Raw genomic sequence first — 55,823 nt, forward strand, 5'->3', positions numbered from 1 at the left:
GCATGGACGGCCTCCCGAATCGACCAATCCAGCCAATTGTGATGTGTCAGCTATGTCCCCGAACACCTGTCCGTGATCTGTCCGGTCTAAACACTTCGCGGGTGATGACACCGCGTTGTGCGGCATCTTGAATCGAGACCATCCTCATCGTCGTCCTGGCGAAAGCCAGGACCCATTACCCCAAATCTCAATTGTTGGACGACGCCGGGGCCACGATCCCGTTCGCCACCACATGCGGTGGTTATGGGTCCGGCTTTCGCCAGGACGACGATCATGAACCCATATTGACTCCTGCGATGATAGTTATAAAATATAACTATTCTAACTAGGAAACAATAACGCCATGGGAAACGCTGCCGACGCGGGTGACGCCTCGCTGCTCAGGCTCGAGACGCGAGGGGCCGTGCTGACGGTCGGGCTGAACCGGCCCGCCAAGCGCAATGCGCTGAACGACGGCATCATCCTGGCGCTGCGGGATTGCTTTTCTGCCATCCCGGAAGAAATCGGCGCGGTCGTCATCCACGGCATCGGCGATCATTTCTCGTCCGGCCTCGATCTCTCCGAGTTGACCGAGCGCGACGCCACCGAGGGGCTGGTGCATTCCCAAATGTGGCACCGCGTGTTCGACCGCATCCAGTATTGCCGCGTGCCCGTGATCGCCGCGCTGAAGGGCGCTGTCATCGGCGGCGGGCTGGAGTTGGCCTGCGCGGCACATATCCGGGTTGCCGAGCCGTCGGCCTATTTCGCGCTGCCCGAGGGCCAGCGCGGCATTTTCGTCGGCGGCGGTGGATCGGTGCGGCTGCCGCGCCTGATCGGTGTGCCGCGGATGGCCGACATGATGCTGACCGGCCGGGTCTACTCGGCGACCGAAGGCGCCGCTTACGGCTTCTCGCAATATCTCACCGAGGCCGACGGCGCCTTGCCCAAGGCGCTGGAGCTCGCCGAGCGCGTCGCTGCCAACGCGCCGCTGACCAATTTCGCGGTGTTGCAGGCGCTGCCGATGATCGCCGAGGCCAATCCGCAGACCGGCCTCCTGATGGAATCGCTGATGGCGACGGTGGCGCAGAGCGACAAGGAAGCCAAGAAGCGGATCCGCGCCTTCCTGGATCGCAAGACCGCCAAGGTGAAGCCGACATGAGCGCCACGCCGTCTCCGTCCACTGCGAGCACACCTCCGCTGCGCCCGATCTCGTTCGGCAACCCCGACGTCACCGTCGAGCGCCGCGATGACGGCACCATCTACCTTCGTCCCAAGCTCAAGCTCGCCGACTATCCCGTTCGCCTCACCGACCGGCTGCATCACTGGGCGCAAGCCGAGCCGAACCGCGTGTTCATGGCCGAGCGTGCCGCCGGCGGCGGCTGGCGCCAGATCACCTACGCGCAACTGCGCGAGACCACGCGGCGCATCGCCTCGGCGCTGATCGCGCGCGGATTGTCGGCCGAGCGGCCGATCGTGATTCTGTCGGGCAATTCGATCGATCACGCGCTGATCGCACTCGGCGCGCTCTATGCCGGCATTCCGTTCTGCCCCGTGTCGCCGGCCTATTCGCTGGTGTCGCGCGACTACGGCAAGCTCAGCTTCGTCATCAAGCTGCTGACGCCGGGCCTCGTCTTCGTCGACGACGCCGACAAATTCGCCGATGCGTTGCGCGCCAATGTCGGACCCGATGTCGAGATCGCGGCAAGCCGTGGCGCCGTGCCCGGTCGCGAGGTGACGCGGCTCGCCGATCTCATGGCGACACAGGAAGACGGGGGCCTCGACGCGATCCATGCGGCCGTTGGTCCCGACACCATCGCGAAATTCCTGCTGACATCGGGCTCGACCGGCAATCCCAAGGCCGTCATCAACACCCAGCGCATGATCTGCGCCAACCAAGTGATGCTGCGCGAGACGCTGGCGTTCCTGAAGGACGAGCCGCCCGTCATCGTCGACTGGCTGCCGTGGAATCACACGTTCGGCGGCAACCACAATGTCGGGCTGACGCTGTTCAACGGCGGCTCGATGTATCTCGACGAGGGCAAGCCGATGCCCGGCGGCATCGAGGAGACCGTGCGAAACCTGCGCGAGGTCTCGCCGACGGTCTATTTCAACGTGCCCAAGGGCTATGAAGCGCTGCTGCCCTATCTGCGCGACGACGCGGCCTTGCGGGCAAAATTCTTCCACCGGCTGCATGCGATGTTCTTTTCCGGCGCCGCGCTGTCGCCGTTCATCTGGAACAGCCTCGATGCGCTTGCCGTGCAGGAAAAGGGTTATCGCGTGCCGATGCTGACCGGGCTCGGCGCCACCGAGACCTCGCCGTTCTTCATGTCGGTGCGCCCCGATACCAGCCGCTCCGGCCATGTCGGGCTTCCGGTGTCGGGCAATGATGCGAAGCTCGTCCCGAACAACGGTAAGCTCGAGGTACGCGCCAAGGGCCCGAACGTGACGCCCGGCTACTGGCGGCAGCCGGAGCTGACCGCGAAAGCGTTCGACGAGGAAGGCTTCTACAAGTTCGGCGACGCGCTGAAGCCCGCCAACGCGAGCGATCTCGATGCCGGCTTCGATTTCGATGGCCGCATCGCCGAGGATTTCAAGCTGGCGAGCGGCACCTGGGTCAGCGTCGGACCGTTGCGGGCGCGTTTTGTCGGCACCTGTGCGCCGCTGGTGCGCGACGTCGTGATCGCGGGCCTCAACCGCGACGAGCTCGCGGCGATCGTGATCCTCGATCTCGACGGCTGCCGCCTGATCAATCCGCAGCTTGCCGCTGGCGACATCGCCGCCGCGGCCAATGATCCCGTGGTGCGCGCTGCCTTCCGCGAACGTTTCGCGCGCGTCCTTGCCAGTGCCACCGGCTCGTCGAACCGGATCGCGCGGGCGATCCTGCTCGACACTCCGCTGTCGATCGATCGAGGCGAGGTCACCGACAAGGGCTCGATCAACCAGCGTGCGGTGCTGGAGCATCGCACCGACATCATCGAAGCGCTCTATGCGCCGGTGCCCCCGGCATCGGTCATCACGTCAGTCTGAGTATTGAAGAGGAGAATGTCATGCAGTTGAAGGACCAGGCCGCCATCGTCACCGGCGGCGCATCGGGATTGGGCGCTGCGACCGCGCGCCGGCTTGCCGCGCAGGGCGCCAGGGTCGCGGTCTGCGACCTCAACGCCAAGCTCGCCGAGAGCGTTGCGGCCGAGATCGGCGGCATTGCCGTGGTCTGCGACGTCGCTGATGCAGCGGCCGCCGAAGCCGCGGTCGCTGCCGCCGCCAAGGCGCATGGCCCGGCGCGCGTGCTGGTGAACTGCGCCGGCATCGGGGTGGCAAAACGCGTGATCGGCCGCGACGGGCCGATGGCGCTCGCCGACTTCGACAAGGTGATCAGGGTCAATCTGCTCGGCTCGTTCAACATGCTGCGGCTTGCGACATCTGACATGTCGAAGCTCGAGCCGCTCGCGACCGGCGAACGCGGCGTCGTGATCTCGACCGCCTCGGTCGCGGCCTATGACGGCCAGATCGGGCAAGCGGCCTATTCGGCCTCGAAGGGCGGCATCGTCGCGATGACCCTGCCGATCGCGCGTGAGCTCGCGCAATTCGGCATCCGCGTGCTGACCATCGCGCCCGGCCTGTTCATGACGCCCTTGCTGGCCGGCCTGCCGCAGGAAGCGCAGGATTCGCTCGCCGCCGCGATCCCGTTCCCGCGCCGGCTCGGTCAGGCCGACGAGTTCGCCTCGCTGGCGCTGCACATGATCGACAATCCCTATCTGAACGGCGAAGTGGTGCGGCTCGATGCCGCGCTCCGGATGGCGCCGCGCTGACGCATGATCCGGAGGCGCATGACGCGCGCCTCCGGATCGCCCATGCTCAATCGAGGATAAACCATGTTCGTCAACCGGCGTGACGTGCAGATCCAATGGGGCGATTGCGACCCCGCCAACATCGTCTATTACCCGCGCTACTTCGCGATGTTCGACGACTCGACCTCGATCATGTTCGAGGCGGCCGGCTGTTCGAAGCAGGACCTCGTCCACAAATACGGCCTGGTCGGCATTCCCATGGTCGACACGCGGGCGAAATTCCACATTCCGTCGACCCATGGCGACTGGATTACCATCGAGAGCCGGATCGAGAGTATCAAGCGCTCGAGCTTCGAGGTGGTGCACCGCGTGTTCAAGGGCGAGGCACTGGCGATCGAGGCGTTCGAGACGCGGGTGCTGGTCGGCCGTCACCCGGACGATCCCGCCAAGCTGAAATCGGCGCCGTTTCCGCAGGAGATCATCGACCGCTTCATGAACGGCTGAGGTGTGCGTGAAGGGCTGTCTCGCGTCTCCTCATGATTCGACTTTTGGAGCATGAACCCCGCGCAAACGCGTTCCGTGCTTGTCGCGAGGGAAAACCGGTTTCCACTTTTCCGGATCATGCTCTAAAGAAGGGGCTGAATTGGCCCGCAAAACTGGTTTAAACCCAAAAAACATATCCGCAGGGAGGAATGAATGAGGAAGGCCACTCTCGCCGCAGCGGCGCTCGCAGCTGTTTTCGCGCTGCCGGGCGCGCCTGCTCTGGCGCAGACCAATGAAATCACCATCGGCATCTCGATCTCGACCACCGGCCCCGCCGCGGCGCTCGGCATCCCTGAGCGCAACGCGCTCGATTTCGTGCCGAAGGAGATCGGCGGCGTGCCGCTGAAGCTGATCGTGCTCGACGACGCCGGCGATCCGACGGCCGCGACCACCAATACACGGCGCTTCGTCACCGAGTCCAAGGCCGACATCATCATGGGCTCCTGCATTACGCCGACGACGATCGCGGTGTCGACGGTCGCCAACGAGGCCGGCATCCCGCATCTCGGCCTCGCGCCGTTCCCGATCAACGAGGCCCGCGCGAAATGGTCGGTCGACCTGCCGCAGTCGATTCCGATTATGGGCAAGGTGCTCTACGAGCACATGAAGGCGCACAACATCAAGACCGTCGGCTATATCGGCTATTCGGATTCCTACGGCGACCTCTGGGTCAACGACTTCAAGGCGCAGGCCGTACCGATGGGCCTCACCATGACCGACGAGGAGCGCTTCGCGCGTCCGGATACCTCGGTCGCGGGCCAGGTGCTGAAGCTCGTCGCCGCCAATCCCGACGCGATCCTGGTCGGCGCCTCCGGCACCGCCGCGGCGCTGCCCCAGACCGCGCTGCGCGAGCGCGGCTACAAGGGCCTGATTTACCAGACCCACGGCGCCGCCACGATGGACTTCATCCGCATCGCCGGCGCATCGGCGGAAGGCGTCATCATGTCGGCGGGCCCGATCATGTCGCCGGAAACCCAAGCCGACAGCGCGCTGACCAAGAAGCCCGGTCTCACGCTGAACGCGGCCTATGAAGCCAAGTACGGCGCCAACAGCCGCAGCCAGTTCGCCGGCCATTCCTTCGACGCCTTCGAGGTGCTGAAGCGCATCATCCCGACCGCGCTGAAGACCGCCAAGCCCGGCACGCCGGAATTCCGCGAGGCGATCCGCCAGGCGTTCATCTCCGAGAAGGAGATCGTCGCATCCCAGGGCGTCTACAACTGGACCGAAAAGGACCGCTACGGCCTCGACGACCGCTCGCGCATCCTGCTGACCGTCAAGGACGGCAAGTACGTCCCGGCGATGTGAGCCGATTGCAGCCTGCGAAGACAAAGAAGCCGGCCCCGCTGGGCCGGCTTTTTTCATCGCGAGATTGCGTAGGGTGGGTAGAGCGAAGCGAAACCCACCATCTCGATCTGGAGACGAAGCCGATGGGTTTCGCTGCGCTCTACCCATCCCACGGTGTCGCTCCTCAAATCGCGCTTTCGCCTTCGTGCTGGAAGCCGAGATAGCTCGCGGCGACGCCCTTGTTGGCGGCGATGTCTTTGGCGGAGCCTGACAGCACGAACTCGCCGAGCTCCATCACATAGGCGCGATCGGCGATCTGCAGTGCGGCCTGGGCGTTCTGCTCGACCAAGAGCACCGAGACGCCGGCGGAGCGGAGCTCGCCAACGATGCGGAAGATGTCGGCGACGATGATCGGGGCGAGGCCGAGGCTCGGTTCGTCCAGCATCAAGAGTTTTGGTGCGCCCATCAGCGCGCGGCCCATCGCCAGCATCTGCTGCTCGCCGCCGGACAGCGTGCCGGCGAGCTGCTTGCGCCGCTCCTTGAGCCGCGGAAACAACGCGTAGACCCGCTCCAGCGAGGTCGCCGCGATCGCCTTCGGGATCCGGAAGGCGCCGAGCTCGAGATTATCCTCGACATTCATGGTGCCGAACAATTCGCGATGCTCGGGCACCAGGCTGAGGCCGGTGGCGACGCGATCTTCTATGTCCAGCGGTGCCATGTCGACGCCGGCAAAGACGGTGCGGCCCCGCAGCGGCAGCACGCCCATGATGGCGTTGAGCAAGGTGGTCTTGCCGGCACCATTGGCGCCGATGATGGTGACGATCTCGTTGCCTCCGACGTCGAGCGAGACGCCGCGCACGGCCTCGACCTTGCCGTAGGCGATGTGGACGTCGGTCACCGTCAATAGCGCGCTCATGCGGCGGCTCCGAGATAGGCCTTGATCACGTCGGGGTTGCGCTTGATCGCGGCCGGCGTGCCCTCGGCGATCTTGGTGCCGAAATCCAGCACCACGATGCGGTCGGCGAGATCCATCACGAATCCCATGTCGTGCTCGACCAGCAGCACCGACATGCCGCCGTCGCGCAATTGCCGAAGCAGCGCGGCAAGCCGCTGCTTCTCCATGTGGCGCAGGCCGGCGGCCGGCTCGTCGAGCAACAGCAGCATCGGATCGACGCACAGCGCGCGGGCGATCTCGACGATGCGCTGCTGGCCGAGCGACAGCGAGCCTGCGAGCTGGTCGATCTGGTCGGACAGCCCGACGCGTTCGATCTGCCGCGCGGCTTCCGCCAGCAGCTTGGCCTCGTCCGCGCGGTCGAGCCGCAGCATGCTCGAGATCGCGCCGGAATTGCCGCGCAGATGCGCGCCGATCGCGACGTTCTCCAGCACGGTCATGTCGGGCACCAGCTTGACGTGCTGGAACGTCCTGCTGACGCCGAGCTTGACCACCTCTTGCGGCGGTGCGTTCTCGACCTCCTTGCCCTGAACGAAGATCTTGCCGCCGGTTGCCGACAGCACGCCGGTGATCAGGTTGAAGGTCGTGCTCTTGCCGGCGCCGTTGGGGCCGATCAGCGCGACGATCTCGCGCGCGTTGACGTCGAACGAGACGTCATTCACGGCGAGCACGCCGCCGAACTGTTTTCGTGCTTTCTCGATATGCAGCAGCACCGGTGACGTTCCCGGTGCGCGTTCACGGTGTTCCAGCTTCACCGATGTGTCCGGCGTCTTGCGGGTGGGCTTGAACGGCAGCTTTGACATCAGCCAGGGCCAGACGCCCTGCGGCGCCAGCTGCAACAGCAACACCAGCATGATGCCGAACACGATGGTCTCGAGCTGACTCTGGCCGCCGAAGATGTAGGGCAGGTAGCTCTGCAGCACCTCTTTCAGGATCACGACGATGGCGGCGCCGAGCACGCCGCCCCAGACGTAACCGGCGCCGCCGACCACGGCGATGAACAGATACTCGATGCCGGCCTGCGCGCCGAACGGTGTCGGGTTGGCGGCGCGCTGGAAATGCGCGTAGAGCCAGCCGGACAGGCCGGCCAGCACCGCGGCATAGATGAACACCAGCAGCTTCGCGCGCGGTGTCTGCACACCGAAAGCTTCGGCCGCGACATGGCCGCGCCGCAAGGCGCGGATGGCGCGCCCGGTGCGGGAATCCAGCAGGTTCATGGTCAGCAGCGCGGAGAGCAGCACCGCGACCCAGATCGCGTAGTAGATCGTATCCGGGCTCAGCATCTTGAACGCGCCGATCGACAGCGGCGGAATGCCTGAAATGCCGTCGTTGCGGCCGAGGAATTCCAGCTTGCTGAACAGGTAGAACAGCCCGATGCCCCAGGCGATGGTGCCGAGCGGCAGATAGTGGCCCGACAGCCGCACCGTGACGAGGCCGAGCAGCACCGCCGCGATGCCGCTGACCAGCAACGAAGCCGGCAGCGTCAGCCACGGCGAGACGCCGTAGGCGGTGGTCAGCACCGCGGTGGTGTAAGCGCCGAAGCCGCAGAACGCGGCCTGTCCGAACGAGGTGAGGCCGCCGACGCCGGTGAGCAGCACGAGGCCCATCGCGACCAGCGCGGCGAGGCCGATGTTGTCGAGCAGCACGATCCAGAACGGCGGGACGCCCGGCAGCAGCGGGATCACCGCCATCACGAGCGCGAAGATGATGAGAGGAAGCCGCTGCGTCATCGCGCTCAATCCTTCTCTTCTTCGACCTGGGGCGCTGCGAGCGAGCGCAGCACCAGGACCGGAAGGATCAGCGTGAATACGATGACTTCCTTGAAATTGCTGGCGTAGAACGACGAGAAGGCCTCGACGATGCCGACCACGATGGCCGCGACCGCGGTCAAGGGATAGCTGACCAGCCCGCCGATGATCGCGGCGATGAAACCCTTCAGGCCGATCAGGAAGCCGGTGTCGTAATAGAGCGTGGTGATCGGCACGATCAGGATGCCGGAGATCGCGCCGATTACGGAGGCGAGGAGGAATGCGATCTGGCCCGACAGCGTGGTGCGGATGCCGACCAGGCGGGCGCCGAGCCGATTGACCGCGGTGGCGCGCAGCGCCTTGCCGGTCTTGGTGTAGCCGAAGAACAGCCACAGCGCGACGATGAAGCCGACCGTCAGGCCGTAGACCGCAAGGCTCTGGCCGGTGAAGCGCAGCGGACCCGCGGTCACCGCCGCACTCGACAGCGCCGGGCCGCGCAGGCCCTCGGCGCCGAAGAACACGAGGCCGAGGCCCTGCAGCGCCAGATGGCAGCCGACCGAGGCGATCAGCAGCACCAGCACCGAGGTGTGCGCGATCGGCTGGAACGCGATGCGGTAGAGGAACAGCCCGATCGCCGCCACGATCAGGAGCGCCAGCGCGATGTTGACGGCGATCGGCGTGTGGGGACCGACCAGCGCATAGACGAGGCCGAGCAGCGCGGTGGGAAAGGCGATGTTGAGCGCGACCGAGCGGATCACCAGCCGCGCGTGCAGCGCCTTGCGGGCGAAGAACAGGTCGAGCGCGAAGGCGACGAGGCCCATCGCGACCGCAAGCCGCGCCGTGCCGGGCACCTGGCCGGTCGCCAGCATGGCGTAGCTCAGCGCGCCGTAGGTCACGAATTCGCCCTGCGGGATCAGGATCACCCGCGTCACCGCGAACACCAGCACCAGGGCCAGCCCCAGCAGTGCGTAGATCGCGCCATTGGTGATGCCGTCCTGCAGCAGGAACAGCATGATCGTCGTGTTCAAGGCCGGGCGCTCCCCCTTAAGCGTCGGACCGCCGCAGCCGGCTGTGCCGGCCGGGTCGGCCGATATCGGTTGTTGAAAGCAGCCGATATTTGATATACCCGATAACAATTATTAAATATAATCTCAAGGTCCCCGAGCGTCCCGCGGGGTTTTTGTACCGGGATTGCGAGCCTGGAGCGATGACTGTTTCAAAAACCGCCTCCGATGCCGCCAGATCGTCGCGCGCCCTGCGCAGGGAACCGGTCGATCCTGCCGGGGACGACAGCATGCTGCAACTGGGCGAACTGTCCGGATTGCTCGGCTATTCGCTGAAACGCGCGCAGCTCAAGGTATTCGAGGACTTTCTGCGCTGCGTCGCGCCGCTGCAACTGACGCCGGCGCAGTTCTCGGTGCTGTTGCTGCTCGACAAGAATCCGGGCCGCAACCAGACCGAGATCGCCAATACGCTCGGCATCCTCAGGCCGAATTTCGTCGCCATGCTGGACGCGCTGGAGAGCCGCGACCTTTGCGCGCGGATGCGCTCGACCAACGACCGCCGCTCCCACATCCTGGTCCTGACCGACCGCGGCCGCGCCGTGCTGGCGCGCGCCAAGAAGCTGGTCGCCAACAAGCACGAGGCGCGGCTGATCGAGGTGCTCGGCCCGGCCAACCATGCCGCGCTGCTGGAGATGCTTGCGAAACTCGCGCAGGAGTTTTGAGCGGCGGAGCGGGACCCATCCGCGTCATTGCGAGCGCAGCGAAGCAATCCATCGTGCAGCATGCGCGGACAGATCCTTCGTCGCTGCGCGCCTCGCAATGACGAGGCGAGGGCGGAGCGTCAATCCACCAAAATCACCCGGACGTCGTTGACATTGGTCAGCGTCGGCCCGGTCAGCAGCAAATCCCCGGTCTGTGCGAAGAAGCCCGTCGCATCGTTGTTCTCGAGATAGGCCCTGGGATCGAGGCCGATCGATTTCATCTTCGCGAACGTCGCCTGGTCGATCACCGCGCCTGCGGGGTCGGTGGCGCTGCCGGCGCCGCCATCGGCGCCGTCGGTGTCGGCGGCGAGCGCAGAGATGTCGGGCGTGTCCTTGAGCAGGTCGGCCAGCGCCAGCGCGTATTCCTGGTTGGGGCCGCCGCGGCCATTGCCGCGCACGGTCACGGTGAGTTCGCCGCCCGAAATGATCGCAACGCGCTTGCCCTCGCTGCGCGCCTTGAGCGCAAGCCGGGCGTGTTCGGCCGCGACCTCGCGGGCCTCGCCTTCGAGATCGGCGCCGAGCGCGATGGTCTCGTAGCCTGAGTCCTGCGCGACCTTCACCGCGGCGTCGATCGAGGCCTTGGGTTTTGCCAGCAGTTCGAACGTCGCCCGCGCAAAGGCGGGATCGCCGGGCTTGCAGCTCTCATTGCTGGGATCGTCGAGTGCGCGGCGGACCGCATCATCGACGGAGAGATTGTACTTGGCGACCAGCGCGCGGGCATCCGCCAGCGTGGTCGGATCCGGCACCGTCGGCCCCGAGGCGATCGCGGAGGGATCGTCGTGCGGCACGTCCGAGATCGCCAGCGTGACGATCTCGGCGGCGTGCTGGCCGGCGCGCGCCAGCCGCCCGCCCTTGATCCGCGACAGATGCTTGCGGACGGTGTTCATCTCGCCGATCGGCGCGCCGGAGCGCAACAGGGCGCGGTTGACCTGCTGCTTCTGGGCAAAGCTCACGCCCTCGACGGGTGCGATCCAGTTCGCCGAGCCGCCGCCGGTCAGCAGCACCAGCAACAGATCGTCGGGGGTGGCTTCGGCCGCCAGCCGTAGCGTATCGTCGGCGGCGCGCAGGCCGGCCTCATCGGGCACGGGGTGGCCAGCCTCGACCACCTTGATGCGGCGGGTCGGCACGCCATGGCCGTGGCGGGTGGTGGCGATACCGACCAGCCGCGACGGCTCGAGCCCGAGCGTGTCGAGATAATGCCGCTCCGCCGCCGCGGCCATGGCGCCGGCGCCCTTGCCGGCGGCGAGGCAGATCACGCGTCCCTTCGGCGCCGGCCGCAGCCGCGATGCCAGCACCACATCGGGATGCGCAGCCGCCACCGCGGCATCGAAGATCGAACGCAGGAAAGGACGACGGTCGGTCATGGCTGTGCTTTCGTTCCGCGGTCAGTTGCCGCCAATTTCGCCGCTGATGACGTCGCCGAACAATTGCCAGCGCTCGTCCTTGAACTGCATCAGCTGCAGCTGCTCGATCGGCTGGAAGTCGTTCGGACCGGTCGAGAGCGTCACGCCGGGCAGCAGGCCGCCCTGCGCAAACTGCTTCAGGCTCGCCGCCTGCTTCATCACATTGGCGCGGGTGAGGTCGTCGCCGCAGCGGCGCAGCACCTCGACCATGGTGGTCGCCATGTTGTAGCCGGTCATCGCCGAGGCATCGACGCGGTTGGTGTCGGGCATGTACTTGGCGAGCAGCTCGGCAAACGCCTTCATGCCGGCGTCGTCCTTCCACTGCGGATCGCTGGCGTCCTTGGCGTAGGCCGCCGAGATCACGCCCTGCGCATTGTCGAGCCCGGCCGGGCGCATCACGGTTGCGGTGGAGGCCGAGACGTTGGAGACGATGGTCACCGGCTTCCAGTTCATCTCGCCGAGCTTCTTGATCGCCTGGGCGCCGAATTTCGGCGTGGTGAAGAAGATGATGACGTCGGGATTGGAGGATTTCAGCCGCACCACATGGGAATCGATGGTGGGTTCGGCAACCTCGTAGCTCTCCTTGGCGGCGATCCGCGCGGGATCGCCGGCGAAGCCGTCTTCCAGGCCTTTCAGGTAATCCTTGCCCATGTCGTCGTTCTGGTAGAGCACCGCGACCTTGGCGGTGGGCTTCTCCTTGAGCAGGTATTTCGCGTAGATACGCGACTCGCTCTGGTAGCTCGGCAGCCAGCCCATGGTCCACGGAAACGCCTTCGGATCGTTCCACTTGGTCGCGCCGGTCGCGACGAACAGCTGCGGCACCTTCTTGGCGTTGAGATATTTCTGAATCGCGGTGTTGGAGGCGGTGCCGAGCGTGCCGAACAGGAACAGCACCTCGTCGCTCTCGACCAGCTTGCGCGCCTGCTCGACCGCCTTCGGCGGCGAATAGGCATCGTCATAGGAGATGAAATTGATCTTGCGGCCGTTGATGCCGCCGTCGTCGTTGACCTTCTTGAACACCGCGGTCATCGCCTTGCCGACCACGCCATAGGCCGACGCCGGGCCGCTATAGGGCACGATATTGCCGATCTTGATCTCGGTGTCGCTCGCACCGGTGTCGTATTTCTTCTGCGCCCAGGCGGCATGTCCGGTCGCGGCGGCGACGGCAAGGCCAAGCAGGGCGGTTGCGACACGGTGGCGGATCGGCTTCGGCATCTCCCGAAAACTCCTTGTTGTTGCCGCCGCACGGGCGACGGTTTCTTGCCGGGTTTCCTAGCGCATTGCCAGGCAAAGCGTAAGCAGGCATCGCGCGGGGCCGGCCGGCGAGCCGCCGCCATGGTCAATGAAAAGGCCAATGAAAAAGCCCCCCGCGACGGTATCGCAGGGGGCCGTTGTCAGTCGACCGTCGGCGCGACAATCAGCCGCCGACGTCTGCGCTGATGACCTCGCCGAACAGTTCCCATTTCTCGCCCTTGAATTTCATCAGCTGCAACTGGCTGATCGGGGCGAAATCGTTCGCGGCGGTATTGATCTTGATGCCGGGCAGCAGCACTTCGGTGCGGAAATCCTGCAGGCTCGCCGCCTGCTTCATGATGTTCTCGCGGGTCAGGTTGTCGCCGCACTGCTTGAGCACCTGGACCAGCGTCTGCGCCACGCCGAAACCGACCACGGTGCCGCCGTCGAGCTTGTCGCCCTCGGGGAAGTCCTTGGCCATGAAGGCGTAGAATTCCTTCATGCCGGGATCGTTGTCCCATTGCTTGTCGGAGGCATCCTTCAGATAGGCGGCGGAGATGATGTCCTGCGCGTTCTCGAAGCCGGCCGGTTTGATCACGCTGCCGACCGAGGCCGACACGTTGTTGAGGAAGTGGGTCGGCTTCCAGCCGATCTCGGCGACCTTCTTGATCGCCTGCGCCGCGAATTTCGGCGTCGCGATGTCGATGAAGACGTCGGCGTTGCTCGCCTTCAGCTTGACGATGTTGCTGTCGATGGTCGGCTGGGAGGTCTCGAAGCTCTCCTCGGCGACGATCATGCTGGCGGCCTTCTGGCCGAGGCCGTCCTTCAGGCCCTTCAGATAGTCCTTGCCGTAATCGTCGTTCTGGTAAAGCACCGCGATCTTGGCGTTCGGCATGTTCTTCAGGATGTACTTGGCGTAGATCTGGGTCTCGCTCTGGTAGTTGGGCTGCCAGCCCATGGTCCAGGGAAAGTCCTTCGGATCGTTCCACTTGGTGGCGCCGGTCGCGACGAACAGCTGCGGCACCTTCTTGGAGTTCATGTACTTCTGGATCGCCGAGTTCGACGGCGTGCCGAGCGAGTTGAAGATCAGCAGCACCTCGTCGCTTTCGACCAGCTTGCGGGCCTGCTCGACGGCCTTGGGCGGCGAGTAGGCGTCATCGTAGGAGATGAAGTTGATCTTGCGGCCGTTGATGCCGCCGGCGTCGTTGATCTTCTTGAAATAGGCGGCCTCGGTGCGGCCGATGATGCCGTAGGCGGAGGCGGGGCCGCTGTAGGGCATGATGTTGCCGATCTTGATCTCGGTGTCGGTGGCGCCGGTGTCGTATTTCTTCTGGGCCAGCGCAGCGCTGCCGGATGTCGCGACGAGCGCTAGCGCGGCCCCGAGGACCGCAAGTCTTGTGGTAGCGGACATTGATGTCTCTCTCCCTGTTGTCAGACGAATGTGTCGCGGCCCCTTGTTTCGAGGGCTCTGTTATTTGACTGCAATGATTACCATTTCAGGCGGCCCGTCTCAATGAAAAGCCCCTGCGACAACGCCGCAGGGGCCGCGTCTTTAGTCGGCAATTTGAGGGTTAACCGCCGACGTCGCCGCTCAGGATGTCGCCAAAGCGGTCCCAGGTCTCGCCCTTGAAGCGCATCAGTTGCAGTTGCGAAAGCGGCGCGAAATCGGTCGCCGAGGTATTGACCTTGATGCCCGGCAGCAACCCGTCGAGCTCGAGGTCGCGGATGCTGGCGGCCTGCTTCATGATGTTCTCGCGCGTCAGATTGTCGCCGCACGCCCGCAGCACATGCTCGAGGCCCTGCGCGACGGTGTAGGCGTACATCACGGACGCGTCGGCGCGGTTTGCGTCGGGGTAGTACTTATCCAGGAATTCGTTCCAGGCGATCATTCCCTTGTCGGTCTTCCACTGCGGATCGGTCGGATCCTTCAAATATTGCGACGAGATGATGCCTTGGGCGGCCTCGAAGCCCGCCGGCTTGATCACGCTGCCGATCGAGGACGAGACGTTGTTGAGGAAGTGCAGCGGATGCCAGCCGAGCTCATTGTTCTTCTTGATCGCCTGCGCCGCGAATTTCGGCGTGGTGATGTTGAAGAACACGTCGGCGCCGGTGGCCTTGAGCCTGACGATGTGGGAATCGATGGTCGGCTCCGTCACCTCGTAGCTGTCCTCGGCGACGATCATCGACGCCGCCTTGCTGCCGAGCCCGTCCTTGAATCCCTTCAGGTAGTCCTTGCCGTAGTCGTCGTTCTGGTAGAGCACCGCGATCTTCGCGTCCGGCTTGTTCTTCAGGATGTACTTCGCATAGATGATCGACTCGCTCTGGTAGTTGGGCTGCCAGCCCATGGTCCAGGGAAACTCCTTCGGATCATTCCACTTGGTGGCGCCGGTGGCGACGAACAGTTGCGGCACCTTCTTCTGGTTCATGTATTTCTGGATCGCCGAGTTTGGCGGCGTGCCCAGCGAATTGAAGATCAGCAGCACCTCGTCGCTCTCGACCAGCTTGCGCGCCTGCTCGACGGTCTTCGGCGGCGTGTAGGCGTCGTCGTAGCTGATGAAGGTGATCTTGCGGCCGTTGATGCCGCCTTCGGCGTTGATCTTGCGGAAATAGGCGTCCTCGGTCTTGCCGATCACGCCATAGGCGGAAGCCGCTCCGCTATAGGGCATGATGTTGCCGATCTTGATTTCGGTGTCGCTGGCGCCGGTGTCGTACTTCTTCTGGGCAAGCGCCGCGCTGCAGGATGCGGAGACGAGCGCGAGCGCCACGGCAATTGCCGCCAGATGTCGTGTTGCAGACATGCGGTTTCTCTCCCTGATGGCAGATGATGTGTCGCGGCCCCCTGTTTCGAGGGCTCATTGTTGTCAGCAAAAGCTATCATCTTACCTGGGGCGTCTCAACGAAAAGCCCCCGCGGCATGGCCGAAGGGGCTGCGTCTTTAGTCGCGCTCGCCGATCTGCCCGAGTCAACCGCGGAGATTGCGGTGAGTGCTGGCGACGCTGTTGAGTTGAGCGCGCGGATGCCGACGGCAGTCCGCGAAGATCAGTTGCTCAGATTGCTCGAAATGATGTCGCCGAACAGCTCCCACTTCTCGCCCTTGAAGCGCATCAAGCGCAATTGCTTGATCGGTGCGAAGTCGGTCGCCGAGGTGTTGATGCTGATGCCGGGCAGCAGCGTGTCGGGGACATAGTCCTTCAGGTTCGCGGCCTGCTTCATGATGTTGGCGCGGGTGAGGTCGTCGCCGCACATCTCCAGCACGTGCACCATGGTTTGTGCGGCGGCGTAACCGTAGGAGGTGGCGCCGTCGAGCTTGTTGGCGTCGGGATAATCCTTCTTGAGGAAGGCGAGGAATTTCTGCATGCCGGGATCCTGAGTCCATTGCGGATCGGCGCCGTCCTTGAGATAGGACGCCGACAGGATGCCTTGCGAATTTTCGAAGCCGGCCGGCTGCATCACGCCGCCGACCGAGGCCGAGACGTTGGCGACGATCTGCAGCGGCGTCCAGGCGATTTCGGCGGCCTTCTTGATCGCCTGTGCGGCAAATTTCGGTGACGTGACGCTGATGAACGTATCGGCGCCGGCGGCTTTCAGCTTGACGATGTGATTGTCGATCGCGGGTTCGGAGGTTTCATAGGCCTCCTCGGCGACGATCATCGACGCCTTGTCGCCGAAGGCGTCCTTCAGGCCCTTGAGGTAGTCCTTGCCGTAGTCGTCATTCTGGTAGAGCACGGCAACCTTGGCGTCGGGCTTGTGCTTCATGATGTATTTTGCGTAGACCCGCGCCTCGTCCTGGTAGGACGGCTGCCAGCCCATGGTCCATGGATAGTTGTTGGGGTCGTTCCACTTGGAGCCGCCGGAACCGATGAACAGCTGCGGCACCTGCTTCTCGTTCATGTACTTTCGGATCGCAGCGTTGGTTGAGGTGCCGATCGAGCCGAACACCAGCAGGACCTCGTCGTCCTCGACCAGCTTGCGGGTTTGCTCCACGGTCTTGGCCGGCGAGTAGCCGTCGTCATAGCTGATGAACGTGATCTTGCGGCCGTGGATGCCGCCGGACTCGTTGATCATCTTGAAGTAGGCCGCCTCGGTCCTGCCGATCACGCCATAGGCGGAGGCGGGGCCGCTGTAAGGCGCGGTGTTGCCGATCTTGATCTCGGTGTCGCTGGCCCCGGTGTCGTACTTCTTCTGCGCCAGCGCGACATTGCAGCTCGTCAGGATCAGAGCGAATGCGGACAACAGCGCCGTCAGGGACGGACGTGCGGAAGTCATGGTTTCCCCACCTCGGGTTCTTCGTTTCGGGTATTCAATACCATCGGCGCGGGGCGTCAACAAAAAGCCCCCGCGACTGGTATCGCGGAGGCTGTTGTTTTATTCCCGCAGTGCAACGTCACTGCGAGGGGACATCGCCGGAAATGATGTCACCGAACAGCTCCCACTTCTGGCCCTTGAAGCGCTGCATTTGCAGCTGGGCGATCGGGGCGAAGTCGGTGGCCGAGGTGTTGATCTTGACGCCTGGCAGCAGGGTGTCGGGCGTGAAGTCCTTCAGGCTCGCCGCCTGCTTCATGACGTTGGCGCGGGTGAGATCGTCGCCGCACATTTCCAGCACCTTGGCGAGCGTCTGCGCGGCGCCATAGCCGTAGACGTAGCCGCCGTCGGTCTTGTCGGCGCCCGGCATGTACTTGTCGAGAAACTCGGCCCACTTCTTCATGTTCGGATCGTTGGCCCACTGCGGATCGGCACCGTCCTTGGCATAGGCTGCCGATAGCACGCCCTGGGAGTTGTCGAAGCCGGCCGGCTGCATCACGCTGCCGACCGAGGCCGACACGTTGGTGATGATCTGCAGCGGCTTCCAGCCGAGCTCGGCGGTCTTCTTGATGGTCTGGGCGCCGAATTTCGGCGTCGTGTAGATCAACAGCACGTCCGGATTGGCGGCCTTGATCTTGACGATGTGGCTGTCGATCGACGGCTCGGAGATCTCGTAGCTCTCCTCCATGATGATGCTCGTGGCGGCCTTGGCGCCGAAACCGTCCTTGGTGCCCTTGAGGTAGTCTTTGCCGAAGTCGTCGTTCTGATAGAGGATCGCGACCTTCGCGTCGGGCTTCTCCTTCATCAGCCATTTGGCGTAGATCTGGGCTTCGCTCTGGTAGCTCGGCTGCCAGCCCATCGTCCACGGGAAGTTCTTCGGATCGTTCCACTTGGTGGCGCCGGTGGCGACGAACAGCTGCGGGATCTTCTTGGAGTTCAGGTATTTCTGGATCGCGGTGTTGGACGGCGTGCCGAGCGGGTTGAAGACCAGCAGCACTTCGTCGCTCTCGACCAGCTTGCGCACCTGCTCGACTGCCTTGGGCGGCGAATAGGCGTCGTCATAGCTGACGAAATTGACCTTGCGGCCGTTGATGCCGCCGCGGTCGTTGATCATCTTGAAATAGGCTTCTTCGGTCTTGCCGATCACGCCGTAGGCGGAGGCTGGTCCCGAATAGGGGATGATGTTGCCGACCTTGATCTCGGTATCGCTTGCGCCGGTGTCGTATTTCTTCTGGGCGAATGCGGCGGTGGACGTCACGGCAACAGCTGTGATCGCCGCGGAAATCGCGGCGATCCGAACGGTAGAAAGCATAATGTCTCCTGGTTTGGTTCTATAGGCTCTTAACTGGTTTGAGCATGATCTCTTTCGGAAAACCGCTTCGCACTTTTCCGGATCATGCCCTTAGTTCTTCTTGAGCTTTGCGGCCAGTTGCTGGGCAACGATCGCAACCTGCCTGGCGCCGTGCGGCACGAGGAAGATGACGAGGAACAGCAGCACGCCGAACACCGCGCCGGAAAGGCCCTTGGAGATGCCTTCCGCGATGTTCGGCACGAAGATGATGAAGGCGGAGCCGACGATCGAGCCGGGCAGCCAGCCGACGCCGCCGACCACCATGCCGAGGAACAGCGAGATCGCGAGCTGGATCGTGTAGCCGTCGGGCGCCACGAACTGCACCGCGATGGCGCCGAGACCGCCGGCAACGCCGGTGATGCCGGCCGAGACGCCGAACGCCAGCGTCTTGTACAGCGCGACGTCGACACCCATCGCGGACGCCGCGATCTCGTTGTCGCGGATCGCCATGAAGGCACGGCCGGAGCGCGAGCGCAGCAGGTTCACCGAGGCGACATAGATCGCGATCGTGACCACCAGGGTGAAGTAGTACAGCCACATGTCCTGCGACAGCGGCAGGCCGAACGGCGCGTCCGGCTTGGTGACGACGAGGCCCTGCACGCCGCCGGTCCAGTGCTCGAAATAGCCGAGCTTGAGCAGCTGCGGCATCGCGGTCGCGAGCGCGAAGGTCGCGAGCGCCAGATAGACGCCGGAGAGCCGCAGCGCCGGCTGGCCGAACAGGAAGCCGAAGCCGAAGCAGACGATGCCGGCGATCGGCAGCGTGAGGGCATAGTTCATGCCCGCATGCTCCATCAGGATCGCCGAGGTGTAGGCGCCGACGGCGTAGAACGCGCTCTGGCCGAGCGAGAACTGGCCGCTTCCGCCGGTCAGGATGTTGAGCGCCAGCACCGCAAGGCCGTAGATCAGAAGCATCGTCATCTGGAAGATGATGAAGTTCTTCACGAACAGCGGGATCAGGACCAGCGCGGCGAGCACGACGAGCGAGGTGCCATAACCCAGCGTCATGGCGCGCTTGGGCACGGCCTCGACGGCCTGGCCCTCGGTGACGACTTCGACTTCTTCAGCGGCGCTCATGATCAAACTCGCTTGACGATGGCGCGGCCGAACAGGCCTGCCGGTTTCACGACCAGGACGACAATGATCAGCGCAAGCGCGATCGGAAGTTTCAGCTCATTGCCGACGCCGGGGATGTAGGTGCCGACCAGGTTCTCGAAGATGCCGACCAGGAAGCCGCCCATCACAGCGCCGAACGGCGAGCTCAGGCCGCCGAGCACGGCTGCGGCAAATCCGTAGATCAACACGCCGAGCATCATGTTCGGCTCGAGGAACACCACGGGCGCGATCATCATGCCGGCGATCGAGCCGATCGCCGACGCCATGCCCCAGCCGAGCGCGATCATCCACGAGGTGTTGATGCCGACGAGGCGGGCCGATTCAGGCAGCGAGGCGGCCGCGCGCATTGCAAGACCGACCCGGGTGAAGCGGAAGAAGAAGAACAGCAGCAGCAGCATCAAGAGCGTGATGCCGATCATGCCGGCCTGGTGGGTCGAGATCAGCTGGCTGCCGAGGAACGGCGAGGAGCCGAACGGCGTCGGATATTGCTTGATCGTGAAGTCCCAGATCAGGCCGGCGACCGAGTTGATGATCGCATACAGCGCGATGAAGCCGGCGACGTTGGTCAGGATCGGTGCCTTGGCCAGCGGCTTGAACAGCAGTCGCTCGATGACGATGCCGGCGGCGAACGAGAAGGCGACGGTGAGCACGAAGGCGCCCCAATACGGCACGCCCCATTGCATCAGCTGCCAGGACACGAAGGTCGAGAACATCGCCATTTCGCCCTGGGCGAAATTCAGATGGTCGATGGCCTGGTAGATCATCACGACCGCGAGCGCCATGCAGGCGTAGATCGCGCCCGTGGCGATGCCGGCCAGGACCTGGTTGGCAAAAAGCTCCATTGTGCCAGCTCCCTCAGTAGCCGAGATAGGATTTGCGGACGTCTTCGTTGTTCGCGATGTCCTTGGCATTGCCCGACATCACGATCCGTCCGGTTTCGATCACATAGGCCTGGTCGGCGAGCTCTAGCGCGAGCTGCGCATTCTGCTCGACCACCAGGATGGTCACCTTTTCCTCGCGATTGATCTTGCCGAGGATGCGGAACAGGTCGCGCACGATCAGCGGTGCGAGGCCGAATGACGGCTCGTCGAGCAGCATCAGGCGCGGCCGCAGCATCAGCGCGCGCGCCACCGCGAGCATCTGCTGCTCGCCGCCGGACAGCGTGCCGGCCTGCTGGGTGTAGCGCTGCTTCAGCACCGGGAAATGCTCGTACATCCGCTCGATGTCGGAGCCGATGGCGCCCTTGTCGGAGCGGCTGATGGCGCCGAGCTGCAGGTTTTCCTCCACCGTCATGTTGGTGAAGGTGCCGCGGCCCTGCGGCACATGGGCGATGCCGAGCCGGACCACGTTCTCGGTCGAGCGCGTGCCGATCGGCTTGCCCTCGAACTCGATCGCGCCGGTCGAGCGCACCATGTTGCAGATCGCCCGCAGCGTGGTGGTCTTGCCGGCGCCGTTGGCGCCGAGCAGCGTGGTCAGCGAGCCCTCGTTGAGGGAAAAGCTGAGGCCGTGCAGGGCCTGGACCTGGCCGTAATAGGCGCGCAGGTCCTTGACGTTGAGCATCGCTGTCATTGGTCCTTGCTCCCCAGATAGGCCTTGATGACGTCGGGGTCGGCCTGGACCTGGGCCGGCGTGCCTTCGGCCAGCTTGCGGCCGAAATTGAGCGCGACGACGTGGTCGGCGATCGACATCACGAGTCCCATGTGATGCTCGACCAGCAGCACCGTAATTTTACGGTCATCGCGGATTTTGCGGATCAAATCGCCGAGCACGTAGACTTCCTCGTGATTGAGGCCGCCGGCCGGCTCGTCGAGCAGCAGGATCTTCGGATCTGCGGCCAAAGCGCGCGCCAGTTCGACGCGCTTCTGGGTGCCGAACGGAAGTCCCGAGACCACGGTGTGGGCGACGTCCTCGAGATCGAGATAGCCGAGGATGTCGTGCACCTTCTTGTTCATGTCACTCTCGCCGCGGCGGACCCAGGCGAGGCGCAGCGAGTCGCTGACGATGTCGCTCGAGGTGCGCGCATGGGCGCCGACGCGGACATTGTCGATCACGGACAGATTGGGAAACAGCGCGACGTTCTGGAAGGTGCGGCCGATGCCGATCTCGGCGATCCGGTGCGGCGGCCGCGACAGGATGCTCTTGCCTTCCATCAGGATGTCGCCGGACGACGGCTGGTAGAGCCGTGACAGGCAATTGAACAGCGTCGTCTTGCCGGCGCCATTCGGCCCGATCAGTCCGAGGATCTGTCCATGGCGCATGTCGAACGACACGCCATTCAGTGCGATGATGCCGCCGAACACGACGCTGACGTCGCGAACCGCGAGCAGAGGATCATTCCCCTGCGCGAGCTGTGCCTGCGTCATCTCGTCTCGCCCGCCGTCTTCGAGCGGTGCGAGCGGCCCTGCGATGCGTTTCGCTGGACGTGATGGAGGCTATCTGATCCCCTCGGCCAAACGTGCAACTTTCCCTCCTACTCTGGTCTTTTTGCGTTCTTCTTTTTTGGATTGCGGCGCCATTCCACCGAGCGCCTGCTCGATGTTCCTTACCATCGCGACAAGACGAGGTCCAATGTCGTTGAGCAATCTATCTTCCGTGAAGCGGAATGCCGGCGCGCCGCAATTGAAGGCGTAAGGACCGGTTCCGTCGTTCAATCTCAATGCAACGCCGACCGCGGCGACGTCGTTCTGCCAGTCGCCGGTCGACATGGTGAAGCCGTGCTTCGCCACCGTCTCGCCGGAACGTTCGATGCCGTCGCGCATCTTGGCCCAGCGGCTGCCATAGTGATCCCGCAGCTCGCGTAATAAAGCTGCGCGCTCCTCGGGTGGCAATGCCCAAATATAGGCACGTCCCATCGCGGTGGTCGCGATCGGCACGCGCGAGCCGACGTCGAGCTGCACGCCGAGCGCCAGGCCGTTCCGGCTCTGGCCGAAATAGATCATGCTGTGACGGTCACGGCCACCGACGGCGACGGCGCCGCCGGTCGCGCGCATCACTTCTTCTCGATAGGGTTCGGACAAATGCCGAACGCCGAGATTGGCGAGCGCGGCATAGCCCAGCGCCATCGCCGACGGCGCGAGCTGATACTTCTCGAATTTCGGTACAGGTGTAAGGTATCCCAGCTTGGTCAGCGTGTAGGTCAGCCGGGAAATGGTTGGCTTCGGCAACTTGGTGCGGGCGGCAATCTCCTGATTGCCGAGCAGCCCGTCATTGGGTTGAAATGCGCGCAGGACGTCCAGTCCGCGGGAAAGCGCGACGACGAAATTGCGATCGGTCGCTACCTTCTTGCTGGCGCGCTTCATGCCGATCCTTGTCCTGCCCTTGTCATGCTCGTTGACAAGGCTCGTGCTTCAAAATAACCCTCCGTGTCAAGATGTGGAATTAAATTTCGCAGTGCGAAATTGGTCTAATCGTAGCGGCTCAACGCAAGTCGTGCAGCTACTCAACACAAGTTCAAGAACAAGCATCCAGGGAGAGTCCCGGTGAGTGAAGTCGTCAAGCTCGAACGTCATGACAATATTGCCGTTGTCACGGTTAACAGTCCGCCCGTGAATGCGCTCAGCGCTGCGGTGCGCGGCGGCATCTTCGAGTGCATCAAGGCCGCGATCGATGACGCGCAGGTCCAGGGCATCGTGCTGACCTGCGCCGGCCGCACCTTCATCGCCGGCGCCGACATCACCGAATTCGGCAAGCCGCCGAAGCCGCCCGGCCTCGCCGAAGTGCTGAGCCTGATGGAAAGCTCGCCGAAGCCGATCGTTGCCGCGATCCACGGCACCGCGCTCGGCGGCGGCCTCGAGGTCGCGCTGGCCTGCCACTACCGTGTCGCCACCAAGGACGCCAAGCTCGGTCTGCCCGAGGTCAAGCTCGGCCTGCTGCCGGGCGCCGGCGGTACCCAGCGCCTGCCGCGTGCGGTCGGTCCCGAACTCGCGGTCAAGATGATCGTCGGCGGTGACCCGATCAGCGCGGACGCGGCACTCAAGGCCGGCCTGATCGAGGAGATCGTGGAAGGTCCGGCGTCGGGCGGTGAGGCGTTTGCGCGCAAGGTGGTCGCCGAGAAGCGCCCGCTCCGCAAGCTGCGCGATGACGACTCTAAGCTCGCGGCGGCCAAGGCCGATCGTTCGATCTTCACCAATGCGGTCGCTGCGCTGACCAAAAAGTCGCGCGGCCTCGAGGCGCCGTTCGCCGCTGCCGACGCCGTCGGCGCCGCGATCGACCTGCCGTTCGAGGAAGGCCTGAAGAAGGAGCGCGAGGGTTTCCTCAAGCTGATGAACGGCGACCAGTCCAAGGCGCAGCGCTACGCCTTCTTCGCCGAGCGCGAGGCGGCCAAGATCTCCGGCGTCCCCGAGGGCACCAAGGGCCGCAACGTGGCGCGCGTCGCCATCCTCGGCGCCGGCACCATGGGCGGCGGCATCGCGATGTCGTTCGCCAATGCCGGCATCCCGGTCACCCTGATCGAGACCGGCGAGGAGCAGCTCAAGCGCGGCATGGGCATCATGCAGAAGAACTACGAGGCGACCGCCGCGCGCGGTGGCATCCCGGCGGACGCGCCCGCCAAGCGCATGGCGCTGATCAACGGCGTCGTCGGGATCGAGAACGTCGGCGACGCCGACCTAGTGATCGAGGCGGTGTTCGAGACCATGGCGGTCAAGAAGGAAGTGTTCGGCAAGCTCGACCAATACGCCAAGCCGGGCGCGGTGCTGGCCTCCAACACCTCCTATCTCAACATCGACGAGATCGCGCAGTCGACCAAGCGTCCGCAGGACGTGCTCGGCATGCACTTCTTCTCGCCGGCCAACGTCATGAAGCTGTGCGAGATCGTGCGCGCCGACAAGACCGCGCCCGACGCGCTGGTGACCGCGGTGTCGATCGCGCGCAAGATCGCCAAGGTGCCGGCCGTGGTCGGCGTCTGCGACGGCTTCGTCGGCAACCGCATGCTGGCGCAGCGCGGCAAGCAGTCCGAGAAGCTGTTGTTCGAGGGCGCGCTGCCGCAGCAGGTCGACGCCGTCGTCACCAAGTTCGGCATGCCAATGGGCCCGTTCGCGATGGGCGATCTCGCCGGCCTCGATATCGGCTGGCGCTCGCGCAAGGATCGCGGCATCAAGTCGGAAATCGCGGACGCGCTGTGCGAAGCCGGCCGTTTCGGCCAGAAGACCGGCAAGGGCTACTACAAGTATGAGCAGGGCTCGCGCGCGGCGCTGCCCGATCCGGAGGTCGAGAAGCTGATCGACGAGACGCTGGCGCGCCTCGGCCGCAAGAAGCGCGTCGTCACCGACGACGAGATTCTCGAGCGGATGATGTACCCGATGATCAACGAAGGCGCGAAGATCCTCGCCGAAGGCATCGCGGCACGTCCGTCCGACATCGACGTGGTCTGGCTCTATGGCTATGGCTGGCCGATCTATCGCGGCGGCCCGATGTTCTGGGCCGACAGCGTCGGCCTCAAGCACATCGCCGATCGCCTGGCGTTCTACGCCAAGGAGACCAACGATCCCTCGCTCGAGCCGGCGCCGCTGCTGAAGAAGCTCGCCGACGAAGGCAAGACCTTCGCCTCGCTCGCCGCGGCGTCGAAGGCGGCGTGATTGGCTTCCTGGCCACGGACTCGCTGGTAGGGTTCCCTCCCCCCTTGCGGGGGAGGGTTAGGGAGAGGGGTGGCCGCATCGGCACTGCCCGAGTGGTACCCCTTCCCCCAGCCCCTCCCCGCAAGGGGAGGGGAGCCCGCGCAGCGGGGTCACCTCACGGATGCAAGACCTTTCATGACCTACCCCGGCGAACGATATTATCCCAAGGGCGTGCAGTGGAGCGACGAGATCACGCGCGGCACGCTGCCGGACTTGCTATCGACCGCTGCGGCCGAGTTCGGCGCGCGTCCGGTGCTCGAATTCCGCGACCGGCAGATCAGCTACAGCGAACTTGAGTCCCTGGTCGAAACCGCGGCTGCCGCCTTCATGCGGGCCGGCTACGGCAAGGGCACCTCGGTCGCGCTGTTCCTCGGTAATTCGCCGGATCATCCGATCAATTTCTTCGGTGCGCTGAAGGCCGGCGCCCGTGTCGTGCACCTGTCGCCGCTCGACGGCGAGATCGCGCTGTCGCACAAGCTGTCGGACTCCGGCGCGCGCGTGCTGGTCACCAGCAACCTCTCGGCGCTGTTGCCGACTGCGCTGAAATTCCTCGCCAAGGGTCTGCTCGACCGCCTGATCGTCTGCGAGGACGACAATTGGGGCAAGGTCGGCACGCCGCAAACCGCGTTGCCTGACAATCCCGCGATCATCACGCACCGTCAGTTCATCGATGGCGCGACCAAGCCGCCGCAATGGCCCGCGGTCGACGTCGAGGACGTCGCGCTGCTGCAATATACCGGCGGCACCACCGGCCTGCCCAAGGGCGCCATGCTCAGCCACGGCAATCTCACCGCGGCGGTGTCGATCTACGATGTCTGGGGCAAGCCCGGACGGCTCGAGCGCAATGCGATCGAGCGCGTGATCTGCGTGCTGCCGCTGTTTCACATCTACGCCTTGACTGTCGTGCTGCTGTCGGTGATCCGGCGCGGCCATCTGATTTCGCTGCACCAGCGCTTCGATGTCGAGGCCGTGATGCGCGACATCGAGGTCAAGCGCGCGACGGTGTTTCCCGGCGTGCCGACGATGTGGATCGCGATCGCCTCGCTGCCCGATCTCGACAAGCGCGATCTCTCCTCGCTGGTGGTCGCCGGCTCCGGCGGCGCGCCGTTGCCGGTGGAAGTTGCCAAGATCTTCGAGCGCCGCGTCGGCATGAAGCTGAAGAGCGGCTGGGGCATGACCGAGACCTGCTCGCCCGGCACCGGCCACCCCAAGGAAGGCCCGGAGAAGCCCGGCTCGATCGGATTGATGCTGCCCGGCATCGAGATGGACGTGGTGTCGCTGGAGGATTCCACCAGGGTGATGCCGGTCGGCGAGGTCGGCGAAATCCGCATCCGCGGCCCGAACGTCACCAAGGGCTACTGGAACAGGCCGGCGGAGACGGCAGAGGCCTTCGTCGGCGACCGCTTCCTGACCGGCGACATCGGCTACATGGACGCCGACGGCTATTTCTATCTGGTCGACCGCAAGAAGGACATGATCATCTCCGGCGGCTTCAACGTCTATCCGCAGATGATCGAGCAGGCGATCTACACCCATCCTGCCGTGCAGGAGGTGATCGTGATCGGGATTCCCGACGATTACCGCGGCGAGGCGGCAAAAGCCTTCATCAAGCTGCGCGACGGCGAGAAGACGTTCCCGATCGACGAGCTGCGCGCGTTCCTCACCGGCAAGGTTGGCAAGCACGAATTGCCGGCCGCGGTCGAGTTCGTCGACGAACTGCCGCGTACCCCGGTCGGCAAGCTGTCGCGTCACGAACTGCGCCAGCAACAGCCGAAGACTTCTCAGACCAAATCACAACAGACTGCAGGATCCCGTTCATGACCGACGCCGTCATCGTCTCCACCGCCCGCACGCCGATCGGCAAGGCCTATCGCGGCGCGCTCAATGCCACCGAAGGCGCGACCCTGCTCGGTCACGCGATCGGCGAGGCGGTGGCGCGGGCCAAGGTCGATCCGAAGGAGATCGAGGACGTCGTGATGGGCGCGGCGATGCAGCAGGGCGCGACCGGCGGCAACATCGCGCGCAAGGCGCTGCTCCGCGCCGGCCTGCCGGTGACGGTTGCGGGTACCACCATCGACCGGCAGTGCGCCTCCGGCCTGCAGGCGATCGCGCTTGCCGCGCGCTCGGTGATCTTCGACGGCGTCGAGATCGCGGTCGGCGGCGGCGGTGAATCGATCTCGCTGGTGCAGAACGACAAGATGAACGCGTTCCACGCCCAGGATCCGGCGCTGCTCAAGATCAAGGGCGAGGTCTACATGCCCATGATCGATACCGCCGAGATCGTCGCCAAGCGCTACAACATCTCGCGCGAGAAGCAGGACGAGTACGGCCTGGAAAGCCAGCGCCGCACCGCGGCCGCGCAGCAGGGCGGCAAGTTCAAGGACGAGCTGGCGCCGATCACCACCATGATGGCGGTGACCGACAAGGCGACTGGCACTGTTTCGATGAAGGAAGTGACGCTGTCGCAGGACGAAGGTCCGCGGCCCGAGACCACGGCCGAGGGGCTCGCGAGTCTCAAGCCGGTGCGCGGCGAGGGCTTCACCATCACCGCCGGCAATGCCAGCCAGCTCTCGGACGGCGCCAGCGCCTCGGTGATCATGAGCGACAAGGAGGCGGCCCGGCGCGGGCTGCAGCCGCTCGGCATCTTCCGCGGCTTCGTCTCCGCCGGCTGCGAGCCGGACGAGATGGGCATCGGCCCGGTGTTCGCGGTGCCGCGGCTCTTGAAGCGCCATGGCCTCAAGGTCGACGACATCGACCTCTGGGAGCTCAACGAAGCGTTCGCGGTGCAGGTGCTGTACTGCCGCGACAAGCTCGGCATCGATCCGGAGAAGATCAACGTCAATGGCGGCGCGATTTCGGTCGGCCATCCCTACGGCATGTCGGGTGCGCGGCTCACCGGCCACGCGCTGATCGAAGGCCGCCGCCGCAAGGCCAAGTACGCCGTCGTCACCATGTGCGTCGGTGGCGGCATGGGCGCGGCCGGCCTGTTCGAGGTGTTGCAGTAACGATGTCGTCCCGGCCAAGCGAAGCGCGAGCCGGGACCCATACGCCGCGGCCATCGTAAGGGGCAGGGCGGCAGCCGGTTTTGCCAGTTACAGCGGCCGGTGGTTATGGGTCCCTGCTTTCGCAGGGACGACGGAGAGGGTTAAAAGAGCAATTGAACTTCAAAAGGAGGATCCGATGGATCTCGCTTTCACCAAGGAAGAGATAGCGTTTCGTGAGGAGGTACGTGAGTTCTTCAAGAACAACGTGCCGCCGGAGACCCGGCGCAAGCTGCAGGAAGGCCGCCATCTGTCGAAGGACGAGATGGTCACCTGGTGGCGCATCCTCAACAAGAAGGGCTGGGGCGTCACCCACTGGCCGAAGGAATTTGGCGGCACCGGCTGGACCACCGTGCAGCACTACATCTTCAACGAAGAGCTGCAATCCTATCCGGCGCCGCAGCCGCTCGCCTTCGGCGTCAGCATGGTCGGCCCGGTCATCTACACCTTCGGCAACGAGAGGCAGAAGAAGGAATATCTGCCGCGCATCGCCAATGTCGACGATTGGTGGTGCCAGGGCTTCTCGGAGCCGGGCTCCGGTTCGGACCTCGCGTCGCTGAAGACCACGGCCGAGCGCCGCGGCGACAAATGGATCATCAACGGCCAGAAGACCTGGACCACGCTCGCCCAGCACGCCGACATGATCTTCTGTCTCTGCCGCACCGACAAGAACGCGAAGAAGCAGATGGGCATCTCCTTCATCGTGTTCAGCATGAAGTCGAAGGGCGTCACCGTGCGTCCGATCCAGACCATCGACGGCGGCCACGAGGTCAACGAAGTGTTCTTCGACGACGTCGAGGTGCCTTACGAGAACCTGATCGGCGAGGAGAACAAGGGCTGGGATTATGCAAAATTCCTGCTCGGCAATGAGCGCACCGGCATCGCCCGGGTCGGCGTCTCGAAGGAGCGGCTGCGCCGCATCCGCGCGCTGGCTTCCAAGGTCGAGTCCGGCGGCCGTCCGGTCATCGAGGATCCGGCCTTCCGCGAGAAGCTCACCGCCTGCGAGATCGAGCTGAAGGCGCTCGAGCTCACCCAGCTCCGCGTCGTCGCCGACGAGGGCAAGCACGGCAAGGGCAAGCCCAACCCGGCGTCCTCGGTGCTCAAGATCAAGGGCTCGGAAATCCAGCAGACCACCACCGAGCTGCTGATGGAGATCATCGGCCCGTTCGCCGCGCCCTATGACGAGCACGGCGACGCCGGCTCGAACGAGAGCATGGATTGGACCGCGCAGATCGCGCCGAGCTACTTCAACAACCGCAAGGTTTCGATCTACGGCGGCTCCAACGAGATCCAGCGCAACATCATCAGCAAGGCCGTGCTGGGGCTTTGATGCTCTCCCTCTCCTCGTTCTTCGCGGGGAGAGGTGAAAAGCTCCCGGTTTCGGTAACGACTTTCAGTTTAAGGGAACGAACATGGATTTTGATCTGTCCGAGGAGCAGCGGCTTCTCAAGGAAAGCATCGACGGGCTTCTCACCGATGCCTACGACTTCGATGCGCGCAAGAAGTACATGAAGGAGAAGGGCGGCTGGAGCAAAGCGCTCTGGGGCAAGCTCGCCGAGCAGGGCCTGCTCGGTCTGCCCTTCGCCGAGACCGATGGCGGCTTCGGCGCCGGCGCGGTCGAGACCATGATCGTGATGGAAGCGCTCGGCAAGGCGCTGGTGGTCGAGCCGTATCTCGCCACCGTCGTGGTCGCCGGTGGTTTCCTGCGCCATGGCGGCTCGGCCGAGCAGAAGGCCAAGTACATCCCGGGCATCATCGACGGCAGCAAGACCTTCGGCTTCGCCCAGCTCGAGAAGAACTCGCGCTATGACCTGTTCGACGTCGTGACCACGGCGAAGAAGAAGGGCAGTGGCTGGGTGATCGATGGCGAGAAGTTCGTCGTGCTCAACGGCGAGAACGCCGACACGCTGATCGTCACCGCGCGCACCAAGGGCGGCCAGCGCGACAAGACCGGCATCGGCGTGTTCCTGGTTCCGGCGGATGCCAAGGGCGTCACCCGCAAGGGCTATCCGACCCAGGACGGCCTGCACGCGGCCGACATTACCTTCACCAATGTCGAAGTCGGTGCGGATGCTGCGATCGGTGATCCCGAGAACGGCCTGCCCCTGATCGAGCGCGTCGCGGACGAAGCCCGCACCGCGCTGTGCGCGGAAGCGGTCGGTGCGATGGACCAGTCGCTGAAGGACACCGTCGAGTACATCAAGACCCGCAAGCAGTTCGGCGTTGCGATCGGCTCGTTCCAGAGCCTGCAGCACCGCGCCGCCGACATGTTCGTGGCGCTGGAGCAGGCCCGCAGCATGTCGATGTTCGCGACCATGGCGTCGGACTTCAGCGATGCCAAGGAGCGTTCGTCCGCGGTTGCCGCCGCCAAGGTGCAGGTCGGCAAGTCGCTGAAGTTCGTCGGCCAGCAGTCGATCCAGCTGCACGGCGGCATCGGCATGACCATGGAAGCCAAGATCGGCCACTACTTCAAGCGGCTGACCATGATCGAGAACACGCTCGGCGACACCGACTATCACCTCCGTCGCGTCAGCGAGGGCGGCGGGCTGTTGGCGTAGGCACCACCGTCATTCCGGGGCTCGCGAAGCGAGAACCCGGAATCTCGCGCCACAACCTCTGGATTCCCCGATGCGCGATTGCGCATCTGGGGTTCGCGACTGCGTCGCGCCCCGGAATGACTGCAAATAACAGGGAGGCAACAACAATGAAGAACACCCCGTTCGATCTCACCGGCCAGGTCGCGGTCGTTACCGGCTCGAGCCGCGGCATCGGCCGCTCCTCGGCGGAGCTTTTGGCAAAGCTCGGCGCCAAGGTCGTGATCTCCTCGCGCAAGGCGGATGCCTGCCAGGAGGTCGCCGACGGCATCAAGCAGGCCGGCGGTGACGCGCTCGTCATCCCCTGCAACATCGCGCGCCGCGCGGAGGTCGAGGGGCTGATCTCCGGCACGATCAAGCACTACGGCAAGATCGACATCCTGGTCTGCAACGCCGCGGTGAATCCCTATTACGGCCCGCTGCTCGACATCACGGACGAGGCCTTCGACAAGATCATGGGCTCCAACGTCAAGAGCAACATCTGGCTCTCCGCACTGGCGATCCCGCAGATGGCCGAACGCGGCAAGGGCTCGGTCGTCATCATCTCCTCGATCGGCGGACTTCGGGGTTCTACGGTGATCGGCGCCTACGGCATCTCCAAGGCGGCCGACTTCGCGCTGTGCCGCAGCCTCGCCGGCGAGTGGGGCCCGAAGGGCGTGCGGGTCAATTGCGTGGCGCCGGGCCTGGTGAAAACCGATTTCGCCCGCGCGCTGTGGGAAGACCCGGACAATCTGAAGCGCCGCACCGCGTCGACACCGCTTCGCCGCATCGGCGAGCCCGACGAGATCGCCGGCGCCGTAGCCTATCTCGCCTCCGACGCTTCGACCTTCATGACCGGCCAGACCATTGTGGTCGACGGCGGCGTGACGACGGCGGCGACTTAAAGCATGATGATCTTTGCTTGAATCGTTTTGGCCGCGCGCTCGCTTTACCTCTCCCCATTGGGGAGAGGTCGATTTGCGAAGCAAATCGGGTGAGGGGCCGCAGCTCTAACGAGAGACCGTAACCCCTCACCCGGCGCTACGCGCCGACCTCTCCAAGGGAGAGGTGAACCTCCGCTGCCGATCCAGGTTTAGACCCGCTCCAGCGCGCGCTCGAAATCCTCGATCAGGTCGTCGGGATGCTCGAGCCCGGCGGAGAAGCGGATAAAGCCTTCGCTGATGCCGAGCTCGGCGCGGGCCTCCGGCGCCAGGCGCTGATGCGTCGTGGTGGCGGGATGCGTGACCAGGCTCTTGGCATCGCCGAGATTGTTGGAGATGCGCGAGATCTTCAGCCCGTTGAGGCAGCGGAACGCGCCGGCCTTGCCGTCCTTGACCTCGAAGCCGACCAGCGTCGAGCCGGCGCCCATCTGCTTCTTCACCGTCGCAGCCTGCGGATGATCGGAGCGGCCGGGATAGACCAGCCGCGTGATCTTCGGATGCTTGGCCAGTGCCTCGGCGATCTTAGCCGCGTTCTCGGTCTGCGCGCGGACGCGGACGCCGAGCGTCTCCAGTCCCTTCAGCAGCACCCAGGCGTTGAACGGCGACAGCGACGGGCCGGTCTGGCGCATGAAATTATGGATGTGCTCGGCGATGAAGGCTTCCGACGACAGGATGATGCCGCCGAGGCAGCGGCCCTGGCCATCGATGTGCTTGGTCGCGGAATAGACCACGACGTCGGCGCCGAGCGACAGCGGGCTCTGCCAGATCGGGGTTGCGAACACGTTGTCGACGATCAGCCGGGCGCCGCCGCTATGCGCGATCTTGGCGATTTCAGCGATGTCGAGCACGTCGAGCGTCGGGTTGGTCGGGCTCTCCAGGAAGAAGGTCTTGGTGTTCGGCCGCAAGGCGCGCTGCCACTGGTCGAGGTCGAGGCCGTCGACCAGCGTCGTCTCGATGCCGTAGCGCGGCAGCAGGTCCTGCACGACGTAGAGGCAGGAGCCGAACAGGGCCTTCGACGCCACCACGTGATCGCCGGCCTTCAGCGGCGCGAGGATCGCGGTCGTCACCGCGGCCATGCCGGTCGCGGTCGAGCGCGCGGCTTCGGCGCCCTCGAGCTCGATCATGCGGCGCTCGAACATCGCAATCGTCGGATTGGAATAGCGCGAATAGATGAAGCCGGGATCCTGGCCCTTGAAGCGCGCCTCGCATTGCTCGGCGGTGTCGTAGACGTAGCCCTGGGTGAGAAAAAGCCCTTCCGACGTCTCCCCGAATTGCGAGCGGAGCGTGCCGCCGTGGACGAGGCGGGTTTCGGGACGGAAGCGGGCGGTACCTTCAGATTCAGACATGTGACCTCCGAAGTGGCCATTTCCCTCGGAAATAGCCACAAAAAAACCGGCCTGGAGAAACCTCCACAAGCCGGGATCACACTGTCCCCGGCCTGTTTAGCGACTTATTTAACGTGGCTGCAAGCCGGCCGGCTCAAATCACCACGGGATAAGTGCAGCTGATATTCCCTCGCGCCCTTTCCGTCAAGACGGTCATCGGATAACCCGTAAAAGCCCATATTTTGGGGCTTGATGGCCGCGGAGAGTATGATTTTGGGCCATCTCGAGGGATCGCCGAGGGACCGTATCGTGTCGTTCACGCTGGAAGATGAATCCAACGGAATCCTGCCCGACCGCATGATCGCGGAGATGGCGGAGGCCGGCCTCATCCTGCCCGCCTACGACTTTGTCGAGAGCCAGATCCAGCCGGCGAGCCTCGACCTGCGCCTCGGCGACATCGCCTACCGCGTCCGCGCCAGCTTCCTCCCCGGGCCCGACGCCACCGTCGCCGAGCGGATCGACCAGCTCAAGCTGCACGAGATCGATCTCTCCGACGGCGCGGTGCTGGAGACCAATTGCGTCTACATCGTGCCGCTGCTGGAAAGCCTGGCGCTGCCGCCGGAGATCGTGGCCGCCGCCAACCCGAAGAGCTCGACCGGACGGCTCGACGTCTTCACCCGCGTGATCGCCGACGGCACCCGCCGCTTCGACATGATCGGCGCCGGCTATCACGGCCCGCTCTATGCCGAGATCTCACCGAAGACGTTTCCCGTGCTGCTGCGCGAGGGCTCGCGGCTCAGCCAGGTCCGCTTCCGGATCGGCGAGGCGACCTTGACCGCCGACGAGCTCGATGCGCTGCACGCCGCCGAGCGGCTGGTCGATGCCGACAATGCCGATCTCACCCATGGCGTCGCGCTGTCGGTCGATCTTTCCGGCGAGAGCTCGGGCGGCTTCGTCGGCTATCGCGCCAAGCGCCACACCGGCGTGGTCGATGTCGATCGCCGCGGCGGCTATGCGGTCGACGATTTCTGGGAGCCGATCAAGGCGCGGCCTGACGGCAGCCTGATTCTCGATCCCGGCGAGTTCTACATCCTGGCCTCCAAGGAAGCCGTGCAGGTGCCACCGGACTACGCCGCGGAGATGGTGCCGTTCGATCCTTTGGTCGGCGAATTCCGCGTCCACTATGCCGGCTTCTTCGATCCCGGCTTCGGCTATGCCGGCGCCGGCGGCAAGGGCGCGCGCGCCGTGCTCGAAGTGCGCTCGCGCGAAGTGCCGTTCATCCTCGAGCACGGCCAGATCGTCGGTCGTCTGGTCTATGAACGCATGCTCGAGCGTCCCGACGCGCTCTACGGCCAGCGCATCGGCTCGAACTACCAGGCGCAAGGCCTCAAGCTCTCCAAGCATTTTCGCGTGTAATTCCGCTTCGCGCGGCGCGCGCGTGTAATTCCGCACGCCGGATTTCGCGCCATTCTCCGCCGTCATTCCCCGCGAAAGCGGGGAATCCAGTACGCAGCGGCCTCTCGATCGACAGCGACTGTCTCTGGAATATCGGATCGCTCGATTAAGTCGGGCGATGACGGTGTGTGTGTTGGTTGCGCCGTCTCCTCGGCGATGACACATTCCGGCAAACAACAACAGCGGGAGCAAACATGACCGATGGTCAGGACGCGCGCGAGGCGCAGTGGCGGAAGTGGCGCAGCGTCGCCGATCTCTATCACGCCTTCTTCACCGGACTGATCCTCACCGTGGTCACACGGCGCGGCACGACTGATGCCGCCGAGTTCGTCTTCCGCGTGTTTCGCCGCCAGCAGCAGGAGCGCTTTCTGCCCGGCCTGAAGAAGCTCGGCCTCGACGGCCTGCCGCCGGCGGTCGCGGCTGCGCAATATCACTATCTCTCAAACTGGATCGGCGGCGTGCATGTCGAATACATGTACGAGACCGACCGCAAGGCCTGGATCCGCTATCCGCCGCCGCGCTGGATCTGGAAGGGCACCGCGATCTGCGGCGTGCCGGGCGAGGTCTCGCGCGCCATGCTGCGCGGCTGGCACGCCAACAACGGCGTTGCGCTCGGCGATCTCAGGCTCGGCTTCGTCTGCACCAAGCAGAGCGTCGACGGGCAAGATGGGCTCGAGGGCTATTACTGCGAGTACGATCATCCGCTCGAGCTCGACCAGCGCCTGGTGTTCGCGCGCCATCTCGAGGCGCCGGCGTTTGATGCGAAGACCACACCGGCGCTGCCGGTCGACAGCTGGCCGCGTCAGCGGCTGGAGAAGGCCTATCGCAACTACGCGATGGAATATGTGAAGACGGCCGCACCGGTCATCGTGCAGGTGTTCGGGCCTGAGGATGCGAGCTATCTGCTGCATCTCACCGGCAGACTGATTGGCATGCAGTATTTCGACGAGGTCGCGCAGGCGATCGGCGGCAGCCGTGGCCGTGCCACGGAATTTGCCGCATTCCTGCGCAGTCTCTTCGAGTCGCAGGATGATGTCGCTGAGATCAGCGAATCCGAAGGCCAGTTCGAAATCCGCCAGCAGGGCTGGAAGCTGATGGCCGACGTCGCCGATTATCATCCGGCCTGCGCCAGCGTGCTGACAGGGCTGCTTGAGGGCCTGGCAGCCGGCTGCGGACGGCATATTCCGGTGCATCTGAAGCCGAACAGCACCGCCGGCGCGCCGTTCGTGTGGTCGATCGGCTAGATCAGAGGTTCACTCGGGTTCACCTGCAATCGCGCAGGCCCCCCTTGCGTCCCGCGCACGTGGAATCCGTCGCTGCCATGGTAGGGAAACACCATGGCGCGGCTCCCCAGATCGCGCGTGGGAGTGAAAATGTCCGATCTCGGCCTCGCCGAAATACCTGTCGACGAACAAGAGCGGCCGCTGCCGCCGCCGGTGACCAAGCCGGCGCGCAACGCGTTGCTCGACGGACCGATTCTGCGCACGCTGTTGTGGCTGGCCTGGCCGAACGTGATCGCGCTCTCCGCCGGCACCTGCGTCGTCATCGCTGAAACCTCCTATATCGGCCGGCTCGGCGTCGAGTCGCTCGCGGCAATGGCGCTGGTGTTTCCCTGCGTGATCCTGACCATGACGATGTCCGGCGGCGCGATGGGCGGCGGCGTCGCCTCCGCGATCGCGCGCGCGCTCGGCGCCGGTGAGATCGAGCGCGCCTCGACGCTGGCGATGCATGCGCTGCTGATCGGGTTGACGTTCGGCGTCACCTTCATGCTGGGCATGCTGATCTTCGGTCCGCGCCTGCTCGAACTGCTCGGCGGCCGCGGCAATGTGCTGGCACAGGCGATTGCCTATACGCAGGTTTTCTTCGGCGGCGCGATCCTGCCCTGGCTGATGAACACGATGGCCGGCATCCTGCGCGGCACCGGCAACATGAAACTGCCGTCGACCATGATCCTGTCCTCGGCGGTGTGGCAGATCATGCTGGGCGGCACGCTCGGGCTCGGCCTCGGGCCGGTGCCGCAATTCGGCATGCGCGGCGTCGCCGCGGGCTCGCTGATCGCCTATTCGATCAGCATCAGCGTGATGGGCTGGTATCTGTTCTCGGGCCGCGCCCGCGTCAAGCCGAAACTCAAGGGGCTGCGCGTGCAATGGGCGATGTTCATCGACATCCTCAGGGTCGGCGCCGTCTCCTGCTTCTCGCCGCTGCAATCGGTTCTGACGATCTCGATCTTCACCCACATGCTGGCGCAGTTCGGCACCGCGGTGCTCGCCGGCTACGGCATTGGCGCGCGGCTGGAATTCATGCTGACCTCGGTCGCGTTCGCGGTCGGTATCGCCTCGGTGCCGATGATTGGCATGGCTGTTGGCGCTGAGCGCGTCGCGCGCGCCCGGCGCATCGCCTGGACCGCGGGCACGGTGTCGTTCCTCTCGGTCGGCGTGGTCGGCAGCTTCATCGCCGTGTTCCCCGATCTCTGGGTCAACCTGTTCACCAGTGATCCGCATGTGCGCGCGACCAGCCATCAATATCTATCGACCGCCGCGCCGATGTACGCCTTCATCGGCTTGGCGATGTCGATGTATTTCTCCTCGCAGGGCGCCGCGAAGGTGCTGGGCCCTGTGCTGGCGCAGACCGCGCGGCTGATCTTCATCGGCACCGGCGGCTGGTGGCTGTCGACGCATGAGGCGAGCGCGCAAAACTTCTTCGCACTCGCCGCCGCCTCGATGGGTGTGCTCGGCGTGCTCTCCTGCCTCAGCGTGATCCTGACGCGTTGGGGCAAGTCCGCGCCGGTCGCGAACGTGCAGCCGGCGCTGTCTTAAATCTATTGGACCCGTCATCCTGAGCAGCGCGCAGCGCGTCTCGAAGGATCGACGGCCCCGATGCTGCGACATGCGCTCGTGGCAACGGTCGGGCTGTCGCCCTTCGAGACGGCCGCTTCGCGGCCTCCTCAGGGTGACGGTCATCGTTTGAATGCACGGCCGATCGCGCGACCCGGCAATGTCACGCCGCGTTCTTTTCCCTGGCCGATTTCGCCAGCGCGGCCTGCATCGCGGCCGCGCCGAGGTTCATCTGCGCGTTCATGTAGGGCGCGATCTCGTGCGGCAGCACATCGGCGATCCACACCACCCGGCAGCGCGCGTCGCCTTCGGCGAACACCTGCACCGAGGCGGAATGCTGCTTCAGCCGTTCGCTTGATATCGCATAGACCAGCCGTCGTCGCTTGTCGTCGCAGTCGACCAGCGTCTCGCGCGCCACGGTGCCGTTGCTGAAAGTGACGGTGCGGACGTCGCCGTCGAGCTGCGTGTCGGTAACGAAGCCCGGCACCAGCCGCGTATGCAGCGCGCCGAAATCGCGCAGCGCGTCCCAGACGTGGTCGGCCGGCGCGTCGATCGGGATGTCTTTTTGAATGGAGGCCATGGGATTGGGTCCTTGCTGTTTGGCTGGGAAAGGCCGTCATTGCGAGGGAAGCGAAGCAATCCATGTCGCAGCGGAGTGAAGCGTGGATTGCTTCGTCGCTTCGCTCCTCGCAATGACGATTGAGGTCAGGTCGACACCGCCTCGACATTGTTGCCGTCGGGGTCGAGCAGGAACGCCGCGTAGTAGGTCGGGCTATAGTCCTTGCGATGGCCGGCCGCGCCGTTGTCCTGGCCGCCGGCCTTCAGGCCTTCGGTGTGGAATGTCTTGATCGCGTCGTGGCTCGGCGCGCGGAATGCGATATGCGCGCCGCCTTGCGCCTTGCCCTTGTGCAGATGCAGCCAGAGCGCGGGCTCGCCCTTCGGGCCGAAGCCCGCGCCGCTGTCGTCGCGCGAGCACAACACGAAGCCGAGCGGCGCCAGCACCGCGGTGTAGAAGCGCACGCTGGCGTCGAGGTCGGCGACGCGCAATCCGATATGGTCGTACATGATGAGGTCTCCAGTCGCTTGGCGCGTCGACGGACGCGCGGACCGGAGGAGCCTAGCTATTGCAGCGCAAGGCGTTCTTGGAGAATCTTGCGGTCGCCACGGGAGGCCTGGCGGAACTTGAGCGGCGAGGCACCGGCGGCGCGGTGGAAGCTGCGCACGAAATTGGAGAGATCGCCGAAGCCGACGTCATAGGCGATGTCGGTGACCGGGCTGTCGTCATCCACCAGCCGCCGCGCCGCATGGCGCAGCCGCGAGCGCACGAGATATTGATGCGGGGTGACGCCGAGCACCGCGGAGAACAGCCGCAGGAAATGGAAGCTGCTTAAGCCAGCCTGTTCGGCTGCATCGTCGAGATCGATCTGGTGATGCGAATTGGCGTCGATCCACAGCGCCGCCTCAACGGCCCGACGGCGATCGCGCAGGCCGGCGGTGAGAGGCTTTGCCTTGCGGTCGGACACCAGATCGACAAGGCGGCTGGCAAGGATGTGGCCGACCTCGTCGAGTCCGACATCGCTGTTGCCACCTGCCGCCGTTTGGGCGAGCTCCCCGATCACCATCAATTCCGGCAGCGGCGGCACCGAGCCGACCTGCCAGACGTCCGTGCGGTCGCCGATCGTCTCGACCAGCTCGGGGTCGAGGAAAAACGACAAGCACTCGTCGCCGACCACATGGTCGTGCGTGCAGGTGTATTCGTCGCCGGGATGGCCGACCAGGATCGAGCCTGCCACCAGCTCATGAAAGCGGCCGCGGCAATGGCAGCCGAAGCTGCCGCTGCGCACATAGGACACGGAATGGCAGGCGAACTGCTCGGCAAACGGTTTGTCGCCGGGCTCCGCCGTGCAGCGAAACTCGTTCACCGTGATGCGATCGCGCTGCAACAGCGTGGTCCGGGTCATATCCCAGATTTAGGCGTGCGGCCGGGGCCGTGCAACGGGCAGCAGAACGTCGAACAGGGTCTTGCTGGTGGTCGGCTGGGCGCCCTCGATCGAGAGCAGCCGCCGCTTGGAGATGCTGCCGCCGTTCGCTGAGATCCGGTCAGGATAGTGGCCCGCCTCGAGCACGCGGTGGCAGGGCACGATGATCATGAAGGGATTGCGGCCGAGCGCCTGTGCCACCGAATAGACCGCGCCGGACGCGCGCAGCGCGCTGGCGACCTCGTCATAGGTCCGGGTCTCGCCGCGGGGAATGCTGCGGACTATCTGGTAGACGCGCTGGTTGAAGGCTGGGATGCCGCTCATATCGAGCGCAACGCCTGTGAGGTCACCATCGCCGCCGCGCATCATCGTAGCGATGCCCTCGATTGCGACCTCGATCTCCTCGGGTGGCCGCGTCTCGCGCGCATCGGGGTAAAGCTGGAACAGCCGCTTGCGGGTTTCGATCTCGCGGAGCTCGGGAAGCTGGACACCGGCCACGCCGGCGTCGCCCCATGCGATGCCGCATCGGCCGATTGCCGTGTCGAAAATGGTGTACCCACGCCCCGCCATGACGCCACGAGCCCCCACGCGGGCGAGCATAACATCGTCGCGGTCCGGCGCATCCGAAAATCTTGACGTTTAGTTAAGCATGTTGCGGCCGGCGCTGTGTGACCTCGACAACGTCCGGTCACGCAGCTTCCAGTCACGCATCTTAAAGGCTTTGCCCGCTATCTGGTCGGCGGCATGCTGCTCCAAAAGACGATCTTTGGGACGATGACGAGCACGAGCGCCGAAGCCGCGCCCGGCAGCGCCGCCATGGCCGGGCGCGCGAGCGGGGGTTTGCACCCGCTGTTCGCGTTGCTGCTGCTGGCGTTGGTGATCCGCCTTGCGGTCGCCGTCTGGCCCAACGTGATTTATCCCGACGAGATCTTTCAGTATCTCGAGCCGGCGTGGCGGATGCTCGGCCATGACGGCATTTTGACGTGGGAATGGCGCGAGGGGATTCGCGGTTGGTTCCTGCCGACCTTGATGGCCGGGCCGGTTGCCCTGGGTGATGCGATTGCGCCTGGTGGCGCAGGGGCCTTCCTGGTGCCGCGTCTGATCGCCGCTTGCGCCTCGCTGTCGATCGTGGTCAGCGCCTGGTTCGTCGGCGCGCGGGTCTCGCGAACCCATGCCGTCGTCACGGCCTTTGCCGCCGCGACCTGGTTCGAGTTGTTCATGCTCGCGCCCCACACATTGGGCGAGCCGCTGGCGACCGCGCTGATCGTGCCGGCGGCGCTGCTGGTCACCGATCGTCCGTCGCAGCGGCGTGTCGCGATTGGCGGCGCCTTGCTCGCTTTCGCCTTTGTCTGCCGCTTCCAGTATGCGCCGGCGATCGCCGTGCTGGCGCTTGGGCCATGCTGGACACGCTGGCGAAACCTCGTTCCGCTGGTCGCCGGCGGGCTCGTTGCGCTGCTGCTTGCCGCCGCGATCGACCTTGCGCATGGCGCCGTGCCGTTCGCCTGGTTGATCGCGAACATCAAGGAAAACCTCGTCCACGATCGCGCCATCGAATTCGGCGTGTCGCCGCCCTCGGCCTATCTGATCGACTTCCTGACCGTTTGGTCGCTGGCGATCCTGCTGCCGCTCGCTGCGATCTGGCGCGGCTGGCGGCATGCGCCGCTGCTGCTGGCCGTGGCGCTGGTCAACCTCGTCTTCCACAGCCTGATCACGCACAAGGAATACCGCTTCGTCTTCCTGTCGCTGGTGCTGTTCATCATCGTCGCGGCGTTGGGCTCGGCCGATTGGGTGCAATCGCTGCGCGCGAAAGGTGCATGGCGCCGCTGGGCGTTGCCGATCGTGCTCGGCGGCTGGGCGCTGCTGTCGGTGGCGATGGCCGGCGCCAGCGACGGGATGCGCGAGTACTGGATGCGCGGCGTCGGCGCAGCGCGGCTCGCCGCCGAACTGCGCAGCGATCCAAAGATGTGCGGCCTTGCGCTCTACAACGTTCGCTTTCAGCAATTGCCGGGGCGGGAGCGATTGGTGGGCCCGGCACCGCTCTATGCGCTGCAGCCCGCCGATCCGCTCGCCGAGCTGATTCTGCCGCCGCTGCTGCTGCAGGCGACCAGGCCGGCCTTCAATCGCATCCTGGCGCGGCCCGAGGCCGCAGGCGATCTGCCGGCGGATTTTTCAAAGCAAGACTGTGCCCGCGTCGGCTTCAGCGATGCCTGCATCTATGCACGCGGCGGGAGCTGCGATGCATCCGCCGCTGCGCCCTTTGTCATCAATGACGTGCTCGTGAGGATGGGCCAGTAGCGCGCGGCGGTGCTGCGACCTTCCGTCAATGCACGCTTGATCCTAAGCCGCCGCCCGGGCTATGGTCCGGCGGGTCGCCCCCATGGGGTTCGACCTCAAGCAATTGAGATCGCGGGCGTAGTTCAATGGTAGAACGGCAGCTTCCCAAGCTGCATACGAGGGTTCGATTCCCTTCGCCCGCTCCAATCCTCAGGCAAGAATCGCGCGAGCATTTCAGGAGACGAGACGTGAGGTTGCTTGCAGCGCTGTTGCTCTCGCTCGGCGCGCTTTGCATGACGACGCCGGCATCGGCGCAAATGTATGACCCTCGCTACCCCGTCTGCATGCATGTTTACGGGGAACTGCTCGGCGAGCGAATGGATTGTATCTTCACATCGTTGCAGCAGTGCCAGGCCAGCATAGCGGGCAATCCGGCCACCTGCCTGGTGAACCCGTTCTACGCGCCAAGATCGGGACGTCCTGGCAGGCCTGAACGATGACCCTTCCGCTCGTCCCTGCGAGCGTTCATTCGAGATCGATGCATGGAATGGTGGTACTTCGCGCTGCTTGCTGTCGTCCTGATCGGGTGCGTGTTTGCCGTCCGCGCCCGGCGCGGCAGGGATTCGGACGGGGATCAGGAACTCAACCGGCGGATCGACGAGCGTATCGATCGTCTCGATCTCGATCGCCGCACGCGTGACCGGGACCCTTGACCGACCCCGCGCGGGGGTCCCGGGATATTACGGCGGTCTGTTCACGCAACGTGCGCGCCTAACGAACTGTACTCAACCTGTTCTTCTCACAACGCGCAGTTATGTTTCCGTAGTTCTCCGCGTTTGAGAACGGAGTTCCGCCGGAACGTTTCAGCGTGTTCCGGGACTAGCCTTTTAGAACCGGCCATCCTCCGGCAGAGAACGGTCGGTTCAAGCCCGCGGCCGGTCGTCGCTCTCAACCACACCCCCTAGAAGACGGCCGCCGCGGGTCCTGATCTCCTCGGCGTGACGGGTGCGCTTCTCGGCGGCAATCAGCCGCGAGCAGAAGAGGGGATCGTTGACGTTCCTCGCCGAATTCAGCGCCAACCCATCGCGGGCGCGACGTGCGTCAAAATGCTCTCGATCACATGCGCGTTGTAGGCGACGCCGAGTTGATTGGGGACGGTCAGCAGCAACGTGTCGGCCTCCGCGATCGCCTCATCCGTCTTGAGCTGCTCGATCAGCCTGTCTGGCTCGGCGGCGTAGCCGCGGCCGAAGATCGCGCGTGTCCGCTCGTCGATGAAGCCGATCTGGTCTTCCTCCTGCCCGTTGCCGAAATAGGCGCGGTCGCGATCGTCGATCAGCGCGAAGATGCTGCGGCTCACCGAGACCCGCGGCTCACGGGTGTGGCCGGCCTCTTTCCAGGCGGCGCGGTAGGCCCGGATCTGCGCGGCCTGCTGGATGTGGAAGGCCTCTCCGGTCTCGTCGCTCTTCAGCGTCGAGCTCTGCAGGTTCATCCCGAGCTTCGCCGCCCAGACCGCGGTCGCGTTCGAGCCGGCGCCCCACCAGATCCGCTCGCGCAGGCCTTGCGACAGCGGCTCGAGCCGCAGCAGGCCGGGCGGATTGGGAAACATCGGCCGCGGATTGGGCTGCGCAAAGCCTTCCCCGCGCAGCATGTCGAGGAATATCTCGGCATGACGCCGGCCCATGTCGGCGTCGGTCTCGCCTTCGCCCGGCTGGTAGCCGAAATAGCGCCAGCCATCGATCACCTGTTCGGGCGAGCCGCGGCTGATGCCGAGCTGCAGGCGTCCCTTCGCGATCAGGTCGGCCGCGCCGGCGTCCTCGATCATGTAGAGCGGATTTTCGTAGCGCATGTCGATCACGGCAGTGCCGATCTCGATCCGGCTGGTCCTGGCGCCGACCGCAGCCAGCAGCGGGAAGGGCGAAGCCAGCTGGCGGGCGAAGTGATGCACGCGAAAATACGCGCCGTCCGCACCGAGTTCCTCGGCCGCGACCGCGAGGTCGATGGATTGCAGCAACACGTCCGCGGCGGAGCGGGCCTGGGATTGCGGGGAGGGCGTCCAGTGCCCGAACGAGAGGAAGCCAATTTTTTTCATGTCGGCAATGTAGGCATGTCCGACGCGAATTGCGATCCGTGGCGTGATCCCGGGCATGACTGAAAGTCAGCCGGACATGACCGAAAGTCATCAAGGGATAGTGGAATGTGTTGACCAGCCGCGTGAATATCCCGCGGCAGATATTGCGGGTTTTGCGGATCGTGCTGTCGCCCGGGTGCTGCATGCGTGCAGGTCCTGCCGCCTGCGCTGTCGCGCGACTTGCGATTGCGGGACGCGCCGCCTAGCTTTCGGCCGCCATTCTTTCCGCCACCACGCTCTACCGCAGGTCCCGATGCCGCAGCCGTTTCTGTTTCAGCCGATCACGCTTCGCGGCGTGACCTCCCGAAACCGCATCTTGATTTCACCGATGTGCCAATATTCGGCGACCAACGGCCTCGCCAATGACTGGCACCTTGTTCATCTTGGTAAATTTGCTCAGGGCGGCGCCGGGCTCGTGATGGTCGAGGCCGCGGCGGTCGCCGCCGAGGGGCGCATCACCCATGGCGATGTCGGCATCTGGAATGACGAGCAGATCGCGCCGCTCGAACGCATCGCCGCCTTCCTGAAGGACAACGGCGCGGTGCCCTCGATCCAGCTCGCGCATGCCGGCCGCAAGGCCAGCATGCAGCGCCCCTGGTACGGCAATGCCGCGCTCGACGAGGCCGACCACGTCCGCGGCGATCTGCCGTGGCGGACGGTGGCGCCGAGCGCGATCCCGATGGAGGAAGGCTGGCTGATGCCGCACGCGCTCGATGTGGCCGAGCTCGCCGCGCTGCGCGAGCAATGGCGCCGCGCCACCTTGCGCGCGGTCGAGGCCGGCTTCGAATTCGTCGAGGTGCATTGCGCGCATGGTTATCTCTTGCACGAATTTCTTTCGCCATTGTCGAACCGCCGTAGCGACGCCTATGGCGGCGACCGTGCCGGGCGGATGCGCTACCCGCTCGAGATCATCGAGACCGTCCGCGCGGCCTGGCCTGCGGAACGGCCGCTGGCGGTGCGGATCTCCTCGGTCGACGGCGTCGACGGCGGCCTGACGCTCGAGGACCAGATCGCGTTCGCGCGCGAAGCCAAGGCGCGCGGCGCCGATTTGATCGATTGTTCGTCGGGCGGCCTGCTCGGCTCGGCAACCGCGGCGCGGATTCCGCGCGGCTATGGCTTCCAGGTGCCATATGCGAACGAAATCCGGCGTGCCGCCGAGATCGCCACCATCGCGGTCGGCCTGATCCTGCATCCGCAGCAGGCGGAGGATGTGCTGGCAAACGGCCATGCCGATCTGGTTGCGATCGGGCGCGAGGCGCTGTTCGATCCGAACTGGCCGCTGCATGCCGAGCTTGCGCTTGGCGGCGGAAGCGGCGAAGTGTTCGCATCCTGGCCGAAGCAGTATGGCTGGTGGCTGGAGCGCCGCGAGCCGGGCCTGCGCCGGCTCGAAGGTCCGCCGCTGCCGTTCCGCAGCGCCTGATACACAAGCTACGACGGATCACGAGGGAGGATTTTGACATGACGAGTTCGGCACAGCGCCCCTATCGCGGCGTCTTCCCGGTGGCGCCGACCATCTTCGACGCCAACGGCAACCTCGATCTCGACGGACAGCGGCGCTGCGTCGATTTCATGATCGATGCCGGCTCGCACGGCATCTGCATCCTCGCCAACTTCTCCGAGCAGTTCGTGCTGACCGATGCCGAGCGCGAGACCGTGATGCATGCCGTGCTCGAGCACGTCGCGGGCCGCATTCCCGTGATCGTCACCACCACGCATTTCTCCTCGGCGGAATGCACCGCGCGCAGCCGCGAAGCACAGGCCGCCGGCGCCGCGATGGTGATGATCATGCCGCCCTATCACGGCGCGACCTTCCGCGTCGGCGAGCCGGCGATCTACGAGTTCTATCGGGTCGTCTCGGATGCCATCAACATCCCGATCATGATCCAGGATGCGCCGGTCGCCGGCACGCCGCTCTCGGTCGATTTCCTGGCGCGGATGGCGAACGAGCTCGCCAATGTCAGGTACTTCAAGATCGAGGTGCCGATGGCCGCGAACAAGCTGCGCGGCCTGATCGAGAAGGGCGGCAGCGTGATCGAGGGACCGTGGGACGGCGAGGAGGCGATCACGCTGATGGCCGATCTCGATGCCGGCGCCACCGGTGCGATGACCGGCGGCGGTTATCCCGACGGTATCCGCCAGATCATCGATCCGTTCCTCGCCGGCCGCCGCGACGAGGCCGTGCAGGCCTATGCGCGCTGGCTGCCGCTGATCAATTACGAGAACCGCCAGTGTGGGCTGCAGGCCTGCAAGGTGCTGATGCGCGAGGGTGGCGTCATCAAGTCGGATGCGGTGCGGCACCCGTTGCAACCGCTGCACCCGGCGACGCGCGCCGGGCTGATCGAGATCGCGCGCTCGCTCGACCCGGTCGTGCTGCGCTGGGGACGCTGAGCGCGTCCACCCGGCTGCTGCATTCACATAACCGTCAACAAGGACCTCTACCGTTCCCGGCCGGTACGGGGAGCGGGGATTTTTGCCCCGCTTGTGCACGTTGGATACGTCTGACCGCTCGGGCAGAGGATGATCGAAACCTTCCGGGTTGGCGGCTTTGCGATGCGCTACGGGCATTTCGTTCCGCGGCTCTACAACTATTGCCGGTCGCTCGGCTTTGAGCGGCAGCACATGCTGCCGTCACGCGCCTTCTGCTCCGATGAGAGCCAGGGCTATCCGGTGATGCTGCTGGCCCAGCATTTCGGAACGTTTCCGTTCGACCATGGGCGGGTCGGCGGCAAGGTCGCGATCAATCGCCACGGGCCCTATGCCCATCACGGCGAGGACCTGGTGCTGATCCAGGCCAGCCATGTCGGCTACAATCCCGATGACGGCCGCTTCGGCGTCTATCAGCGCCACCGCACCGATGGCTGCAGGTTCGGAGATTGCTGCGGTAAGCTCTGCGGCGTGCTCCGCTGGTACGAGGACGAATACGCCCATGCCTGCCGGCAGGTGCAGTGCGGCCGGCTCGACGGCGAGCCGGTATTCCAGATCGACAATCAGTATCTCGACGACAGCCGTAGCGAAGGTGTCCTTCTGCAGCTCGATCGCATGGTCGAGACGCCGCCGCAGCCGCTGACCGTGCTGAGCACGTCGAAGGTGTTTCGTGCCGGTGCCGCGATCCGCGAGCGGCTCGGCGACGCCTGCTTTCGCGAGACACCGGCGCCGATCGGGACGGCGCTGTCGCCCGACCTGTTTCACTTCCGCCGTGCGCCGGCCGAAGGTCCCGACGGCCACGACATTCTCGAGGCGGCGCTCGCTCCGATCATGCCGACGCTGGTGACGTCGCCGCATCCCGCGCTGGATGCCGCCCGCTACGTCACCCAGGCCGAGTTCGATCGCACCTATCGGAGCATCCTGCGCGAGCCGGCGTTTGCGACCAAGAACGTCCTGTTCGTCTCCGGCCTGAACATCGACGTGTCGCCGCGTGAGCAATTCCCGTTTCCGTTCACCAAATTCGTGCCCTGGGCCGCCTATGCCCGGCTGCGCGACGGCCGCTCGTTCCTGCTGGAGCAGGAGCAACTGGTCGAGACCTTGCGCCGGATGCCGGGCGAGAATCCGGACTGCCTGTCGTTCGACGGGACGATCGCGCAGATGACCACCGCTCCGGAAATCCGCATTCCGATCGGCTGATGGATATGACGACGCTTCCTGCCCTGCGCGCGAACACTGCTCCCGAACCGCGTCTCCAGCGCCTGGATTTCGCCGACCGCGACCGCGGCTTGACGCGCCGCCATTTTATCCTCGGTTGCCTCAGCCTGGCGGCAAGCCAAATGGTGTGCCTGCTCGACAAACTCCAGCAATTGCCGCTGCTGCGGATTCGCTTTCCTTGATCGCGGGCGAACGCGTTAGAGCCAGCGCGAGACGGAGAAGATCAGCAGGCCGACCAGCCCGCCGACCACGGTGCCGTTGATCCGGATGAATTGCAGATCGCGGCCGACCTGCAGTTCGATCCGCATGATCAGCGTTTCGGTGTCCCAATTCTCGACCACCTTGCGGATGAAGGCTGCGATCTCCTGGCGCCGCGATGCGACGGCGCGCAGCGCGGCGACGCGAAGCCAGCGGTTGATACGGTCGCGCATCTCGGCATCGTCCCGGACCCGCGCGGCGACCGAGATCAGGGCGGTTTCGATCGCGTCGGCGATTGCCGCCGAGGTCGCCGCGGAGTTCAGCCGCGCCTCGATGGCGTGCCACATCGCATCGATCTGTCCGATCACGGCGGGATTGTCGAGCATCTGCTGCTTCAGCTCCTCGCCCCTGGCGAGGTAGTCGGGATCGGTGGCGAGGCGGTCGATCAGGCGCTCGATCTCGGCCTTGAGCTCGATGCGCCAGGGATGATTCGGCTCGCGCATCTCGTCGAGCGTCTGGCTGACGCCGGAGATGACGCGGTCGGCCACCATGCCGTCGACCCATTTCGGCACAAACCGGTAGGAGCGCTGCGAGACCTTCTTGCGGATCGTCTCCTTGTTGTTGGCGAGCGCCACGCTCGCCGATGTGATCAAGCGCTCGACCAGCGCCTGCGCATTACCATGGGCCCATAGCAGCGCCAGCACGCGTGAAGCGAGCGGGGCCGCCGGAACCGCGGCGATTCCCTGCCGGGTCCGCCGGGTCAGAAAGGCGTTGATCTCGGCGCTCGGCGTTGCCTGCAGGGCCTGATGGACCGCTGAGACGGTGCGCTGGGCCGTGCTGCGGGCGTGCGTCGGCCGCTCGATCCAGTGCGCCGCCCAGCCGGCGATGTCGACGTCGCGGATGCGATCGCCGACCACGCGGGGCGACAGGAAATTGTTGGCGATGAAGCGGCCGAGCGCGACCGCGATGCGCTGCTTGCTCTGCGGAACGATCGCGGTGTGCGGAATCGGGATGCCGAGCGGATGACGGAACAGCGCGACGACCGCGAACCAGTCGGCGCAGGCGCCGATCATGCCGGCTTCGGCGAAGGCACGCGGATAGGCCAGCCACGGCCAGTGCGGCTGGGCCGTAGAGGTCGCCAGGAAGACCAGCAGCATGACCACGAGCAGGGCCGTGGCGAGCGCCCGCATGCGACGGAGGTCGCGCAGCCTGGTGTCTTGAAGCACGGTGCCGATGTCCAATTGCTGCCAACCGCCTCATGCCGTCGCGACGCCGCGCCGCGGCGCGAGCCCGGCTGCGATCGCCGCATAATGTTGCCGAACGCCGGCGCTGCCATGGGCCCGCTCCAGCCGGCGCACGGTGAAGTGTCCCTTCGCGATCTTCTGGAAATGGTCCATGAAGATGACGTTGACGGTCGCGCCGAACGCCGCGCCGATGATCGGCACCGCGCCGGCCGCGGCCTTGTCCGAAACCACCAGGCCGAACCGGGAGACGATCTCGCTGACCAGATTCGAGATCACGGGGGCGGAGGCATCGACCGCGCCGCGCTCCAGGATGTAGGCGGCGGCGTCGCTGGTGTATTTGCTGATCAGCGCGCGGGCGGCGTAATAGCCGACATCGATACTGTCGTCCGTCCGCTTGGTGCCGTAGGCGAAGACTTCGAGACAGGCGAGCCTCGCCTCGATCTTGGAGAGGTCTTCGCCCTGGTGCCGCGCGATTTCGGCGATCGCGCGCAGCATCAATGTCGTGGTCAGGGGAAGTTCGACCGCGAGCGCACCGAAGCCGAACAGGCCGCTCACGCCCCCGGTTACACCTGCGAGGAACGATGAAAAGGTGACGGCGGGTGCAGGCGGCGGCTTCTCGTCGAGCGTGTCGACGGCAACCTCCAGTCCCTTCATCACCGCGGTACGCACCAGCCCGCTGAGCTGGCGGTTGGCGGCTTTCGGCAGCAGATTGAGGACGCGATTGACGGGGACGCCGGCATAGTCGGCGATCCGTGCCGCGAGATTGGAGCTCTCCAGCGTCTTGACTGCGGCTTGTAGCGCGGCGTGATCGCCGGGAGGAAGGACAACGAGCTGGGTGACATCCTGGCTCATTGATACCTGAGAATTGGCCGTATGCCGTTGAAGCTCGCGAGGATCGCCGAGCCATTGCTGATCAGTGCGGTGACCTCGGGCGTGATCAGGCCGCCCGGCAGGGCGAGGCCGAGCGCCAGCGTGTTGAGCGCGGCGACGATGGCATAGTTCTGCTTGATCAGGCTGACGGCACCTTGCGAGATCTCAACCGCCTTGACGAGCTTCCAGAGCGAATCCTCCATCAGGATGACGTCGGCGGATTCGTGCGTGACCTCGGCGCCATGCTTCATGGCGATCCCGACGTCGGCGAAGCTGAGCGCCGGCGAATCGTTGATGCCGTCGCCGACCATCGCGACCCTGCGCCCCTGGCGCTGCAGCTCCTGGATGACGCCGGCCTTGTCGGCCGGCAGCATGTCCGCGAAGTGCTCGGTCAGTCCGAGATTTTCGCAGACGGCGCGCGCCACCACCGCGTTGTCGCCGGTCAGCATGATGCTGTTCTTGACGCCCAGCGCATGCAGCCGCTGGATCACCGAACGGCTCTCCTCGCGGATCTCGTCGGAATAGGGCACGAGGCCGGCGAGCTTGCCGTCGACGGCGATATAGAGGCTCGAATAGCCGCGCTGGTCGAGCGCCGCGCGATCGAGCGCCGAGGCATCGACGGCGATCTCGCTCTGGCGCATGAAGCGCTGGTTGCCGACATGGACGTAGTAGCCGTTGACCTGGCCCTCGACACCAAGGCCAAGGCGGTAGGTGGTCTCGTTGCAGGGCGGGATGTTCACCGCCAGCTGCCGGGCCCGCGTGCGCAACGCTTCGGCGACCGGGTGCTGCAGCTTGGTCTCGGCGGCGGCAGCGAGCCCGAGCAAATGGTTCGGCGTGATCGAGTTCTGATAGGAGATCACGTCGATGACGGCGGGCGTGCCGTGGGTGAGGGTGCCGGTCTTGTCGAACACCATGGTGTCGATCCCGGCGAGCTTCTCCATGTGGCCGCCGCTCTTGATGATCATGCCGGTGCGGGCGGCCAATGTCATCGAGGACAGCACCGAGGTCGGCGCCGCGACGCGGATGCCGGTGCCGTAATCGACGATGACCAGCGACAGGAAGCGGTTGAAGTCGCCCGAGACCATGGCGGTGCCGGTGGCGAGCGCCAGCGTCGGGGTCACCAGCCGGTCGGCGAAGCGTTCGGCATGGTTCTGCATCCGGGTGTCGCCGATCGGCGCGGATTCGATCAGCCGGACGATCTGGCCGGCGGTGGTCGCGGTTCCGACGCGCAGCGCACGCAAGGTGATCTGGCCCTCGCGGATCACGGTGGCGGCGAAGGCGGCTTCGCCCTTGCCGCGATGCACCGGCAGGCCCTCGCCGGTGATCGTCTTCTGGTCGATGGTGGCGGAGCCGTCGATGATCTCGCCGTCGACCGGGATCATCTCGCCGGGATACACCACGACGATATCGCCGTTCTTGAGCTCGGCGGCCGGAATCGACACCACCTCGCCATCGCGCAGCAGCCAGGCCGTCTTCGACTGGAATTCGAGCAGTTCATTGATCGCCCGCCGCGAGCCTGCCGCGGTGAGGTCGCGGATCCAATCGCCGAGCTTGATCAGCCAGGTGACGATGCAGCCGGCCAGCGGATTGCCCTGCAACATCGAGGCGCTGATCGCGAGCGTGTCGAGCACGTCGATGTTCAGCCGGCTCTCGTTGGCCCAGACCTTCCAGGCGCGCTTGGCAATCGGGATCGCATTCCAGAGCATCAGCGGCATGTTGATCGCTGCGATCACGGGGTTGGCGCTGAAGGCCATGAACAGGGACAGCGTCGGCAGCGCCAGCGGCGAGCGCTTCGAGACCTCCGGCACGCTGGCGCGCGGCGTGCCCGCGTCCGGCATGGGGTTGGCGCACAGCGCCTTGAGATCGGCGAAACTCATGCCCTTGAAGCTGTTCAGCAGCACGAGCAGCCGTTGCTCGTGAGCCGGATCGTATTCCAGCACGAGGCTTGCGCAGTCGTAATTGATCCGCGCGGTCCTGATGCCGTCCTGCGCCCGCAGCCAGTCGAGGCAGGTCTCGCCCAGCTTGCGATCGCGCCCGAGCGCGGGAATGCTCAGACGAATGCGCCCTGGCATGGAGTGGCAGAAGCGGAAGTCCATGGATTTGCGCTCTCGCCCCTGGCGGGTCAGGCCGTCGCGCCGGCCGGCTCCGCCTGATCGGCGGTGGCCATGTTGGCCTGAATCATGTGGTTGAGTGCAAACACCGCCAGCGTGACCCAAACCGGCGTCGCCGCGGTGGCGCCGACCTCGAACACGGTGAAGCCGGCGATGCCGGCTGCCAGCACGATCTTCAGATCGATCACGTTCCCGCTGGCGATCTTGATGCCTTGGTCGAAATCCCTGAAGAAGTCGACGATGACCTTGGCCGTGTGCGAATGCTCGGCGAGATATTCGGCTTCCTGTTCGATCTTGTTCGCCAGCGCGTCGATCTCGTTGGTCGGCGGCTTGTAGTGACCGCCGGTGTGATGCTCCAGCCGGCCATGAAACTCGTCGTGGCGGTCGGTGTCGTAGTGTAGCACGACGCTTCCCGTCGTCGGGTTGACGATGACGTTCTCGATGCCGGGAATGACGCTGAAGGTCTGCTTGATCTGTTCAAGAAGCTCGGGGTTTTCCTTGGCCGACGGCACCTTCATGCGGATCCGGCCCGGAACCTGGTGCGCGATCTGCAGCTTCATCTTGGTCATCGCATTCCTCTCACAGCGTTCCAACGCCGGCGCGGGACGCGAATGATGCCGTCGTCAAATCCGATTGCGCGCCGTGTCGGCGTCGCAAGGCCGATCGGCGGCGCATGTCGCCGCCTTGCCGCCCGTCCGGCCCCGCTCAGGCCGCAGACGAAGCCCGGCTCTCGGCCGCCTTGCCTTCCTGGGCCTGGTTCTCGGCCTTCACTTCCGCAACGATGTCGTTCACCTGCTCGTGCGCTTCGGCAAACATCTCGCGCGACTTCTGTGCGAACTTGTAGGTGCCGCGAACGGTGGACTTGAACAGCGGATTGAGTGCGCCCGCCAGCTTCGGCAGATATTTCGGCGCCGCGACTGCGGCAACGCCGAGGGCAAGTCCCGGCAGCAAGGCAGCTTCGAACACGGCCGCACCGACAGCCACCACCGCGACGACCGCGACCGTCTTGTTGATGCCGCCGCCTTCCTCGGAATCCTGTTCGGGGGCGTCATGGTGGAAGGCGGTATCGTGACTGCTACCATTGGTGTTCGGGTTCATCGGAAATCCCTTGTGACCGCACAACTAACTGCAGTTTCATCAATAACGGCGGATTGAAATGGATTCGTGACAGTTTGATTACAGTCGTCCGACCGGTTGCGGCGGCATGGTGTCGCGGCGCAACAAGATCCATATTTCCGGGCCGAGCGCGCGTCCGCACCGGCGTCCGAAGCCGCGCTTCCATGTCTTCGTGTGTCTGCGTTGCCGGACTTAAACAAATCCGGCCGCAAGCACGCTTTCGTTTCCGGCAATCGGCGGCGTGGCGCCTTACCGGTCCCACGTCACCGGCAAATCGAGCAGGCCGCGGAACGCCCAGCCGCCGATCCGCGGCGGCTGGTCCTTGATCAGGCGCAGATTCGTCAGCCGGTCGAAGATCGCGGGCAGCGCGACGTCGGCGACCATGGCGCGCGAGGCCCAGGCGCCGGCGCAGAAATGCGGACCGGCGCCGAACGCGATGCTCTTGCTGGCGTCGCGGCGCACGTCGAACGCGTCGGGCCGGTCGAAGTGCTTCTCGTCGCGGTTCGCCGAGCCGAACATCAGGAACACGCGCTCGTTGGTCTCGAATGCGACGTCCCGGATCGTCCAGGGCTTTGCGATCCGCCGCGGCGACATCCCGATCGGCGAGATCCAACGCGCATATTCCTCGAACACCTGCAACCACGGAACCGCGCCGCTGGTCGCCAGCGCGAGCTGGTCCGGGTGGGTCAGCAGCGCCCACACCGTGCCGGCGATCGCATCACGCGGCTCGTTCTGGCCACCCGAGATCGCGAGCTTGATGTTGGCGCGCACGCTCTCCATCGGCATGTCGGTCTGCAGCAGCACGCCGAGCAGGCTGAGGTCGGGCGTCTTGCGCAACACCGGCACCATGTCGTCGATCGCGGCGTCGATGCCCGAGGTCGCCGCATGGCAGCGCGCCTCGATCGCGCCATCGCCGACATAATTGGCGATGCCGTCGATCATGCCCTGCGACCAGGCGTTCATGTCCTGGAAGCGCATGTTGGTGAGGCCGGTGATCGATTTCAGGCATTCGGCCGAGAACGGCAGTGCGAACGCCTGCACGAAGTCGACCACGCCGTCCGGCGACAATTCATCGAGAATGCGCGTCGCGTGTCCGGCAAACTGCGCGGTCCAGTGCGATCGCACCGTCTTTGGCGAGATCGCCGGGAAGATCGCCTTGCGCTCGTTCATGTGCGCATCGCCGTCCTTGCGCATCATGTTGTGGCCCATCAGCCTGTTCATCAGCCCCTCGGGCTGGTGTGATGAGAACACGTCGATCTGCTTCTCGGAGACGAAGATGTCGTCGCGATTGCACAGCAGCGTGCTGCCGAGCTGCGGCACGAAGGCGATCGGCGCCTCCTTGCGCATGCGCGCCAAGGTCGGATAGGGATCCTGCCAGAAGGCGGGGACGTCGATGTCGAAATGGGGAGCGGTGCTCACGGCAAGATCTCGGGTTGGCCTTCGGGTTTCGAACCGAGCATAGGCGCCCGGGCGCTGCCGGTCTGTCCCTACCGTTGGGGACAGGAGGAAGCGGCCGCTTCGACGCTTCAGTTCAACTGCCGTGCCGACGCCATCAGCCGCAGCGCGATCGCGAACAGCTCGTTCTGCGAGGAGATGCCGAGCTTGTCATAGGCGCGCTTGCGATAGGTGAGGGCGGAGTGCAGCCCGATGCCGAGATCGGCGGCGATCGCCTCCGAGCTGAGGCCCGAAAGGATGCGCAGACAGACCTCCTTCTCGCGCCCGGTCAGCCTGGCGAGCGGCTCAGTGGTTGCAAACAGCGTCTTCAGCCGTTCGATCGGGTCGGCGTCCGGCTCGCGCTGGAAGTGTCGTGCCACGGCGGCGGTCAATGCGGGCGCGACCGCGGCCAGGCGCGCGATCTGCTCGCGGCTGAAGCGGCCTTGCGCGGTGATCTGGTAGAAATTGACATAGAAGCAGGTGTCGCCGGTCCAGATCGCGGAAGCGAACTTGTCGATGATGTCGGAATCGTCGAAGAAGATCTTGCGGTAGCCGTCGCTGTACATCCGGCGGGCAAAGGTCGGCAGCAGGATCGGTTCCGCCTGCGCCTGCCCCTCGAACACCGCGTCGCGGTTCGGATCGGCCTGGTGGAAATGTTCGGAATAGGCGATCCCGAGGTCACGCCCGGTCGGGATGTTGCCGACGTCGAGCAGGCACGCGGCGGACCGTGGGCCTGTGAACGAGAACACCATGCAGTGACCGACCCCGGCGACGCGGCGCAGTGCGCCGATCAGGGCCTGCGGAAAGCCGTCGCGGCCGATCGCCAGCAGCGCCGGCGTGATGTCGCTGACGACAGAAGTCTTGAAGGCGTGATCGGCCTTCATGGCGTCCTCCCCTAAGTTTCGGGAAGACTAGCAGCGACGTCCGCGGGGTGGAAGCGGTTGGCCGGGCGTCCGCCATGACGTTCTGGATCCATCCCCTCGTCATTCCGGGCTCGACGCTGCGCGTCGCCCGGAATGACGGCCGTGGGGACATCGCCTCAGGCGCCCGGCACCTGGTCGAGGAAGCCGGTGATGCTCTTGATCCGGCCGTCCTTGAGCATGGCGAAGTCGGTGCCCTTGATCGGGCTGTCGATGCCGTCGGGCCCGAGGCCCCAGGAGAAGCGGACGTGATCGCCGAAGCCGTTCGGCTCGCCGATCAGCTTGAACTTGAAATCCGGAAACTTCTGCTGCACGCCGGCGATCAGCGCGTCGACGCCCTCATGGCCGTCGCCACTCATCAGCGGATCGATATAGCGCGCGTCGGCGGTCCAGTTTTCGCTCAGCATCTCGCGGCGCCGGCTCGGCGTGCGCTCGTTCCAGAGCTCGATGTAGTTGCGGGCGATGGTCGTGTGGTCGGTCATGGTGCTCTCCTTCGATGTGCCGGATTGTGCGGCTGTCCTCACTATCGAAGGTTCGCTTGTGCCGATCGATTACCTCAGAGGTCATCGCGCGAACTACGGCGCGATTTTCAAAACGGCCTTCATGTTGGGATGGAAGCGGCAGTAATAATCGACCGTGCCGGCCTTGGTGAGAACCGACTTGAT

General features: G+C 65.1%; 51 protein-coding genes, 1 tRNA gene and 1 riboswitch (1 of these 53 running past the window's edge). Of the genes, 23 read left to right on the top strand and 29 right to left on the bottom strand.

Annotation, left to right across the window (positions count from 1 at the left end):
• Positions 1 to 343 precede the first annotated feature (343 nt).
• The 5 genes from FBZ93_RS23090 (at position 344) to FBZ93_RS23110 (ending at position 5,615) form a co-directional block, all read left to right on the top strand.
• Positions 344 to 1,138 carry a crotonase/enoyl-CoA hydratase family protein gene (locus FBZ93_RS23090; protein ID WP_146988791.1) on the top strand — a complete coding sequence of 265 codons (795 nt, stop codon included), beginning with the start codon at positions 344 to 346 and terminating at the stop codon, positions 1,136 to 1,138.
• Positions 1,135 to 3,006: a feruloyl-CoA synthase gene (locus tag FBZ93_RS23095; RefSeq protein WP_146988793.1), complete on the top strand. Its 1,872-nt coding sequence runs from the start codon at positions 1,135 to 1,137 to the stop codon at positions 3,004 to 3,006. The genes FBZ93_RS23090 and FBZ93_RS23095 overlap by 4 nt, the downstream gene beginning before the upstream one ends.
• A gap of 20 nt (positions 3,007 to 3,026) precedes the next feature.
• On the top strand, positions 3,027 to 3,788 hold the full coding sequence (locus tag FBZ93_RS23100) for an SDR family NAD(P)-dependent oxidoreductase (RefSeq protein ID WP_146988795.1): 762 nt from the start codon (positions 3,027 to 3,029) through the stop codon (positions 3,786 to 3,788).
• Positions 3,789 to 3,851: 63 nt separating this feature from the next.
• Complete coding sequence (locus FBZ93_RS23105; protein ID WP_146988797.1) at positions 3,852 to 4,271, top strand: acyl-CoA thioesterase; 420 nt, start codon at positions 3,852 to 3,854, stop codon at positions 4,269 to 4,271.
• A gap of 192 nt (positions 4,272 to 4,463) precedes the next feature.
• A complete protein-coding gene (locus tag FBZ93_RS23110) occupies positions 4,464 to 5,615 on the top strand; it encodes an ABC transporter substrate-binding protein (protein ID WP_050425478.1) in 1,152 nt (383 codons plus the stop codon).
• Positions 5,616 to 5,778: 163 nt separating this feature from the next.
• On the opposite strand, the gene FBZ93_RS23115 is transcribed toward FBZ93_RS23110, so the two are convergent.
• From FBZ93_RS23115 to FBZ93_RS23125, 3 genes are read right to left on the bottom strand one after another with little or no spacing between them, the layout of a single operon-like run.
• Positions 5,779 to 6,510, bottom strand: coding sequence for an ABC transporter ATP-binding protein (locus FBZ93_RS23115; RefSeq protein ID WP_146988799.1), 732 nt, complete (start codon positions 6,508 to 6,510; stop codon positions 5,779 to 5,781).
• Positions 6,507 to 8,276: a branched-chain amino acid ABC transporter ATP-binding protein/permease gene (locus FBZ93_RS23120; RefSeq protein ID WP_146988801.1), complete on the bottom strand. Its 1,770-nt coding sequence runs from the start codon at positions 8,274 to 8,276 to the stop codon at positions 6,507 to 6,509. Before FBZ93_RS23120 ends, FBZ93_RS23115 begins: the two co-directional genes overlap by 4 nt.
• Positions 8,277 to 8,281: 5 nt before the next feature.
• Positions 8,282 to 9,322, bottom strand: a complete 1,041-nt coding sequence (locus FBZ93_RS23125; RefSeq protein WP_167529179.1) for a branched-chain amino acid ABC transporter permease — start codon at positions 9,320 to 9,322, stop codon at positions 8,282 to 8,284.
• Between the two features lie 179 nt (positions 9,323 to 9,501).
• On the opposite strand from FBZ93_RS23125, the gene FBZ93_RS23130 reads away from it, so the two are divergent.
• Positions 9,502 to 10,020 carry a MarR family winged helix-turn-helix transcriptional regulator gene (locus tag FBZ93_RS23130; RefSeq protein ID WP_050425473.1) on the top strand — a complete coding sequence of 173 codons (519 nt, stop codon included), beginning with the start codon at positions 9,502 to 9,504 and terminating at the stop codon, positions 10,018 to 10,020.
• A gap of 119 nt (positions 10,021 to 10,139) precedes the next feature.
• On the opposite strand, the gene FBZ93_RS23135 is transcribed toward FBZ93_RS23130, so the two are convergent.
• The 11 genes from FBZ93_RS23135 to FBZ93_RS23185 form a co-directional block, all read right to left on the bottom strand.
• A complete protein-coding gene (locus tag FBZ93_RS23135) occupies positions 10,140 to 11,423 on the bottom strand; it encodes a glycerate kinase type-2 family protein (RefSeq protein WP_146988803.1) in 1,284 nt (427 codons plus the stop codon).
• A 21-nt stretch (positions 11,424 to 11,444) separates the two neighbouring features.
• The gene (locus tag FBZ93_RS23140) at positions 11,445 to 12,677 is read right to left on the bottom strand and encodes an ABC transporter substrate-binding protein (RefSeq protein ID WP_146988805.1); all 1,233 of its coding nucleotides are present in this window, start codon (positions 12,675 to 12,677) and stop codon (positions 11,445 to 11,447) included.
• Between the two features lie 202 nt (positions 12,678 to 12,879).
• Entirely contained in the window at positions 12,880 to 14,106 is a 1,227-nt protein-coding gene (locus FBZ93_RS23145; RefSeq protein ID WP_050426330.1) for an ABC transporter substrate-binding protein, read from the bottom strand.
• 160 nt (positions 14,107 to 14,266) lie between these two features.
• A complete protein-coding gene (locus FBZ93_RS23150; protein WP_146988807.1) occupies positions 14,267 to 15,493 on the bottom strand; it encodes an ABC transporter substrate-binding protein in 1,227 nt (408 codons plus the stop codon).
• Between the two features lie 241 nt (positions 15,494 to 15,734).
• Complete coding sequence (locus FBZ93_RS23155) at positions 15,735 to 16,961, bottom strand: ABC transporter substrate-binding protein (protein ID WP_146988809.1); 1,227 nt, start codon at positions 16,959 to 16,961, stop codon at positions 15,735 to 15,737.
• 118 nt (positions 16,962 to 17,079) lie between these two features.
• Positions 17,080 to 18,309: an ABC transporter substrate-binding protein gene (locus tag FBZ93_RS23160; RefSeq protein WP_146988811.1), complete on the bottom strand. Its 1,230-nt coding sequence runs from the start codon at positions 18,307 to 18,309 to the stop codon at positions 17,080 to 17,082.
• Positions 18,310 to 18,399: 90 nt separating this feature from the next.
• On the bottom strand, positions 18,400 to 19,422 hold the full coding sequence (locus tag FBZ93_RS23165; protein ID WP_146988813.1) for a branched-chain amino acid ABC transporter permease: 1,023 nt from the start codon (positions 19,420 to 19,422) through the stop codon (positions 18,400 to 18,402).
• Positions 19,423 to 19,424: 2 nt separating this feature from the next.
• The gene (locus FBZ93_RS23170) at positions 19,425 to 20,303 is read right to left on the bottom strand and encodes a branched-chain amino acid ABC transporter permease (protein ID WP_024581729.1); all 879 of its coding nucleotides are present in this window, start codon (positions 20,301 to 20,303) and stop codon (positions 19,425 to 19,427) included.
• 13 nt (positions 20,304 to 20,316) lie between these two features.
• On the bottom strand, positions 20,317 to 21,030 hold the full coding sequence (locus tag FBZ93_RS23175) for an ABC transporter ATP-binding protein (protein WP_050426335.1): 714 nt from the start codon (positions 21,028 to 21,030) through the stop codon (positions 20,317 to 20,319).
• Positions 21,027 to 21,824 carry an ABC transporter ATP-binding protein gene (locus tag FBZ93_RS23180; RefSeq protein ID WP_050406254.1) on the bottom strand — a complete coding sequence of 266 codons (798 nt, stop codon included), beginning with the start codon at positions 21,822 to 21,824 and terminating at the stop codon, positions 21,027 to 21,029. The genes FBZ93_RS23175 and FBZ93_RS23180 overlap by 4 nt, the downstream gene beginning before the upstream one ends.
• Positions 21,825 to 21,893: 69 nt before the next feature.
• Positions 21,894 to 22,760, bottom strand: coding sequence for an IclR family transcriptional regulator (locus FBZ93_RS23185; RefSeq protein WP_074131934.1), 867 nt, complete (start codon positions 22,758 to 22,760; stop codon positions 21,894 to 21,896).
• 180 nt (positions 22,761 to 22,940) lie between these two features.
• Between FBZ93_RS23185 and FBZ93_RS23190 the strand changes: the two genes are divergently transcribed.
• The 6 genes from FBZ93_RS23190 (at position 22,941) to FBZ93_RS23215 (ending at position 31,595) form a co-directional block, all read left to right on the top strand.
• The gene (locus tag FBZ93_RS23190; RefSeq protein WP_146988815.1) at positions 22,941 to 25,037 is read left to right on the top strand and encodes a 3-hydroxyacyl-CoA dehydrogenase NAD-binding domain-containing protein; all 2,097 of its coding nucleotides are present in this window, start codon (positions 22,941 to 22,943) and stop codon (positions 25,035 to 25,037) included.
• 174 nt (positions 25,038 to 25,211) lie between these two features.
• Positions 25,212 to 26,897: a dicarboxylate--CoA ligase PimA gene (gene pimA / locus FBZ93_RS23195; protein ID WP_146988817.1), complete on the top strand. Its 1,686-nt coding sequence runs from the start codon at positions 25,212 to 25,214 to the stop codon at positions 26,895 to 26,897.
• Positions 26,894 to 28,081: an acetyl-CoA C-acyltransferase gene (locus tag FBZ93_RS23200; RefSeq protein WP_146988819.1), complete on the top strand. Its 1,188-nt coding sequence runs from the start codon at positions 26,894 to 26,896 to the stop codon at positions 28,079 to 28,081. Before pimA ends, FBZ93_RS23200 begins: the two co-directional genes overlap by 4 nt.
• A 175-nt stretch (positions 28,082 to 28,256) precedes the next feature.
• Entirely contained in the window at positions 28,257 to 29,447 is a 1,191-nt protein-coding gene (gene pimC / locus FBZ93_RS23205) for a pimeloyl-CoA dehydrogenase large subunit (RefSeq protein ID WP_146988821.1), read from the top strand.
• Positions 29,448 to 29,529: 82 nt separating this feature from the next.
• The gene (pimD, locus tag FBZ93_RS23210) at positions 29,530 to 30,675 is read left to right on the top strand and encodes a pimeloyl-CoA dehydrogenase small subunit (protein WP_146988822.1); all 1,146 of its coding nucleotides are present in this window, start codon (positions 29,530 to 29,532) and stop codon (positions 30,673 to 30,675) included.
• 146 nt (positions 30,676 to 30,821) lie between these two features.
• Positions 30,822 to 31,595, top strand: coding sequence for an SDR family NAD(P)-dependent oxidoreductase (locus FBZ93_RS23215; RefSeq protein ID WP_146988824.1), 774 nt, complete (start codon positions 30,822 to 30,824; stop codon positions 31,593 to 31,595).
• A 188-nt stretch (positions 31,596 to 31,783) separates the two neighbouring features.
• Here the strand turns inward: FBZ93_RS23215 and FBZ93_RS23220 are convergent, their stop codons facing one another.
• A complete protein-coding gene (locus tag FBZ93_RS23220) occupies positions 31,784 to 32,977 on the bottom strand; it encodes an O-succinylhomoserine sulfhydrylase (RefSeq protein WP_146988826.1) in 1,194 nt (397 codons plus the stop codon).
• A 75-nt stretch (positions 32,978 to 33,052) separates the two neighbouring features.
• A riboswitch (SAM riboswitch) is annotated at positions 33,053 to 33,132 on the bottom strand.
• A gap of 133 nt (positions 33,133 to 33,265) precedes the next feature.
• On the opposite strand from FBZ93_RS23220, the gene FBZ93_RS23225 reads away from it, so the two are divergent.
• From FBZ93_RS23225 to FBZ93_RS23235, 3 genes are all read left to right on the top strand, one after another.
• Complete coding sequence (locus FBZ93_RS23225; RefSeq protein ID WP_074126373.1) at positions 33,266 to 34,372, top strand: 2'-deoxycytidine 5'-triphosphate deaminase; 1,107 nt, start codon at positions 33,266 to 33,268, stop codon at positions 34,370 to 34,372.
• A gap of 233 nt (positions 34,373 to 34,605) precedes the next feature.
• The gene (locus FBZ93_RS23230) at positions 34,606 to 35,655 is read left to right on the top strand and encodes a hypothetical protein (RefSeq protein ID WP_146988828.1); all 1,050 of its coding nucleotides are present in this window, start codon (positions 34,606 to 34,608) and stop codon (positions 35,653 to 35,655) included.
• A gap of 129 nt (positions 35,656 to 35,784) precedes the next feature.
• The gene (locus tag FBZ93_RS23235; RefSeq protein ID WP_146988830.1) at positions 35,785 to 37,227 is read left to right on the top strand and encodes an MATE family efflux transporter; all 1,443 of its coding nucleotides are present in this window, start codon (positions 35,785 to 35,787) and stop codon (positions 37,225 to 37,227) included.
• 181 nt (positions 37,228 to 37,408) lie between these two features.
• Here FBZ93_RS23235 and FBZ93_RS23240 read toward each other — a convergent pair whose 3' ends face one another.
• The 4 genes from FBZ93_RS23240 to FBZ93_RS23255 all read right to left on the bottom strand — a co-directional run bounded on the left by FBZ93_RS23240 (position 37,409) and on the right by FBZ93_RS23255 (position 39,794).
• Positions 37,409 to 37,825 (bottom strand): SRPBCC family protein, encoded by a 417-nt coding sequence (locus FBZ93_RS23240; protein WP_146988832.1) that lies wholly within the window; start codon positions 37,823 to 37,825, stop codon positions 37,409 to 37,411.
• A gap of 125 nt (positions 37,826 to 37,950) precedes the next feature.
• Entirely contained in the window at positions 37,951 to 38,310 is a 360-nt protein-coding gene (locus tag FBZ93_RS23245; RefSeq protein ID WP_146988834.1) for a VOC family protein, read from the bottom strand.
• 56 nt (positions 38,311 to 38,366) lie between these two features.
• Entirely contained in the window at positions 38,367 to 39,206 is an 840-nt protein-coding gene (locus tag FBZ93_RS23250; RefSeq protein WP_146988836.1) for a helix-turn-helix transcriptional regulator, read from the bottom strand.
• 9 nt (positions 39,207 to 39,215) lie between these two features.
• Positions 39,216 to 39,794, bottom strand: coding sequence for a methylated-DNA--[protein]-cysteine S-methyltransferase (locus tag FBZ93_RS23255; protein ID WP_146988838.1), 579 nt, complete (start codon positions 39,792 to 39,794; stop codon positions 39,216 to 39,218).
• Positions 39,795 to 39,998: 204 nt separating this feature from the next.
• On the opposite strand from FBZ93_RS23255, the gene FBZ93_RS23260 reads away from it, so the two are divergent.
• The 4 genes from FBZ93_RS23260 (at position 39,999) to FBZ93_RS40725 (ending at position 42,211) form a co-directional block, all read left to right on the top strand.
• A complete protein-coding gene (locus FBZ93_RS23260) occupies positions 39,999 to 41,519 on the top strand; it encodes a 4-amino-4-deoxy-L-arabinose transferase (RefSeq protein ID WP_246667611.1) in 1,521 nt (506 codons plus the stop codon).
• Positions 41,520 to 41,630: 111 nt separating this feature from the next.
• Positions 41,631 to 41,704, top strand: a tRNA-Gly gene (locus FBZ93_RS23265).
• Between the two features lie 42 nt (positions 41,705 to 41,746).
• Complete coding sequence (locus FBZ93_RS41970) at positions 41,747 to 41,998, top strand: DUF3551 domain-containing protein (protein WP_146988841.1); 252 nt, start codon at positions 41,747 to 41,749, stop codon at positions 41,996 to 41,998.
• Positions 41,999 to 42,040: 42 nt separating this feature from the next.
• On the top strand, positions 42,041 to 42,211 hold the full coding sequence (locus FBZ93_RS40725; RefSeq protein ID WP_167529180.1) for a hypothetical protein: 171 nt from the start codon (positions 42,041 to 42,043) through the stop codon (positions 42,209 to 42,211).
• Positions 42,212 to 42,567: 356 nt separating this feature from the next.
• On the opposite strand, the gene FBZ93_RS23275 is transcribed toward FBZ93_RS40725, so the two are convergent.
• Positions 42,568 to 43,587 (bottom strand): LLM class flavin-dependent oxidoreductase, encoded by a 1,020-nt coding sequence (locus tag FBZ93_RS23275; RefSeq protein ID WP_146988843.1) that lies wholly within the window; start codon positions 43,585 to 43,587, stop codon positions 42,568 to 42,570.
• A 292-nt stretch (positions 43,588 to 43,879) separates the two neighbouring features.
• Here FBZ93_RS23275 and FBZ93_RS23280 point away from each other — a divergent pair, with 292 nt between their 5' ends.
• The 4 genes from FBZ93_RS23280 to FBZ93_RS23295 all read left to right on the top strand — a co-directional run bounded on the left by FBZ93_RS23280 (position 43,880) and on the right by FBZ93_RS23295 (position 47,447).
• The gene (locus tag FBZ93_RS23280; protein ID WP_146988845.1) at positions 43,880 to 45,046 is read left to right on the top strand and encodes an NADH:flavin oxidoreductase/NADH oxidase; all 1,167 of its coding nucleotides are present in this window, start codon (positions 43,880 to 43,882) and stop codon (positions 45,044 to 45,046) included.
• A 38-nt stretch (positions 45,047 to 45,084) separates the two neighbouring features.
• Positions 45,085 to 46,014: a dihydrodipicolinate synthase family protein gene (locus FBZ93_RS23285; RefSeq protein ID WP_146988847.1), complete on the top strand. Its 930-nt coding sequence runs from the start codon at positions 45,085 to 45,087 to the stop codon at positions 46,012 to 46,014.
• 129 nt (positions 46,015 to 46,143) lie between these two features.
• Complete coding sequence (locus FBZ93_RS23290; protein WP_146988848.1) at positions 46,144 to 47,247, top strand: hypothetical protein; 1,104 nt, start codon at positions 46,144 to 46,146, stop codon at positions 47,245 to 47,247.
• Positions 47,247 to 47,447 carry a hypothetical protein gene (locus FBZ93_RS23295; protein ID WP_146988850.1) on the top strand — a complete coding sequence of 67 codons (201 nt, stop codon included), beginning with the start codon at positions 47,247 to 47,249 and terminating at the stop codon, positions 47,445 to 47,447. The genes FBZ93_RS23290 and FBZ93_RS23295 overlap by 1 nt, the downstream gene beginning before the upstream one ends.
• A 15-nt stretch (positions 47,448 to 47,462) precedes the next feature.
• On the opposite strand, the gene FBZ93_RS23300 is transcribed toward FBZ93_RS23295, so the two are convergent.
• From FBZ93_RS23300 to FBZ93_RS23340, 9 genes are all read right to left on the bottom strand, one after another.
• Positions 47,463 to 48,689: a DUF445 domain-containing protein gene (locus FBZ93_RS23300; RefSeq protein ID WP_146988852.1), complete on the bottom strand. Its 1,227-nt coding sequence runs from the start codon at positions 48,687 to 48,689 to the stop codon at positions 47,463 to 47,465.
• Positions 48,690 to 48,719: 30 nt separating this feature from the next.
• Positions 48,720 to 49,559 carry an EcsC family protein gene (locus FBZ93_RS23305; RefSeq protein ID WP_146988854.1) on the bottom strand — a complete coding sequence of 280 codons (840 nt, stop codon included), beginning with the start codon at positions 49,557 to 49,559 and terminating at the stop codon, positions 48,720 to 48,722.
• Entirely contained in the window at positions 49,556 to 51,673 is a 2,118-nt protein-coding gene (locus FBZ93_RS23310) for a heavy metal translocating P-type ATPase (RefSeq protein ID WP_146988856.1), read from the bottom strand. The genes FBZ93_RS23305 and FBZ93_RS23310 overlap by 4 nt, the downstream gene beginning before the upstream one ends.
• Positions 51,674 to 51,699: 26 nt before the next feature.
• Positions 51,700 to 52,257: an HMA2 domain-containing protein gene (locus FBZ93_RS23315; RefSeq protein ID WP_146988858.1), complete on the bottom strand. Its 558-nt coding sequence runs from the start codon at positions 52,255 to 52,257 to the stop codon at positions 51,700 to 51,702.
• A 136-nt stretch (positions 52,258 to 52,393) separates the two neighbouring features.
• Positions 52,394 to 52,786, bottom strand: coding sequence for a DUF5132 domain-containing protein (locus FBZ93_RS23320; RefSeq protein ID WP_146988860.1), 393 nt, complete (start codon positions 52,784 to 52,786; stop codon positions 52,394 to 52,396).
• Between the two features lie 267 nt (positions 52,787 to 53,053).
• On the bottom strand, positions 53,054 to 54,223 hold the full coding sequence (locus FBZ93_RS23325) for a cytochrome P450 (protein ID WP_146988862.1): 1,170 nt from the start codon (positions 54,221 to 54,223) through the stop codon (positions 53,054 to 53,056).
• Positions 54,224 to 54,330: 107 nt separating this feature from the next.
• On the bottom strand, positions 54,331 to 55,122 hold the full coding sequence (locus tag FBZ93_RS23330) for a helix-turn-helix transcriptional regulator (RefSeq protein WP_146988864.1): 792 nt from the start codon (positions 55,120 to 55,122) through the stop codon (positions 54,331 to 54,333).
• 155 nt (positions 55,123 to 55,277) lie between these two features.
• Positions 55,278 to 55,640 (bottom strand): nuclear transport factor 2 family protein, encoded by a 363-nt coding sequence (locus FBZ93_RS23335; RefSeq protein ID WP_146988866.1) that lies wholly within the window; start codon positions 55,638 to 55,640, stop codon positions 55,278 to 55,280.
• Positions 55,641 to 55,733: 93 nt separating this feature from the next.
• A protein-coding gene (locus FBZ93_RS23340) for a cupredoxin domain-containing protein (protein ID WP_167529181.1) crosses the window boundary here: on the bottom strand, positions 55,734 to 55,823 show its final stretch. Its footprint extends 231 nt past the window's final position; only the last 90 of its 321 coding nucleotides appear in the window; its start codon lies off the right edge, out of view; its stop codon occupies positions 55,734 to 55,736.

Origin of the sequence: Bradyrhizobium macuxiense, assembly GCF_007993935.1 — a bacterium.
Lineage (GTDB): Bacteria > Pseudomonadota > Alphaproteobacteria > Rhizobiales > Xanthobacteraceae > Bradyrhizobium > Bradyrhizobium macuxiense_A.

Bases quoted from the DNA above. Each gene is read 5' to 3' on its own strand.
- FBZ93_RS23090 (WP_146988791.1), top strand. From the start codon at position 344: ATGGGAAACGCTGCCGACGCGGGTGACGCCTCGCTGCTCAGGCTCGAG.
- FBZ93_RS23135 (WP_146988803.1), bottom strand. From the start codon at position 11,423: ATGACCGACCGTCGTCCTTTCCTGCGTTCGATCTTCGATGCCGCGGTG.
- FBZ93_RS23185 (WP_074131934.1), bottom strand. From the start codon at position 22,760: ATGAAGCGCGCCAGCAAGAAGGTAGCGACCGATCGCAATTTCGTCGTC.
- FBZ93_RS23250 (WP_146988836.1), bottom strand. From the start codon at position 39,206: ATGACCCGGACCACGCTGTTGCAGCGCGATCGCATCACGGTGAACGAG.
- FBZ93_RS23255 (WP_146988838.1), bottom strand. From the start codon at position 39,794: ATGGCGGGGCGTGGGTACACCATTTTCGACACGGCAATCGGCCGATGC.
- FBZ93_RS23105 (WP_146988797.1), top strand. From the start codon at position 3,852: ATGTTCGTCAACCGGCGTGACGTGCAGATCCAATGGGGCGATTGCGAC.
- FBZ93_RS23260 (WP_246667611.1), top strand. From the start codon at position 39,999: ATGACGAGCACGAGCGCCGAAGCCGCGCCCGGCAGCGCCGCCATGGCC.
- FBZ93_RS23130 (WP_050425473.1), top strand. From the start codon at position 9,502: ATGACTGTTTCAAAAACCGCCTCCGATGCCGCCAGATCGTCGCGCGCC.
- FBZ93_RS40725 (WP_167529180.1), top strand. From the start codon at position 42,041: ATGGAATGGTGGTACTTCGCGCTGCTTGCTGTCGTCCTGATCGGGTGC.
- FBZ93_RS23215 (WP_146988824.1), top strand. From the start codon at position 30,822: ATGAAGAACACCCCGTTCGATCTCACCGGCCAGGTCGCGGTCGTTACC.
- pimA (WP_146988817.1), top strand. From the start codon at position 25,212: ATGACCTACCCCGGCGAACGATATTATCCCAAGGGCGTGCAGTGGAGC.
- FBZ93_RS23110 (WP_050425478.1), top strand. From the start codon at position 4,464: ATGAGGAAGGCCACTCTCGCCGCAGCGGCGCTCGCAGCTGTTTTCGCG.
- FBZ93_RS23290 (WP_146988848.1), top strand. From the start codon at position 46,144: ATGATCGAAACCTTCCGGGTTGGCGGCTTTGCGATGCGCTACGGGCAT.
- FBZ93_RS23295 (WP_146988850.1), top strand. From the start codon at position 47,247: ATGGATATGACGACGCTTCCTGCCCTGCGCGCGAACACTGCTCCCGAA.
- FBZ93_RS23115 (WP_146988799.1), bottom strand. From the start codon at position 6,510: ATGAGCGCGCTATTGACGGTGACCGACGTCCACATCGCCTACGGCAAG.
- FBZ93_RS23220 (WP_146988826.1), bottom strand. From the start codon at position 32,977: ATGTCTGAATCTGAAGGTACCGCCCGCTTCCGTCCCGAAACCCGCCTC.
- FBZ93_RS23155 (WP_146988809.1), bottom strand. From the start codon at position 16,961: ATGACTTCCGCACGTCCGTCCCTGACGGCGCTGTTGTCCGCATTCGCT.
- FBZ93_RS23165 (WP_146988813.1), bottom strand. From the start codon at position 19,422: ATGAGCGCCGCTGAAGAAGTCGAAGTCGTCACCGAGGGCCAGGCCGTC.
- FBZ93_RS23310 (WP_146988856.1), bottom strand. From the start codon at position 51,673: ATGGACTTCCGCTTCTGCCACTCCATGCCAGGGCGCATTCGTCTGAGC.
- FBZ93_RS23330 (WP_146988864.1), bottom strand. From the start codon at position 55,122: ATGAAGGCCGATCACGCCTTCAAGACTTCTGTCGTCAGCGACATCACG.
- FBZ93_RS23200 (WP_146988819.1), top strand. From the start codon at position 26,894: ATGACCGACGCCGTCATCGTCTCCACCGCCCGCACGCCGATCGGCAAG.
- FBZ93_RS23160 (WP_146988811.1), bottom strand. From the start codon at position 18,309: ATGCTTTCTACCGTTCGGATCGCCGCGATTTCCGCGGCGATCACAGCT.
- FBZ93_RS23275 (WP_146988843.1), bottom strand. From the start codon at position 43,587: ATGAAAAAAATTGGCTTCCTCTCGTTCGGGCACTGGACGCCCTCCCCG.
- FBZ93_RS23280 (WP_146988845.1), top strand. From the start codon at position 43,880: ATGCCGCAGCCGTTTCTGTTTCAGCCGATCACGCTTCGCGGCGTGACC.
- FBZ93_RS23285 (WP_146988847.1), top strand. From the start codon at position 45,085: ATGACGAGTTCGGCACAGCGCCCCTATCGCGGCGTCTTCCCGGTGGCG.
- FBZ93_RS23095 (WP_146988793.1), top strand. From the start codon at position 1,135: ATGAGCGCCACGCCGTCTCCGTCCACTGCGAGCACACCTCCGCTGCGC.
- FBZ93_RS23150 (WP_146988807.1), bottom strand. From the start codon at position 15,493: ATGTCTGCAACACGACATCTGGCGGCAATTGCCGTGGCGCTCGCGCTC.
- FBZ93_RS23230 (WP_146988828.1), top strand. From the start codon at position 34,606: ATGACCGATGGTCAGGACGCGCGCGAGGCGCAGTGGCGGAAGTGGCGC.
- FBZ93_RS23305 (WP_146988854.1), bottom strand. From the start codon at position 49,559: ATGAGCCAGGATGTCACCCAGCTCGTTGTCCTTCCTCCCGGCGATCAC.
- FBZ93_RS23100 (WP_146988795.1), top strand. From the start codon at position 3,027: ATGCAGTTGAAGGACCAGGCCGCCATCGTCACCGGCGGCGCATCGGGA.
- FBZ93_RS23240 (WP_146988832.1), bottom strand. From the start codon at position 37,825: ATGGCCTCCATTCAAAAAGACATCCCGATCGACGCGCCGGCCGACCAC.
- pimD (WP_146988822.1), top strand. From the start codon at position 29,530: ATGGATTTTGATCTGTCCGAGGAGCAGCGGCTTCTCAAGGAAAGCATC.
- FBZ93_RS23170 (WP_024581729.1), bottom strand. From the start codon at position 20,303: ATGGAGCTTTTTGCCAACCAGGTCCTGGCCGGCATCGCCACGGGCGCG.
- FBZ93_RS23245 (WP_146988834.1), bottom strand. From the start codon at position 38,310: ATGTACGACCATATCGGATTGCGCGTCGCCGACCTCGACGCCAGCGTG.
- FBZ93_RS23235 (WP_146988830.1), top strand. From the start codon at position 35,785: ATGTCCGATCTCGGCCTCGCCGAAATACCTGTCGACGAACAAGAGCGG.
- FBZ93_RS23145 (WP_050426330.1), bottom strand. From the start codon at position 14,106: ATGTCCGCTACCACAAGACTTGCGGTCCTCGGGGCCGCGCTAGCGCTC.
- FBZ93_RS23175 (WP_050426335.1), bottom strand. From the start codon at position 21,030: ATGACAGCGATGCTCAACGTCAAGGACCTGCGCGCCTATTACGGCCAG.
- pimC (WP_146988821.1), top strand. From the start codon at position 28,257: ATGGATCTCGCTTTCACCAAGGAAGAGATAGCGTTTCGTGAGGAGGTA.
- FBZ93_RS23315 (WP_146988858.1), bottom strand. From the start codon at position 52,257: ATGACCAAGATGAAGCTGCAGATCGCGCACCAGGTTCCGGGCCGGATC.
- FBZ93_RS23320 (WP_146988860.1), bottom strand. From the start codon at position 52,786: ATGAACCCGAACACCAATGGTAGCAGTCACGATACCGCCTTCCACCAT.
- FBZ93_RS23120 (WP_146988801.1), bottom strand. From the start codon at position 8,276: ATGACGCAGCGGCTTCCTCTCATCATCTTCGCGCTCGTGATGGCGGTG.
- FBZ93_RS23335 (WP_146988866.1), bottom strand. From the start codon at position 55,640: ATGACCGACCACACGACCATCGCCCGCAACTACATCGAGCTCTGGAAC.
- FBZ93_RS23140 (WP_146988805.1), bottom strand. From the start codon at position 12,677: ATGCCGAAGCCGATCCGCCACCGTGTCGCAACCGCCCTGCTTGGCCTT.
- FBZ93_RS23180 (WP_050406254.1), bottom strand. From the start codon at position 21,824: ATGACGCAGGCACAGCTCGCGCAGGGGAATGATCCTCTGCTCGCGGTT.